Raw genomic sequence first — 57,671 nt, 5'->3', positions numbered from 1 at the left:
GCGCGCACCATCGGTAGCCTGACCCGCTCCCAACGACGACGGGCGGCCAGGATGACCACAGCCGGGATGACCACACGGACGGTGCCGGGCACGAGCTCCGGCGGCACGCCCCGGCGCGGCCTGGTGCTGGGCGGTGGCGGGATGCTCGGCGCGGCCTGGACGGTCGGAGCGCTGTGCGCCGTCGAGGAGGCCACCGGGCGCCGACCGGGCGAGGCGGACGTCCTGCTCGGCACCTCGGCGGGCGCGATCCTGGCCGCGATGCTGGCCGGGGGCGTGCCCGCCGAGCACCTGCGCGACCACCAGCGCGGCCTGCCGATCACCGAGGGGCCGCTGGCCGGGATCGCCTTCGACTACGACACCGCGGCGGGCGGCGCGCTGCCGCCCCGCCCACGGGCCGGGATCGGCTCGCCCGACCTGCTGCGGGATGTCGTCCGGCACCCGCGCGAGTACCCGCTGTTGACCATGGTCTCGGCGATGGCGCCGCACGGCCGCGGCTCGCTGGAGCCGGTCGGCGAGCTGGTGCGCGGGCTGTTCGGCCCGGGCGGCTGGTCGGCCCCGGAGAGCTCGGCCGCCGTCGCGGGGGCGACGCCGAGCGCGGCCGCCGCGCCGCTGCGGGTGGCCGCGGTTGACTACCGCAGCGGCCGCCGGGTGGTCTTCGGCGATCCGGAGGCCCCCGCCGTCGCGGTGGCCGACGCCGTGATGGCCTCCTGCGCCATCCCCGGCTGGTTCGCCCCGGTGCGCCTGGACGGTTCGGCGTACGTGGACGGCGGCTGCTGGTCGGCCACCAACGCCGACCTGCTGCTCGGCCGCGGGCTGGACGAGGTGTACGTGCTGGCCCCGATGGCCCTGCGGCTGGGGCCGCGGCCCGAACGCTCCGGCCGCGGGACCCTGGCCGCGGTGCGCGAGTGGCGGGCCCGGGACCGCCCGCGCGGCGTGCTGGCCCAGCTGGTCAGCCGCTACCGCCGGGCGGTGACCCGGCAGCTGTTGCGCGAGGCCGCGCTGCTGCGGGCCGAGGGCGTCCGGGTGCGGCTGCTCGCGCCGACCCTGGCCGACCTGGCGGTGATGGGTCCGAACCTGATGGACCCGGCCCGCCGCGGCGAGGTGCTGGAGAGCGCGCTGCGGACCAGCCGGGCGGCGCTGGCCGCCGAGCGCGGACCCGGCCCGAAGTGATCACGGGCGGCCCGGCGGCGCTTATTCTTGGGGCGCTGGATGCTGTGCCGCTGGACGAACCCCCGCTGGACGAACCGGAGAGTGCCACCGATGCGCGTGTACGTGCCCACCACCCTGACCGGCCTGGCGGCGGCGCACGAAGGCGGCGCCCTGGAGGCGTCCGCGGCCTACGCCGTGACGCCCGCGCTGCGCGAGTGGTACGTCAGCGACGACCTGGAGGAGCTGGAGTACGCGGCGCTGAACCGGGCCGCCCAGTCCTCGCTGCGGCTGCTGGCGGCCGCCCCGGACGCCCCGCGCCGGCGCGTCGTGGTGGCGCTGGACGTCGCCGACTCGGCCGTGCGGCCCTTCCCCGGTGACGAGTACCAGGACCAGGCCTCGCTCGGCCGGGTGGTGCTGGCCGGCCCGGTGAAGCTGGCGAAGGCCGCCTCGGTGCACGCGGACGTGGCCGACGACGAGGTGGTCGAGGACGTCACGGCGGCGGTGGCGGCGGTGGCCGCGGCCGACTCGGGCGACCAGGACGCCCAGTTCACCGTGGACGGCGCGGAGGACCACGACCTGCTCTGGTACGCGACCCAGGAGATCCCGTCCCTGCTGGCCTGAGTGAGCCCGGTCCTACCGGCGTGTCGGCCGTCCGGGTTACCGTTTCGCCCCGTGCGCACTCACATCGTTTGGGACTGGAACGGCACCCTCTTCCACGACATGGACGCGGTCCTCGGCGCGAGCAACGCCGCGTTCGCGACCATCGGTGTCGGGCCGATGACCATGCAGCAGTACCGCGAGCAGTACGAGATCCCGATCCCCCGCTTCTACGAGCGGCTGCTCGGCCGGATGCCCTCCCAGGAGGAGTGGCTGCGGCTGGACGACGCCTTCCAGGACCGTTACCGGGAGCTCAGCCCGGCCTGCGGCCTGACCCAGGGCGTGCCCGAGCTGCTGGCGGGCTGGCAGGCGGCCGGGCACAGCCAGTCCCTGCTGTCGATGTACGTGCACGACGAGCTGGTGCCGCTGGTCGACTCCTTCGGCCTGACCGGCAGCTTCCTGCGGGTGGACGGCCGCAGCGGCCCCTCCGGCGGTCAGAAGGCCGAGCAGCTGACGAAGCACCTGGCCGCGCTCGGCGAGCGGGTCGACCCGGCCCGTACGGTGCTGATCGGCGACGCCGCGGACGACGCCCTGGCGGCGCTGCACGCGGGTGCCCACGCGGTGCTGTACACCGGCGGCTCGCACACCAGGGAGAAGCTGGAGCCGGTCGGCGTCCCGGTGGTGGACAGCCTGGCCGAGGCGGTCGAGCTGGCGGGCCTCCTGGTCGGCTGAGACGGATCCGCGCGACGGCGGACGTGGCGGGCGCCACGTCCGCCGTTGGCGTGTCTGGAGGGGCGGATCCGCCCGGTCCTGGTCAGGCTGGACTGACACCGGTAGAGCCAGGACGGAGCCGCCATGCCCATCGACGCAGTCACCGAGGTGCCCACCCCGGTCAACGAGCCGGTGCAGGCGTACGCGCCCGGCAGCCCGGAGCGGGACCGGCTGGTCCGGCGGCTGGACGAACTGGCGGCCGAACAGGTCCCGCTGCCGATGACCATCGGCGGCGAGCAGCGCTTCGGCAACGGTGAGCGGATGGACGTCGTCCAGCCGCACCACCACGCCGCCAAGCTGGGCGTGCTCGGCAACGCCACCCGGGAGGACGCCCGGGCGGCGGTGGACGCGGCGCTGGCGGCCGGGCGGCAGTGGCGCTCGCTCTCCTTCGACGACCGGGCGGCGGTCTTCCTGCGCGCCGCCGAGCTGCTGGCCGGGCCCTGGCGGGAGACGCTCAACGCGGCGACGATGCTGGGCCAGTCCAAGACCGTGCAGCAGGCCGAGATCGACTCCGCCTGCGAGCTGATCGACTTCTGGCGGTTCAACGTCCACTTCGCCCGGCAGGTGCTGGCGGATCAGCCGGTCTCCTCCCCGGGGGTGTGGAACCGGGTCGACCACCGCCCGCTGGAAGGTTTCGTCTACGCGATCACCCCGTTCAACTTCACCGCGATCGCCGGGAACCTGCCGACCGCACCCGCCCTGATGGGCAACACCGTGGTCTGGAAGCCCGCGCCGACCCAGACCCTGGCGGCGCACCACCTGATGCGGCTGCTGGAGGCGGCCGGCCTGCCGCCCGGGGTGATCAACCTGGTCACCGGCGACGGCCAGCAGGTCTCCCCGGTGGCGCTCGCCGACCCGGCTCTCGCCGGGCTGCACTTCACCGGCTCCACCGCCACCTTCCAGTCGCTCTGGCAGACGATCGGCGCGAACATCGGCGGCTACCGCACCTACCCGAGGATCGTCGGCGAGACCGGCGGCAAGGACTTCCTGCTCGCCCACCGCTCGGCCGACCCGGAGATCCTGAGGACCGCGATGATCCGCGGTGCCTTCGAGTACCAGGGCCAGAAGTGCTCGGCGCTCTCCCGCGCCTACCTGCCGCGCAGCCTCTGGCTGAAGATCAAGGACGACTTCCTGGCCGAGGTGGACGCCCTCACGGTGGGCGACGTCACCGACCTGTCCAACTTCATGGGCGCCCTGATCGACAAGCGCGCCTTCGAGAAGAACCGGGGCGCGATCGAGCGGGCCAGGGCCGACCCCACCGTCGAGCTGGTGGCCGGTGGGCAGTACGACGACGCGATCGGCTGGTTCGTCCGGCCGACCGTGCTGGTCTCCTCCGACCACCGGGGCGAGATCTTCCGCACCGAGTACTTCGGCCCGATCCTCGCGGTCCACGTCTACGAGGACTCCCGCTGGGACGACGTGCTCCGCCGGGTCGATTCGGGCGCCCCGTACGGCCTGACCGGCGCGGTGATCGCACAGGACCGCTACGCGATCTCCCAGGCCGTGGAGGAACTGCGCTTCGCCGCCGGGAACTTCTACATCAACGACAAACCCACCGGTGCCGTCGTCGGCCAGCAGCCCTTCGGCGGCTCCCGGGCCTCCGGGACCAACGACAAGGCGGGCGCCGCCCAGAACCTGCTGCGCTGGACCTCGGCCAGGGCGATCAAGGAGACCTTCGTGCCACCGATCCACCACGGGTACCCGCATATGGGCTGAAAGCGAACATGACGCTCCGGTTTGGACATGCTGTCCAGGACGGACCCGACATCCTGCGGGTTTGCGCCTCCCTGTCCCTGTGCACCTTCGATTGATCCGGTTAGGCTGGCTGGCGTCGTCGGGTGGCTTGCAGGACGAACGAGTCGTCCTACCCGCTGGGAGGGCGTTTCATGCGTGCCATGAGCCCCTTTCAGTCGGACGGTGCGGCAGGATTGCGAGCGACCCGTCGGTGTACACCCACACACCACCGAGTCACGCAACGGCGCGCGACAGGAGCCAAGAAGTCATGCAGACCAAGCTGGACGCAGCCAAGGCCGAACTGCTCAAGAAGGCAGCCGCAGCCGCTGAGAACAGCCAGGTGGGGGGAGCGGCGCCGGGGGAGGGTCTGAGCAACGGCGCTCTGACCGCGTACCTGCACCACTACTACCTCCACACCGCGCCCGAGGACCTGGTCGACCTCGACCCGGTCGACGTGTACGGCGCGGCCGCCTCCCACTACCGCCTGGGCCTCAAGCGCCCCCAGGGCACCGCCGAGGTGCGGGTCCACACCCCCTCGGTCGAGGAGAACGGCTGGTCCTGCGGCCACACCGTGGTCGAGGTCGTCACCGACGACATGCCCTTCCTGGTCGACTCCGTCACCAACGAGCTGTCCCGCCAGGACCGCGCGATCCACCTCGTCGTCCACCCCCAGCTGGTCGTCCGCCGTGACATCACCGGCAAGCTGCTGGAGATCCTGGACGTCGACGCCTGCTCCCGCAGCCAGGCCGCCGGCGCCGAGTGGCCCGCCGACGCGACCGTCGAGTCGTGGATGCACATCGAGATCGACCGCGAGACCGACCGCGACGACCTGCGCACCATCGAGACCAACCTGCGCCGCGTGCTCGGCGACGTCCGCGAGGTCGTCGAGGACTGGGCGAAGATGCGCGACAGCGCGCTGCGCCTGGCCGACGAGCTGGCCGAGGAGCCCCCGGCCGGCCTGCCCGAGCAGGAGGTCGGCGAGGCCTGGGAGCTGATGCGCTGGCTCGCCGACGACCACTTCACCTTCCTCGGCTACCGCGAGTACGACCTGGTCGAGCACGAGGGCGAGGAGGTCCTCAAGGCCGTCGCCGGGACCGGCCTCGGCATCCTGCGCTCCGACCCGCACAGCCACGACGACCGCCACCACTCGGTCTCCGAGGCCTTCGGCCGTCTGTCCGCCCCGGTCCGTGCCAAGGCCCACGAGAAGAAGCTGCTCGTCCTGACCAAGGCCAACAGCCGGGCCACCGTGCACCGCCCGGCCTACCTGGACTACGTCGGCGTCAAGAAGTTCAACGCCGCCGGCGAGCCGATCGGCGAGCGCCGCTTCCTCGGCCTGTTCTCCTCCGCCGCCTACACCGAGTCGGTCACCCGCATCCCGGTCGTGCGCCGCAAGGTCCAGGCGGTGCTGGAGGAGTCCGGCTTCTCCAGCGAGAGCCACGACGGCCGCGACCTGCTGCAGATCATGGAGACCTTCCCCCGGGACGAGATCTTCCAGACCCCGGCCGCCGAGCTGCTCTCCATCTCCACCAGCGTGCTCTACCTCCAGGAGCGCCGTAAGCTGCGCCTCTTCCTGCGTCAGGACGAGTACGGGCGCTACTTCTCGGCCTTCATCTACCTGCCGCGCGACCGCTACACCACGCGCATCCGGCTGCTGCTCACCGACATCCTCAAGGAGGAGCTGAACGGCGCCACCATCGACTACACGGTGTACGCCACCGAGTCGGTGCTGACCCGCCTGCACTTCGTGGTCCGGGTCGCCCCGGGCACCGAGCTGCCCCGGCTCACCGACTCCGACATCGAGCGGATCGAGAACCGCCTGGCCGAGGCCGCCCGGTTCTGGATGGACGGCTTCCACGACCAGCTGCACGGCGAGCTGGGCGAGGAGAAGGCCGCCGAGCTGGGCCACAAGTACGCCAACGCCTTCCCCGACGGCTACCGCGCCGACTTCCCGCCGCGCACCGCCGTCGCCGACATCAAGCAGATCGAGTCGCTGCACGGCGAGGGCGACTTCCGCCTGAACCTCTACCAGCCGGTCGGCGCGAGCGACGACGAGCGCCGCTTCAAGATCTACCGGGTCGGCGGCCCGATCTCCCTCACCGAGGTCCTGCCGGTGCTGCAGCGCCTGGGCGTCGAGGTGCTGGACGAGCACCCGTACGCGCTGCGCCGATCCGACGGCACCACCGCGTGGGTGTACGACTTCGGCCTGAGGCTGCGCGAGGCCACCGAGCTCACCGACGAGGCCCGCGAGCGCTTCCAGGACACCTTCGCCGCGACCTGGACCGGGAAGGCCGAGAATGACGGCTTCAACGAGCTGGTCCTCACCGCCGGGCTGAACTGGCGCCAGGCGATGGTGCTGCGCGCGTACGCCAAGTACCTGCGCCAGGCGGGCTCCACGTTCTCCCAGGACTACATGGAGGACGCGCTCCGCAACAACACCCACACCACCCGCCTGCTGGTCAACCTGTTCGAGGCCCGACTGAGCCCGAGCCACCAGCTGGGCGCCGCCGAGCTGACCGAGGGCATCCTGGAGGAGCTGGCCGGCGCGCTCGACGAGGTCGTCTCGCTGGACGAGGACCGCATCCTGCGCTCCTTCCTGAACCTCATCAGGGCCACCCTGCGGACCAACTTCTTCCAGCACGACGGCTCCGGCGAGTGGCACTCCTACGTGTCGATGAAGTTCGACCCGAAGGCCATCCCGGACCTGCCCGCCCCGCGCCCGGCGTTCGAGATCTGGGTCTACTCGCCCCAGGTCGAGGGCGTGCACCTGCGCTTCGGCAAGGTCGCCCGCGGTGGTCTGCGCTGGTCCGACCGGCGCGAGGACTTCCGCACCGAGATCCTCGGCCTGGTCAAGGCCCAGATGGTGAAGAACACCGTCATCGTCCCGGTCGGTGCCAAGGGCGGCTTCGTCGCCAAGCAGCTGCCGGACCCGTCGGTGGACCGCGACGCCTGGCTGGCCGAGGGCATCTCCTCGTACAAGACCTTCATCTCGGCGCTGCTCGACATCACCGACAACCTGGTGGCCGGCGAGGTCGTCCACCCGGCCGACGTGGTCCGCCACGACGAGGACGACACCTACCTGGTCGTCGCCGCAGACAAGGGCACCGCGACCTTCTCCGACATCGCCAACGGCGTCGCGGAGTCGTACGGCTTCTGGCTCGGCGACGCCTTCGCCTCCGGCGGCTCGGCCGGCTACGACCACAAGGGCATGGGCATCACCGCCCGCGGCGCCTGGGAGTCGGTCAAGCGCAACTTCCGCGAGCTCGGCGTCGACACCCAGTCCGAGGACTTCACCGTCATCGGCATCGGCGACATGTCCGGCGACGTCTTCGGCAACGGCATGCTGCTCAGCGAGCACATCCGGCTGGTCGCCGCCTTCGACCACCGCCACATCTTCCTCGACCCGAACCCGGACGCGGCCGTCTCGTACGCCGAGCGCCGCCGCCTGTTCGAGCTGCCGCGCAGCTCCTGGGACGACTACGACAAGTCGCTGATCTCCGCCGGCGGCGGGGTCTTCCCGCGCAGCGCCAAGTCGATCCAGGTCAGCGCGCAGGCCCGGGCAGCCCTGGGCATCCGGGAGTCCCGCCTGACCCCGGCCGAGCTGATGAAGGCGATCCTCCAGGCGCCGGTCGACCTGTTCTGGAACGGCGGCATCGGCACCTACGTCAAGGCCTCCACCGAGACCAACGCCGAGGTCGGCGACAAGGCCAACGACGCCATCCGGGTCAACGGCGAGCAGGTCCGGGCCCGGGTCATCGGCGAGGGCGGCAACCTCGGCTGCACCCAACTCGGCCGCATCGAGTACGCGGCCACCGGCGGCCCCGAGGGCAGCGGCGGCTGGATCAACACCGACGCCATCGACAACTCGGCGGGTGTGGACACCTCGGACCACGAGGTCAACATCAAGATCCTGCTCAACCAGGTGGTCGCCGAGGGCGACATGACGGTCAAGCAGCGCAACGCCCTGCTCGCCGAGATGACCGACGAGGTCGGCCACCTGGTGCTGCGCAACAACTACGCGCAGAACGTGGTGCTGGCCAACGCCGTCGCCCAGGCGCACAGCATGGTCAACGTCCACGCCCGGATGATCAACCGCTTCGAGGCGGCCGGCCGGCTCGACCGGGGGCTGGAGTTCCTGCCCACCGAGCGGCAGATCCGCGAGCGCCAGCAGAACGGCCGCGGGCTCTCCCAGCCCGAGATGTCCGTGCTGCTCGCCTACACCAAGATCATCCTGGCCGACGAGCTGCTGGCCACCGACCTGCCGGACGACCCGTACTTCCGCGCCCTGCTGCACGAGTACTTCCCGAGCGCGCTGCGGGCCAGGTTCGCCGACGCGATCGACAACCACGCGCTGCGCCGCGAGATCATCACCACGCTGATCGTCAACGACACGATCAACCGCGGTGGCTGCACCTTCGCCTTCCGCCTGAAGGAGGAGACCGGCGCGACCTACGAGGAGATCGCCCGGACCCACACCGCCGCGCGGGCCGTCTTCGGCCTGGAGGAGATCTGGGCCCGGATCGAGGGCCTGGACAACCGGGTCCCCGCCCGGATCCAGACCAAGATGCGGCTGCACTCGCGGCGCCTGGTCGAGCGCGCCACCCGGTGGATGCTCAACAACCGCCGTCAGCCGCTCGACATCGCCGGCACCATCGAGTTCTTCCACGACCGGGTCAACCAGGTCTGGGGCTCGCTGCCCAAGCCGCTGCGCGGCGAGGACCTGGCCTGGTTCGAGTCGATCCAGGGCGAGCTCGCCGCGGCCGGCGTGCCGGACGAGCTGGTCACCCGGATCGCCGGCCTGTCCTCGGTCTTCCCGACCCTGGACATCACCGAGGTCGCGGACCGCTCCGGCAAGGACGTCGCCGAGGTCGCCGAGCTGTACTACGACCTGGGCGACCGCCTGCAGATCTCGCACCTGCTCGACCGCATCATCGACCTGCCCCGCACCGACCGCTGGTCGTCGATGGCCCGGGCCGCGATCCGCGAGGACCTCTTCGCGGCGCACGCGACACTGACCGCCGACATCCTGGCCTGCGGCCCCGACGGCGCCACCCCCGAGGAGCGCTACAACGCCTGGGCGGACCTCAACTCCACCCTGCTGAACCGCGCCAAGGCCACCCTCGACGACATAAGGGGTTCGGACAACTACGAGCTGTCCAGCCTCTCGGTCGCGATGCGCGTCATCCGCACCCTGCTGCGCACCGGTTCGATGCGCTGACGGACGGCTGAACGGAAGGGGCCCGCGTCCATCCCGGACGCGGGCCCCTTGCGCGTCCCCGCCCCGGGGCGCGGCAACGCCGAAGGGCCCCGGCGAACCGCTCGGTTCGTCGGGGCCCTTCGGGTGTCGCTCGGGTCAGCGGGAGGCGGCGCGTTGGAGTGCGCTGGCGAGGAGGGCGAGGTCGGTGGGGCCGTTGCCGAGTTCGCGGACCGGGCGGCGGGCGGGTGGGGCGCCGAGCTGGAGCGGGTCTATCGCGACGACGGTGGGGCGCAGCGTGGCGGTGCGGGGGATGCGGCCGCTGATCCGGGCGGTCTGGAAGGCGGTGACGCCGCCGTCCGGGCGGCGTAGGTAGCCGCGGCCGGGGGTGTCCTCGGGGAGGGCGGCCGCGTCGCCGAGGTGGATCAGCAGGTCGGAGTCGGCCGGGTCCTCGGTGCGCAGCGCGATCCGCAGCAGGGCGGCCTCGTCCACCTCGGTGCCGGTGCTGTCCTCCGGGCGGCTGGTGGCGACGGCGAGGTGGATGCCGAGCGGGCCGCCGCGGCGGGCGACGGCGGCGAGCGCGCGGGCCAGCGGGCGGCCGGCCGGGGAGGTGGGGGAGAGCAGGGCGTCGTAGTCGTCGACGACGACCACCAGCCGGGCCGGGACGGGGCCGGCGGCGGTGGCCGTCGGCCGGGGTCCGTCGGCGCCGCGCGGCGGGATGACGCGGGGCACCGCGGTGGAGGCGGCGCCGACGGTGGCGGGTACCGGGACGGATCCCAGCCCCTGGTCGTCCAGGCCGTGCCCGTCCAGGCCGTGCTCGTCCAAGATCCGGGTGGCGTGCCAGGAGGCGAAGTCGAGCCCGTCGAACAGCCGCTCCCGCAGGGCGAGTTCGTCCTCCAGTGACTCGGCCGCGAGGAGTGCGGCGCGCGGGTCGGCGGCGGCGTTCACCCGGCCGGTGACGTGCGGCAGCTCGGAGCAGCCGGACAGGCCGTCCTCGGTGGCCCGGCCCTCGATGATGGTGACGGCGAGGCGCTCGGGCCGCTCGGAGACGGCGAGCGAGGCGACCAGGGTGCGCAGCAGTTCGGTCTTGCCGGAGCCGCGGGCGCCGCCGATCAGCAGGTGTGGGCCGCCCGGGTCGGGGGAGGGCAGGGAGAGTTCGGGGTCGGCCAGGTCGAGGGTGCACAGCTCGTCCCGGGTGGTGCCGAGCAGGGCGGTGGCGGCGCCGATGCCGCCCGCGTGGGCGGCCCAGCGGGCGGACAGCTTGGCCGGGGTGACGGTGTCGAGCTGGAGCAGGTCGAGCAGCCGCAGCGCGTCGGGCAGCGGGCCGCGGGAGGCCGGCGCGGCTTCGCGCAGCGGGGCGAGGACGCGGGCCAGGCGTTCGGCCCAGGCGTCGGAGACGGCGTCCAGCGAGATCTCGTGCAGGGTCTCCCGGCCGCGGGCGACCGGGCGGTCCAACGAGAGCTGGGTGCCGACCTCGCCGGTGATCAGGGCGGTGGCGCCGAGGCCGCGGGGGAGCAGCTCGGGCTGTTCGGCGAGGCAGATCGGGAAGATGCCGACGGCCGGGCCCTGGCGCAGCAGCAGGTCGAGCGCCTGCCGGGCAGCCTCACCGGTCGGGCGGCCGTCGACCACGACCACGGTGGCGGGGTGGCCGCCGAGGCCGGTCGGGCCGCTGAGCCGGGCGGTGAGCTCGGTCAGCCGGGCGGTGGCCTGTTCGTCGTCGAGGCCGACCAGCAGGCGGCAGTCCTGGCCGTCGGCCGGGCGCAGGTGGGGCAGCCACAGTGCCCAGGCCCAGGTGTCGACGCGTTCCTCGGGGCTGCGGGCCGGGTCGGAGTCGACCACGACCAGGCTCAGCCCGGTCGGCGGGTGGAGCGCGGCGAGTTGGGCGACGACGGCGCGGGTGAGGGCGTCGAGGCGCTCGCGCGGGCCGCTGAGGCCGAGGCTGCCGGCGGTCTGCAGGTCGAGGGTGACCGGGACGGCGGGCAGCAGGGTGCCGGGCGTGGTGCCGGCGCCGCCGGGGCGGTCGGCGGTGCCCAGCCGCAGGGTGAGTGCGTCGGGGTGGCCGGGGCCGCGCTCCCACAGCCGGGGGCCGGGGCCGACGGCGTTGAGCAGCACGGTGGCGAGGTCCGGCCAGCGCTCGCGCTGGGCGGCGGCCTGGCGCTGCCGGACGGCGGCGTGGTGGCGTTCGGCGCTCTCGTGGCCGGGCGGTTCGGCGGCGCGGCCGGGAAGCAGGGAGAACAGCCCGCGGCCGCGTCCCGGGGTGGGCTCGGGGGCGGCGGGCGGTTCGATCACCGGGGCGGTGGTCCGGACCGGGCCGGGGGCGGCGAGCTGGAGGTGGCCGTTGCCGTCGGGCAGCGCGGCCCGGACGGATGCGGGATCGGCCGGTTCGAGGACTTGCAGGGTGGACTCGCCGATCCGCAGCAGGGCGCCGTTGTCCAGGGGGACGGCGGCCTCGGCGGGCAGGGGAGGGACGATCCGGCCCTCCAGGGTGGTGCCGTTGGTGGAGCCGAGGTCGCGCACGGCGACCCGGCCGTCCTCGCCGAGGTGGAGGGCGAGGTGCAGCCGGGAGACGTCGGGGTCGTCGAGCGGGACGTCGGCTTCGCCGGAGCGGCCGATCCGGATCTCCCGGCCGTGCAGCCGGTGGACGCCGCCGGCGTCCGGGCCGCCGACCACCCGCAGCTCGGCGGCGGCGGGGGTGTCGTCGGGGTCGTCGGCGGTCGGGTCGGGCTCGTTGAGGCTGAGGACGGCGCCGTCGAGCAGCGGGGGGTGGCCGAGCAGGGTGTGCTCGTCCACCCGGTGCGCTCCGGCGTAGAGGTGCACATGGGTGGCGGCGCGCGGCCCGCGCACGCCGACGGCGCCGGCGAGCGCGCCCGCGATGGCGCCGAGTGCGGTGCCGACGGGCGCGGTGACCAGCACGTCCACGTAGGGGATGGCGGAGCCGGCGGCGGTCGGGCCGCTGCGCGGTCGGAGGACGGTCAGCCGGATCTGCATCTCGCCCGCGGGTCCCTTCTGCTGGTGTGATGCCTGGTACCGCTGCCCGGTGTCGTCGCGGACGCGCCGGGCGGTCGCGGCGACCCTTTGGGCCACACGAGTGGCGAGTGTCCATCCTGCCATCCGGTGTGGACAGTCCGCGCACCGTACCGGATTTGACGATCTTGCGATCATCGTCATGGTGAAGGCGACGGAGGGTCAGGTCAACCGCCACCCCGGCGGCCCCGGCCCCGGCCCCGGCGACCGCCCCGGGTCAGGCGCCCCCGGCGTATCCGGGTGGTCCCCTAGGGGATGTCCCCCAACCCTGCTCGGATGGCCTGCCGGTCGCCCCGGAAACCCGTACGGACACCGTTAGAGTGGCCGCAAACACGGGCCCGGCAGGCTCACCGCACACCGGCGGGGGAGCGCCCCGCGCGGGCGGCACGGCGAGGAGTGCGACAGGTGCGGCCAGTCGGCAGCAAGTATCTGCTTGAGGAGACCCTGGGGCGGGGTGCCACCGGGACCGTCTGGCGCGGTCTGGTGCGCCAGGACGTCCAGGTGCCGGGCAGCGAGCCCGGGCAGCAGGTGGCGATCAAGGTGCTGCGCGAGGAGCTGGCGGCCGACCCGGACGTCGTGATGCGCTTCCTGCGCGAGCGCTCGCTGCTGCTGCGGCTGAACCACCCGAACATCGTCCGGGTCCGCGACCTGGTCGTCGAGGGCGAGCTGCTGGCCCTGGTGATGGACCTGGTGGAGGGCCCCGACCTGGCCCGCTACCTGCGCGCCAACGGCCCGTTCAGCCCGATCGCGGGCTCCCTGCTGATGGCCCAGGTCGCGGACGCGCTGGCGGCCAGCCACGCGGACGGGATCGTCCACCGCGACCTCAAGCCGGCCAACGTGCTGCTCGCCTCCACCGTGGTGCAGGGCACCGAGCAGATGCACCCGATGCTCACCGACTTCGGCATCGCCCGGCTGGCCGACTCCCCGGGCGTCACCCGCACCCACGAGTTCGTCGGCACCCCCGCGTACGTCGCCCCGGAGTCCGCCGAGGGCCGCCCCCAGACCTCCGCGGTGGACGTCTACGGCGCCGGGATCATGCTGTACGAGCTGGTCACCGGCCGCCAGCCGTTCCAGGGCGACAGCGCCCTGGCCGTGCTCCAGGCCCACCTGGCGCAGGAACCGCAGCGGCCCAGCACCATGCCCGAGCCGCTGTGGACGGTGATCGAGCGCTGCCTGCGCAAGGACCCGGCGCAGCGGCCGGGTGCCACCGCGCTGGCCCGCGCGCTGCGGGTGGTCGCGGCCGGGGTCGGCGTGCACGCCTCCCCGGCGGCGGTGGACGAGGCGCTGGCGGTCGGCGCCCTGCTGCTGCCGGACCCGCAGCCGACGGCCGTCCCCGGCACCGTCCCGCCCGTGCCCGGCGGCCCGGCCGGGACGGAGGACCGCACCCAGGTGCTGCCCCCGGCCCCGGGCGGCCCGCAGTACGACCCGGCCGCGGCGACCCGGGTGATGGGCACCCAGCCGCCGCCCGCGCCGCCGTACGGCACCCAGGACCGCACCCGGGTGATGCCGCCCACCGCCGTGCCGCCGCCCCCGCCCGCGGGGCCGCCCGAGCCGCAGGAGGAGGCGCCGCACCCGTGGCAGACCCAGCTGCGGGCGGCGCGCGACCGCAACCAGCAGACCCAGGTCGGCTACTTCGGCCCGGAGGACTTCGAGGACCCGCAGGTCGCCCCGCAGCCCTACCAGGCCAGTCAGGGGGGCAGGGCGGGTCAGGGCGCGCCGGGCCACCAGCAGCCGCCGGCCGGTTACCGCCAGGACCCGCGCCGCCAGGGCACGTCGCCCGGCTACGCCCAGCGTCCGCCGGTCGCCCCGCCGTCCTACCAGAGTGGCCGGGGCGGGCAGGGCGGGCACGGCCCCCGGGGCGACCAGGGCGGCCGTCCGCAGCCCCCGGGCGGCTACCGGCAGGCTCCGGCCGCGTACGGCGGGTCGCAGGACGGCTACCCGCCGCCGCAGCCCGCCGCCGCGCCGCGCCGGGCCGAGCCGCCCGCGCCGCAGTACCGGGAGCCCCGGCCGCCCCGCGAGGAGCCGCGCGAACCGTCCCGCCGGGAGAGCGCGCCGCCGCGCGAGCGGCGCCCGCGCAGCCGCAACCGGATGTACGTCCCGGGGCTGGGCTGCCTCAAGGGCTGTCTGATGGTGCTGCTGGTGCTGGCCGTCGCCGCGCTCGCGCTCTGGAACTTCACGCCGCTGCCGCACTACTGGGACAACGTCGTGGGCTGGTACGACACCGCGCGGAACTGGGTGACCAGCATGTTCGGCACGTAGTGCGTGACGGGCGGCGGAGCGGCACCGCGGGCCGCTCCGCCGCCTCCGGGAGAGCCGGCGGGGGTCGGCCGAGAGGTTGACCGAGGAGCTGACCGGGGGTCCGGACCCGTTCCGGAAGCCAGGATTGACGCTTTGTCGACAATTCACGAGATTTCTCGCCCCCGAGTCCCGCTCCACGGCCCCCAGGCGCCCCGCGCAGGGGGTCCGGGCGCGTAGGTTGGTCGCTGTTGTCCCGCCCCACCGAGCGCGCCCGGACCCCCGGAGCGCTCCCGCGCCGCCCACGGAGCAGCATTGGCACGCAAGATCGGCAGCCGGTACACCGTCCACCAGGTGATCGGCCGGGGTTCGGCCGGGACGGTCTGGCTCGGTGAGGGGCCCGACGGCCCGGTGGCGGTCAAGCTGCTGCGCGAGGACCTCGCCGCCGACCAGGTGCTGGTCGGCCGCTTCGTCCAGGAGCGCACCGCGCTGACCAGCCTCGACCACCCCCGGGTGGTCGGCGTGCGCGACATGGTCGTGGACGGCAGCGACCTCGCCCTGGTGATGGAGCTGGTCCAGGGCACCGACCTGCGCTCCCGGCTGGAGCGGGACGGTGCCCTCCCGCCGCAGGTCGCCGCCTCCGTCATCGCCGACGTCGCCGACGGCCTCGCGGCCGCGCACGCGGCCGGGATCGTCCACCGCGACGTCAAGCCGGAGAACGTCCTGCTCGACCTCGCCGCCGCCCCCGGCCCCGGCGGCGCGCCGCGCGCCAAGCTCACCGACTTCGGCGTGGCCCGCCTGGTCGACGCGCCGCGCCGCACCCGGGCCACCCGGATCATCGGCACCCCCGACTACCTCGCCCCCGAGATCATCGAGGGCCTGGAGCCGCGCGCCGCCGTCGACATCTACGCCCTCGCCACCGTGCTGTACGAGCTGCTGGCCGGCTTCACCCCGTTCGGCGGCGGCCACACCGGCGCGGTGCTGCGCCGGCACGTCACCGAGCAGGTGCCGCCGATCCCGGGCCTGCCGGACGGGCTGTGGCGGATCATCTCCGAGTGCCTGGCCAAGGCGCCCGCCTCCCGGCTGCGCGCCGCCGAGCTGGCCTCCCGGCTGCGCGAGCAGCTGCCCTCGCTGGCCGGACTGCCGGTGCTGGCGGTGCCCTCCCAGGGACGCGCCCCGGCCGAGGAGCAGCTGACCCCCGGCGAGGCCGTCTACGCCGAGGTCGACGCGGGCCCGGGCCTCCACAAGCGCCGCCGCGGCCCGGCCGTCCCGCTGGTGCCCGGCGCCGCCCCCGACTCCACCCGGGACACCCACACCAGTCTGCGCCGCCCCTCGGCCGAGGAGCTGGCCGCGTACGCCGCCGAGTCCCGCGCCCAGCGCACCGCCCCCGGCCACCGCCGGGACCGCGCGGCCCTGCTGCGCCGCCGCCGGATGCTGGCCGTGCTGCTGGCCACCGTGCTGCTGCTGGCGGGCGCCGCCGCCTGGACGGCCTTCGCGGCCACCGAGCCGGGATCCGGCCACCCGGCCCGCCCGGCCGTGCACGGCACCGCCCCGCGGGCCCCGTAGCCGGGGGCCCGGTCCTCACGCTCGCGTCCGCCGGGCGACGCCGGGGACGGGCCCCCGGTCCGCTCCGGAGCCGGGGGTGTCGTCATGACCACCCCCGGAACCATTACGCTGGGGGCGTGGCAGCCGTCGATCCTTCCGAAGAGCTCAAGAACCTCGATACGACCATGGGGTCGATCGAGGCCGTCCTCGACCTGGACAAGATCCGGGCCGACATCGCGGTCCTGGAGGAGGAGGCAGCCGCCCCCACCCTGTGGGACGACGTCGCGAACGCGCAGAAGGTGACCAGCCGGCTCTCCTTCCTCCAGGGCGAACTGCGCCGCGTCGAGGGCCTGCGCGGCCGCATCGACGACCTGGGCGTGCTGTTCGAGCTGGCCGAGGCCGAGGACGACGCGGACACCCGCGCCGAGGCCGAGGCCGAGCTGGTCTCGCTCCAGAAGGCCGTCGAGGAGCTGGAGGTCCGCACCCTCCTCTCCGGCGAGTACGACGCCCGTGAGGCGCTGATCAACATCCGTGCCGAGGCCGGTGGCGTGGACGCCGCCGACTTCGCCGAGCAGCTGATGCGCATGTACCTGCGCTGGGCCGAGCGGCACGGGTACCCCACCGAGGTGTACGACACCTCGTACGCCGAAGAGGCCGGCATCAAGTCCGCGACCTTCACCGTGAAGGCCCCGTACGCCTACGGCACCCTCTCGGTCGAGCAGGGCACCCACCGCCTGGTCCGCATCTCGCCCTTCGACAACCAGGGCCGCCGGCAGACCTCCTTCGCCGGTGTCGAGGTGCTCCCGGTCGTCGAGCAGTCCGACCACGTCGACATCGACGAGGGCGACCTGCGGGTGGACGTCTACCGCGCCTCCGGTCCCGGCGGCCAGGGCGTCAACACCACCGACTCGGCGGTGCGCATCACCCACCTCCCGACCGGCATCGTGGTCTCCTGCCAGAACGAGCGCTCGCAGATCCAGAACAAGGCGTCCGCGATGAACGTCCTCCAGGCCAAGCTGCTCGAGCGGCGCCGCCAGGAGGAGAAGGCCGCGATGGACGCGCTGAAGGACAGCGGCAGCTCCTGGGGCAACCAGATGCGCTCCTACGTGCTGCACCCGTACCAGATGGTCAAGGACGTCCGCACCGCGTACGAGGCGGGCAACCCCCAGGCCGTCCTGGACGGTGACATCGACGGCTTCATCGAGGCCGGCATCCGCTGGCGCAAGCAGCGCGAGACCAGCGCCGAGTAGGCGCAGCGCAAGCAGCCGACCACGGAGAAGGCCCCCGACCGCGACGGTCGGGGGCCTTCTCCGTGGTCGGAGTGGTCAAGGGCCTCAGGCCAGCGCCTGCCGCGCGATCAGCGCCACCGCGAGCAGCCCGGCCAGCAGGGCCAGCAGCATCGCGGGGGAGAGCGCGGCGAACGGTCCCTGCTGCTCCTGCAGCCGGGCCCGGTTGGCGCGGCACACCGGGCAACGCCCGTCGCTGACGCGGCCGTTGCAGTTGGCGCACACCAGATGGTCGCAGGTCATGCGATCTCCTCCTCGCTGCTACAGCCAACGCACCGGACGGAGCTTTGGTTCCTGTTGCTGCCCTGTACGGGGGAGCGGCCGGACTCGGTCGCCACCTCCACTCTGCCAGGTTCTGGCGCTTCCGGCTCCCGGGCTGTGAGATGGCTCGCAGTTATCGGGGCACAACCGGACATTCTCCCCCAGATTCGGAGGTCCGTCCCGGCCTGTCCCTGCGGGCCGGTCGCCGGTTCGCGTATGGTCCCAGACCGGGAGCGGCCCTCCGCTCCCATCGCCCGCCGCCGGACCGGGCCTCCGCGGCGGACCGACCGAGGACTGGCGCCGCCTAGGATGGCCTCCGTGATGCAGCCGTGATCAGATTCGACAACGTCTCCAAGACCTATCCCAAGCAGAACCGTCCCGCCCTGGACAACGTCTCGCTGGAGATCGAGAAGGGTGAGTTCGTCTTCCTGGTCGGCTCGTCCGGCTCGGGCAAGTCCACCTTCCTGCGCCTGTGCCTGCGCGAGGAGCGCCCCTCCACGGGTGCCGTGCACGTGCTGGGCAAGGACCTGGGCAAGCTGTCCAACTGGAAGGTGCCGCACATGCGCCGCCAGCTGGGCACCGTCTTCCAGGACTTCCGCCTGCTGCCGAACAAGACGGTCGCGCAGAACGTCGCCTTCGCACTGGAGGTGATCGGCAAGCCCAAGAGCGCCATCAACAAGGTGGTGCCCGAGGTGCTGGAGCTGGTCGGCCTCGGTGGCAAGGAGGACCGCATGCCGGGCGAGCTGTCCGGTGGTGAGCAGCAGCGCGTGGCGATCGCCCGGGCGTTCGTGAACCGTCCGATGCTGCTCATCGCGGACGAGCCCACCGGCAACCTCGACCCGCAGAACTCGGTCGGCATCATGAAGCTGCTCGACCGGATCAACCGCACCGGCACCACGGTGCTGATGGCCACCCACGACCAGGCCATCGTCGACCAGATGCGCAAGCGAGTCATCGAACTCGACAAGGGGCTGCTCGTCCGCGACCAGGCCCGCGGCGTCTACGGGTACCAGCACTGACCGACCAGCGCTGACCCCGTGGGGCCGCCGGCCCGACCGCCAGACCGCGCAGTACCGACCCTGGAGTTGTTTCCCGCATGCGTGCCCAGTTCGTCCTGTCGGAGATCGGTGTGGGTCTCCGACGCAACCTGACCATGACCATCGCGGTCGTGGTCAGCGTCGCGCTCTCCCTCGCCCTCGCCGGTTCCTCGCTCCTGGTCCGCGACCAGGTGAACTCCATGAAGGGGTACTGGTACGACAAGGTCGAGGTGAGCATCTACTTCTGCACCAAGGCGGACGCCCGCAACTCGCCGCAGTGCGACAAGGGCGCGGCCACCGACCAGCAGGTCCAGGACATCAAGGACCAGCTGGACAAGATGAGTTCGGTGGTCCAGTCGTCCACCTACGAGAGCTCCGCCGAGGCGTACAAGCACTGGAAGGAGATGAACCCGGACAACCCGCTCATCTCCGTCCTGGGCCCGGACGCCATGCCGCAGTCCTGGCGGGTGAAGCTCAACGACCCGACCAAGTACGACGTCATCCAGAGCGCCTTCGCGGGCAAGCCCGGCGTCAAGTCGGTCGAGGACCAGCGGAAGATCCTGGAGAACCTGTTCGGCCTGCTCAACGGCCTCCAGACGGCGGCGTTCGTGATCATGGTGCTGATGCTCTTCGTCGCGTTGCTGCTGATCGTCAACACCGTCCGGGTGTCGGCGTACAGCAGGCGGCGTGAGACCGGCATCATGCGCCTGGTCGGCGCCTCGAACTTCTACGTCCAGATGCCGTTCATCGCCGAGGCCGCGTTCTCCGCGCTGCTCGGTGCGGCACTGGCGTCCGGGCTGCTGATCGGCGGGCACTTCTTCGTCCAGAACTGGCTGGCCGACCGGGTGCAGTTCATCCACTTCATCGGCCTCAGCTCGGTGCTGGCGGTGATCCCGCTGCTGGTCGTGGTCGGTATGGGCATGGCCGGCATCGCGGCGTTCTTCACGCTGCGCAAGTACCTCAAGGTCTGATCCCCGCAGGTTCCTCCGGCCCCGTACGGCACTGCGCCGTACGGGGCCGGAGCCGTTCCGCGCTCCGCCGTTCCGACCCGCCGCGCGCGGCGCGGTGTCTACACTCCGGTGCCATGCTGCAAACTCCGCGCAGGGCGCGTCAGGTGGCGGCCCTCAGCCTGGTGTTCGGCGCCGTGCTGCTGGCCGGCGCCGCCACCGGTGCCTGGGGCGACCCGAGCGACCAGCCGCGCCGCGCCTCCGCCGACCTCGCCCCGGCCCCCGCCGGGCCCCCGGCGGACCCGTCCGGCAAGGCGCTGTCCGAGCAGCAGGCCGAGCACCTGCTCGCGGCCGGCGGCGACCGCTGGGGGGCGTACTACAGCGCCCAGGAGTACGCCGAGTTCAGCCAGGGCCTGGACGGCCGCTACCCCGGGGTCGGCCTGTCGGTCGGCCGCGGCGAGGACGGCGTCACCGAGGTCTCCCAGGTCACCCCCGCCGGACCGGCCGCCCAGGCCGGGATCGCCCCCGGCGACCGGCTGCTGCGGATCGGCCAGGACCAGGCCGACCGGCTGCCGGTCACCGAGGTGGTCGCCCGGCTGCGCGGGCAGGGCGACGAGCGCCGGGCCGGCTCCGAGGTCACCCTGACCGTGCGGCGCGGCGACGGGCAGGTGCGCGAACTGCGGCTGAAGAGGGTGCTGTTGGACAGCCGCCAGGTCACCGCGGAGCACCTGGACCGGGGCGTGCTGCGGATCACCGTCCGGGCCTTCACCAGCGGCGTGGCCGACCAGGTGCGCACCGCGCTGCGCGCCCCGCACACCGGCGTGGTGCTCGATCTGCGCGGCAACTCCGGCGGGTTGGTGGACGAGGCGGTCGGCACCGCCGGGAGCTTCCTGGACGGCGGGCCGGTCGGTTCCTACCAGGAGCGCGGGGAGAAGCGGGAGTTGACCGCCCCGCCCGGCGGCGACGGGCGCACCCCGCTGGTGGTGCTGGTGGACGGCGGCACGATGAGCGCCGCCGAACTGCTCGCCGGTGCCCTCCAGGACCGCAGCCGCGCCGTGGTGGTGGGCTCGCGGACCTTCGGCAAGGGCACCGTCCAGCAGCCCAGCAGGCTGGCCGACGGCGCCGTGCTGGAGATGACCGTCGGCCGCTACCACACCCCGGCCGGGCGCTCCCTGGACGGCACCGGTCTGACCCCGGACGTCCCGGCCGGCGCGGGGGAGGACGCCGGCGCGCTGGCCCTGCGCGTCCTCGCCGGGCTCGGGACCCGGTCCTGATCCGCCGGACGGGCCCTAAAGCAGCTGACCGATCCGGCGCCGAAGTGCGAGAATGTCCGCGCTATGGCAAAGGAAACCGGACAGAAGCTGATCGCGCAGAACAAGAAGGCGCGACACGAGTACACGATCCTCGACACCTACGAGTGCGGCCTCGTCCTCACCGGCACCGAGGTCAAGTCGCTGCGGGAGGGGCGCGCCAACCTGGTCGACGGCTACGCCTACATCCAGAACCACGAGGCCTGGATCGACAACGTCTTCATCCCCGAGTACACCCAGGGGACGTGGACCAACCACGCGGCCCGGCGCAAGCGCAAGCTGCTGCTGCACAAGCTGGAGATCCGCAAGATCGAGACCAAGGTCCGCGACGCGGGCCACACCCTGGTCCCGCTGTCGCTGTACTTCAAGGACGGCCGGGTCAAGCTGGAGCTCGCGCTCGCGGTCGGCAAGAAGCTGTACGACAAGCGCCAGACGCTCCGCGAGAAGCAGGACACCCGCGAGGCGGCCCGCGCGGTGGCGGCGGCACGGCGGCGCCAGCGTTAATCCGCTGGACCCTCGCCCGTCGCCTCGCGTACTATGGCGCAAGCAACACGGACGGTCGACGTCCGAGCTGTTTCTCAAAAAAACATGGGGATGATCGGTTTCGACAGGGGATGTTGAAACAGGGGAAGCGAGCCGAGGAACGCGGCAATGATCTCGTTAACCACGTGTCGCAAAAAAATAATCGCCAACTCTAAGCGCGATTCCCAGCAGTTCGCTCTCGCTGCCTAATAAGCACCGATAGCGCTTGGGTGTCAGACCGGGGAGTTCCCGACCCGGACCCTGGCATAATCTAGGGAACTCAACCGTCCGCCCGGGCTGCGGGGGTGGATGGGAAATCAAACAGCAGCTGGGCCTGTTGGCGGCTTGTCCGTGTGACCGCCAGGGCCGAGAAAAGCACAGCGGACTGCGCTCGGAGAAGCCCTGAATTAACTCCACTGGACCCGGGTTCGATTCCCGGCATCTCCACCACCCCATGTTCACACCGAAGGCCGTCCACCGCTCGCGCGGGGGGCGGCCTTCGAACTTTTGCCGTACCGGTGCGGCGCCTCCGCCCGCCCGGGCGTAGGATCATCCGTCCGCTCGTTTTCCGGAGCCGGATTCCGCCGCAACCCCGCCGCAAACCCCGAGGCCATGCAGAGCAACACGGACACCACCCCCACCGCCGATCACGAGACCGTCCGCGAGCGCGAGATCGCCGGTGAGCAGCAGCACCTCGACACCGTCTACCACCGGCTCGAGGAGAAGCTCGCCGAGGCCGAGTACATCCTGGAGGACGCCGCCAAGCGGGTCCACGTCGGCACCCCCGGCGCCCTCGCCGAGCGCGACGCCCAGGTCTACCGGGCCGGCGCGCACCTCCAGCGCCTCAACAACGAGTTCGAGGACTTCCTCTTCGGCCGGATCGACCTCCAGCAGGCGGACGCCCCGGAGGAGCACGGCATCCCGTCCGACACCCCGCTCGACCCGGCCGACCCGGCCGTCGCCGAGACCCTCCACATCGGGCGCCTGGGCGTGCTGGACGCCGAGTACGGCCCGCTGGTGATCGACTGGCGGGCGCCCGCCGCCGCGCCGTTCTACCGCGCGACCCCCGTGGAGCCGGGCCGGGTGATCCGCCGCCGGGTGATCCGCTCCAAGGGCCGCAAGGTGATCGGCGTCGAGGACGACCTGCTGCGTCCCGACCTGACGCCGACCCTGGACGGCGAGGAGCTGGCCGTGGTCGGCGACGGCGCGCTGATGGCCTCGCTCGGCCGCGCCCGCAGCCACTCGATGCGCGACATCGTCTCCTCGATCCAGAAGGAGCAGGACGAGGTGATCCGCGCCGCCGCGGCCGGCGCCACGCTCGTCACCGGCGGCCCCGGCACCGGCAAGACCGCCGTCGCCCTGCACCGCGCCGCGTACCTGCTCTACCAGGACCGCCGCCGCTACGCCGGGGGGATCCTGGTCGTCTCGCCCACCCCGCTGCTGGTCTCCTACACCGAGGGCGTGCTGCCCTCGCTCGGCGAGGAGGGCCAGGTCGCCATCCGCGCCGTCGGCTCGCTGGTGGACGGCATCGAGGCGGGCACCTACGACACCCCGGAGGCGGCCCGGGTCAAGGGCTCGGCCCGGATGGTGCAGCTGCTGCGCCGGGCCGCCCGGGCGGCGCTGGAGCTGGGCGCCCCGCAGGAGCTCAAGGTGGTCGCCCGCGGCGAGGTGCTGAAGCTGGACGCGGGCCGGCTGCGGGCCGTCCGCGGCAACGTGGTGGGCTCCGGCGGCACCCCGCTGAACCTGCTGCGCCCGCGCGCCCGCCGGCTGCTGCTGGACGCCCTGTGGCAGGAGGCCACCCGGCACCTGCCCAAGCCCACCGACCACTACGCCCGGGAGCAGCGCCAGGAGGAGAAGGAGGCCTTCGACGACTACGTCTCGGACGAGCCGTCGTTCCTGGACTTCCTGGACGCCTGGTGGCCGGCCCTGAGCCCGCGCCGGGTGCTCGGCACGCTCAAGCAGACCCGGCACACCAACCGGATCGCCCGCCGCGCCGTCACCCCGGACGAGGCGAGGCTGCTGGCCGCCTCCTGGCGCCACCTGTCGCCGGAGGGCGGGGGCGCGCTGTCGGCCCACGACGTGGCGCTGGTGGACGAGCTGCAGGTGCTGCTCGGCGAGCCGGCCCGTCCGAAGGTCCGCGAGGTGGACGCGGTGGACCTGCTGAGCGGCCTGGAGGAGGTCACCACCTTCGCCGACCGCAGCTCCCGCCAGCGCGACCGCCAGCCGGTGGAGCGCAAGGAGTACGCCCACGTCATCGTGGACGAGGCCCAGGACCTCACCCCGATGCAGTGGCGGATGATCGGCCGGCGGTCCCGGATGGCCACCTGGACCATCGTCGGCGACCCGGCGCAGTCCTCCTGGCCGTTCCCGCAGGAGGCCCAGGCCGCGCTGGACGAGGTGCTGGCCGGCAAGCCGCGCCGCCGCTTCACGCTGACCGTCAACTACCGCAACCCGGCCGAGATCGCCGAGGTCGCGGCCAAGGTGCTGGCGCTGGCCGCGCCGGGCACGCCCTCGCCGAGCGCGGTGCGCCACGTCGGCGTGGAGCCGCGCTTCGCCGCCGTCACCGACCCCGCGCCGGAGGCCTTCGGCAAGGCCGCCCGGGCCGAGCTGGAGCACCTGCTGGGCGAGGTGGACGGCACCGTGGCGATCGTGGTGCCGATGGACCGCCGGGCCGAGGCGGCCGGCTGGGCCGAGGGCCTGGGCGAGCGCGTGGTGGCGCTGGGCAGCCTGGAGGCCAAGGGCCTGGAGTACGACGCGACGGTGGTCGCCGACCCGACCGGCATCGCGGGTGAGTCGGAGGCCGGCCTGCGGGTGCTGTACGTGGCGCTGACCCGGGCGACCCAGCGGCTGACCGTGCTGTCCGGCCCGGACGACCTGCCGGACGCGGCCGGCGTGCCCGCGCTGCTGCACGGCTGACCCGACCACGACGAAGGCCCCTCACCGGTGGTGAGGGGCCTTCAGACGTTTAGTACACCGACCCGCCATGCTCGCCTCGCGGCAAGTGGTCCCTCTAAGGGACGAAGGTTGGGCCCGGGGGCTTGGATCGAGCCGGTGCCTGTCCAATGTAACGCATCGGCCCGCAGAGGCAAGGAGTCGGCGGCGGAAGACTGCGGCCGGCCGGGCCCGGTTGTCGGATCCGCACACTCAATGAACGTTATTTCTGGCAACCCCTTGGAAGGTGCGACGATCGAGGTCTAGCATGCGCAGGCGATGCCTTCAACAAAATGTTGAGCCTGCGGGACAGACGGAAGAAGGAAGCGTCGATGGCGACGGTGCCCAGTGTCTCCAACTCGATCACGGTGCGACTGGAGGTCCCGGCCCGCGGCAACGCGGTGAGTGCGATCACCACGGCCGTGGAGTCCTCCGGCGGATCGGTGACCGGTCTCGACGTCACCGCCTCCGGCCTGGAGGCGCTGCGGATCGACGTGACCGTGGCCGCCTCCTCCGTGGCGCACGGCGAGGAGATCGTCGAGAAGCTGCGGGCGATCGACGGCGTCTCGATCGGCAAGGTCTCGGACCGCACCTTCCTGATGCACCTCGGCGGCAAGATCGAGATGTCCTCGAAGCTGCCGATCCGCAACCGTGACGACCTCAGCATGATCTACACCCCGGGTGTCGCCCGGGTCTGCATGGCGATCGCCGAGAACCCCGAGGACGCCCGTCGCCTGACCATCAAGCGCAACAGCGTCGCGGTGGTCACCGACGGCTCGGCGGTGCTGGGCCTGGGCAACATCGGCCCGGCGGCCGCGCTGCCCGTCATGGAGGGCAAGGCGGCGCTGTTCAAGCGCTTCGCCGGGATCGACGCCTGGCCGATCTGCCTGGACACCCAGGACACCGACGAGATCGTCGCCATCGTCAAGGCGATCGCCCCCGGCTTCGCCGGCATCAACCTGGAGGACATCTCCGCGCCGCGCTGCTTCGAGATCGAGGCCCGGCTGCGCGAGGCCCTGGACATCCCGGTCTTCCACGACGACCAGCACGGCACCGCGATCGTGGTGCTGGCCGCCCTCACCAACGCGCTGAAGGTGGTCGGCAAGGAGATCGGCGACATCCGCGTGGTGATGTCGGGCGCCGGCGCCGCCGGTACCGCGATCCTCAAGCTGCTGCTGGCCGCCGGCGTCGAGCACGCCACCGTCGCGGACGTCCACGGTGTGGTCCACCTGGGCCGTGACGACCTCAACGACAGCCTGCGCTGGATCGCCGAGCACACCAACCGCTCGGGCCGCACCGGCAGCCTCAAGGAGGCCGTGGCGGGCGCCGACGTCTTCATCGGCGTGTCGGCCCCGAACGTCCTGGACGGCGACGACCTGGCCACCATGGCCGAGCAGGCCATCGTCTTCGCGCTGGCCAACCCGGACCCGGAGGTCGACCCGGCCGTCGCCCGGCAGACCGCCGCCGTGGTCGCCACCGGCCGCAGCGACTTCCCGAACCAGATCAACAACGTGCTGGTGTTCCCGGGCGTCTTCCGCGGCCTGCTGGACGCCCAGAGCCGCACGGTCAACACCGAGATGATGATCGCCGCCGCCCGGGCGCTGGCCACCACCGTCGGCGACGACGAGCTGAACGCCAACTACATCATCCCGAGCGTCTTCCACAAGGACGTCGCCAAGACCGTGGCCGCCGCGGTGCGCGAGGCCGCCCTGGCCGACGCCCAGGAGCCCGTTCCGGCCCGTCCGACCCCCGGCATCGTCGGCACCCTCGACACGTCCGCTTTCCCCGTCGTCAAGCTCTGAGGACGGCCCCGACGACGTGTCGTCGATCGGTCAAATGTCCGATTGGCGCCCATACTCGCCCAAGCCCGCCCCGAACCCTTGCGACACAAGGGCGAGGGGCGTGTTTGGGCTTGTCGTGCCTAGGGCGTACGGTAGCCCTGCACGGGGCAGGCGTGTCCGACAAGTACGGAACGTCCCCCTGGTCTTCCGGCGTGTCGTCCCGACCGCCGCCCGCGCCGGTCCGCCGGAGCCGACGGAGCGTCACACCTCCAACGGGCGGGCTATGTTCGGGTGGCCCGGCCGGGGCCCGATTGGCTTTCTCGGGGCAGGTCGGGGCAGGATTCGTTCCCAGGCGGGCGGGCGGGCCTTTCGACGGCTCCGGCGCGCGGCATACGGGTACGGACCCGGCCTGCGACCACGCATTGCCTGCATGAGCACAGTGTGCGGACCTGCGGCCCATCCGGGTGCCCCCCGGTGGGAGCACCGATGGGCCCCCGCACACCGCAAGCGAACAGACCACAGGAGTACACATGAACCGCAGTGAGCTGGTGGCCGCGCTGTCCGAGCGCGCCGAGGTGACCCGCAAGGACGCCGACGCCGTTCTGGCCGCCTTCGCCGAGATCGTCGGCGAGGTCGTCGCCAAGGGCGACGAGAAGGTCACCATCCCCGGTTTCCTGACCTTCGAGCGCACCCACCGCGCTGCCCGCACCGCCCGCAACCCGCAGACCGGCGAGCCGATCCAGATCGCGGCCGGCTACAGCGCCAAGGTGAGCGCCGGCTCCAAGCTGAAGGAAGCCGCCAAGGGCGTCTGAGTCACCCCTTGAACGCCCGAGAGGCCGGGCTCCCCGCGGGGAGCCCGGCCTCTCGGGCGTCGTGGCCTGTCCGGCGGCCGGCCGTTACGCGTCGACCAGCTGCTCGCTGGGCAGCTCGACGTGGGCGCCGAGGTCCCGCAGCTTCTCCATGAAGTTCTCGTAGCCGCGGTTGATCAGGTCGATGCCGTGCACGGTCGAGGTGCCCTCGGCCGCCAGCGCCGCGATCAGGTACGAGAAGCCGCCGCGCAGGTCCGGGATGACCAGCTCGGCGCCGATCAGCTTGGACGGGCCGGAGACGACCGCGGAGTGCAGGAAGTTGCGCGCGCCGAAGCGGCACGGGGTACCGCCCAGGCACTCGCGGTAGAGCTGGATGTGCGCGCCCATCTGGTTCAGCGCGCCGGTGAAGCCCAGGCGGGACTCGTACACCGTCTCGTGCACGATGGACAGCCCGGTGGCCTGGGTCAGCGCGACCACCAGCGGCTGCTGCCAGTCGGTCTGGAAGCCGGGGTGCACGTCGGTCTCCAGGGCGATGGCCTTGAGCTCGCCGCCCGGGTGCCAGAAGCGGATGCCCTCGTCGTCCACCTCGAAGGCGCCGCCGACCTTCCGGAAGGTGTTGAGGAAGGTCATCATCTCCAGCTGGCGGGCGCCGCGGACGTAGATGTCGCCCTTGGTGGCCAGTGCCGCGCAGGCCCAGGAGGCGGCCTCCAGGCGGTCCGGCAGGGCGCGGTGGGTGTAGCCGCCCAGCTCGTCCACGCCGGTGATCAGGATGGTGCGGTCGGTGCCCAGGGTGATGATCGCGCCCATCTTCTGCAGCACGCAGATCAGGTCGACGATCTCCGGCTCGATGGCCGCGTTGCGCAGCTCGGTGACGCCCTCGGCGAGGACGGCGGTGAGCAGCACCTGCTCGGTCGCGCCGACCGAGGGGTAGGGCAGCTCGATCTTGGTGCCGCGCAGCCGCTGCGGGGCGACCAGGTAGGTGCCCTGCGGGTGCTTCTCGATGGTGGCGCCGAACTGGCGCAGCACCTCGAAGTGGAAGTCGACCGGTCGGCCGCCGATGTCGCAGCCGCCCAGGCCCGGGATGAAGGCGTGGCCGAGGCGGTGCAGCAGCGGGCCGCAGAACAGGATCGGGATCCGCGAGGAGCCGGCGTGGGCGTCGATGTCGGCCACGTTGGCGCTCTCGACGTGCGAGGGGTCGAGGATCAGCTCGCCGTCCTCGTCGCCGGTGCGCACCGTCACGCCGTGCAGCTGCAGCAGGCCGCGGACCACCTTGACGTCGCGGATGTCCGGGACGTTGCGCAGTCTGCTGGGGCCCTGGCCGAGGAGGGCGGCGACCATGGCCTTGGGAACCAGGTTCTTCGCACCGCGGACGCGGATCTCGCCTTCGAGCGGGTTTCCGCCGTGGACCAGCAGGACGTCGTCGGTCATCGTTCTCGCAATCCGGGGTGCCAGAGGAATGGGAACGGCTCCGGTACGGAGCCGCTGGTGGACCGGTGGTACGGGCGTACGGGCGCGTTCGGGCCCCCGGAGAATCCGAGTCGGCACCGTAGAGGGGCGTCCACCATCCGTAGATGGTAGTAGGCGTGCCGATGGTTCCCGTGAGCCTCTCCCGTGATGGTGCTCTCTCCGCCCCCGCTCACGCCCGCCGGTTCGGCCGTACGGGTGTTCGTCCGGCGTGGCGGGGTTTCGAGTGTTGCGGTGTCCGACCGGTGCCGTTCTGCGGGATCATGTGTGGCATGACGGCGGCCCATTCGCACGGAGGCCGGTTTCACACCGGCCGTCTGCTCGTCGCGACGCCCGTGCTCACCGACCCGAACTTCGCCCGCGCGGTGGTACTGCTCCTCGACCACGACGCCGAGGGGGCGCTCGGCGTGGTGCTCAACCGGCCCACGCCGGTCGAGGTCGGCAGCGTGCTGGACGGCTGGAGCGGACTCGTCGGCCAGCCCGCGGTGGTCTTCCAGGGTGGGCCGGTGGCGCTGGACTCGGCGCTCGGCCTGGCGGTCGCCCCGGGGGAGCCGGGCAGCGGCGAGCCGCTCGGCTGGCGGCGGGTGCACGGCGCGATCGGCCTGGTGGACCTGGAGGCGCCTCCCGAGGTGCTGGCCGGGGAGCTGGGGAGCCTGCGGATCTTCGCCGGGTACGCCGGCTGGTCCCCCGGCCAGCTGGAGACGGAGCTGGAGAGCGGCGCCTGGTACCTGGTGGACTGCGAGCCCGGGGACGTCTCCAGCCCCGAGCCGGAGCGGCTGTGGCGCTCGGTGCTGCGCCGCCAGCGCGGCCCCCTGGCCCTACTGGCGACCTACCCGGACGACCCGACGATGAACTGAGCGGCCGCCCCGCTGACCCGGGCCGCCGCGCGACACTGGCCCGGTTTCCGGGGGCGCCCATAGACTTGGCACCTATGAGCACTCTTGAGCCCGAGCGCGGCCTCGGCACCGGCACCCTGGTCGAGCCCGTCCCGCAGGTGTCCCACGGGGACGGCGACCACGAGCGCTTCGCGCACTACGTCCAGAAGGACAAGATCATGGAGAGCGCGCTCTCCGGGTCCCCGGTCGTGGCGCTGTGCGGCAAGGTGTGGGTGCCCGGGCGCGATCCGAAGAAGTACCCGGTCTGCCCGATGTGCAAGGAGATCTACGACGGCATCGGCAAGCCGCAGGGCGGCGACGGCGACAAGCAGTAACCGTCCGCGGGACGCCGTTTTGCATAGCACCGCGTTTCCGAAGTGGTCTATGCCAATCGTGGCGGCCCTGGGCAGGATGTCGGAATGGACCTCATTCCCGCACCTTCGAGTGCCGTCCGGCGCCCGGACGAGGACTTCCCGCTCGACGCCACCACCACGCTGACCGCTCCGCCCGGCCTGGCCGACGCCGAGCGGTGGCTGCGCGGCACGCTGTCCGCGGCCACCGGGCTCCCGCTCGGTCCGGGCCGACCGGGCACGGGCATCGAACTGGTGCTGGACGACACCCTGGCCGCCGAGGCGTACCGGATCACGGTGCGCCCCGGCCACGCCCTGCTCGCCGCGGGCGGCCCGGCCGGCGCGCTGTGGGCCGCGCAGACCCTGCGGCAGCTGCTCGGGCCGGACGCGTACCGCCGTTCCCCGCTGCGCCGGGAGGGCTGGGTGCTGCCCGGCGCGGACATCGCGGACGCGCCCCGGTTCGGCTGGCGCGGCGCGCTGCTGGACGTCGCCCGGCACTTCCTGCCCAAGTCCGACGTGCTGCGCTTCGTCGACCTGCTGGCCGCGCACAAGCTCAACGTGCTGCACCTGCACCTGACCGACGACCAGGGCTGGCGGGTGGAGATCAAGCGTTACCCCAGGCTGACCGGGCGCGGCGCCTGGCGGGAGCGCTCGATGGTCGGCTACCGCTCCGCGCAGCGCCGGGACGACCGCCCGCACGGCGGCTACTACACCCAGGACGACCTGCGGGAGATCGTCGCCTACGCCGCCGCGCGCGGGGTCACCGTCGTCCCGGAGATCGACGTGCCCGGCCACACCCAGGCCGCCGTCGCCGCCTACCCCGAGCTGGGGAACACCGACGTGGTGGACACCGCCGCGCTCGGCGTCTGGACGGACTGGGGGGTGAGCCACCACGTGCTCAACGCCTCCGAGGAGACCCTGCGCTTCTTCGAGGGGGTGCTGGAGGAGGTCCTGGAGCTGTTCCCGTCCGAGTTCGTCCACCTCGGCGGGGACGAGTGCCCCAAGGAGCAGTGGAAGGACAGCGCCGCCGCCCAGGCCCGGATCCGCGAGCTGGGCCTGGCCAACGAGGACGAGCTGCAGAGCCACCTCATCCGGCACTTCGACCGCTGGCTGGCCGAGCGCGGCCGCCGGCTGATCGGCTGGGACGAGATCCTGGAGGGGGGTCTCGCCATCGCCACCACGCCGCAGGGCGCGCCGGAGGCAGGAGCGTCGGCGTCGGGCACCGAGCACCCGGAGGCGTGGGGGCGGTCACGCGCCGCCGTGTCGTCCTGGCGCGGGTTCGGCGGGGGGATCGCGGCCGCGCGGGCCGGGCACGACGTGGTGATGTGCCCCGAGCAGCACGTCTACCTCGACCACCGGCAGGCGGACGGGCCGGACGAGCCGATCCCGGTCGGCTTCGTGCGCACGCTGGAGGACGTCTACCGCTTCGAGCCGGTCCCGGCGCAGCTGGACGAGGCCGCCGCCCGGCACGTCATCGGCACCCAGGCCAACCTGTGGAGCGAGTTCGCGGACAGCGCCCGGGACCTCGACTACCGGGCCTTCCCCCGGCTGGTCGCCTTCGCCGAGGTCGCCTGGTCCGAGCTGCCCGCCGAGCCGGCCGAGCGCGACTATCCGGGCTTCGAGCGGCGGCTGCGCGGTCACCTGGAGGTGCTGGACGCGCTGGGCGTGGAGTACCGCCCGGTGGACGGCCCGCATCCCTGGCAGCGCCGTCCCGGGGTGGCGGGGCGGCCGATCGAGGGGCCGCCGCCGGTGCGCTGAGCCGGTGCTCCGGTGCGCCGATGCGTCCACCGGGAACTTATGGACGGTCATCTGACGTCAAGAAGAGATGAACATCTGCCTCGACCTGATCAGGGTCGGGGTAGATACCGCCCGGTATCCGTCCCAATCGGGCAGTCCCGTTCACCGGTCCCGAAATGATCATCGAGCATTGTGTGCCAGAGTTGCCCAACCCGGCCCGATCGCCCGTACCCTACGGCCAGGCCGGGCTGCTGACGCGGACAGTGCGGCCGCGGCCGCGGGCGGCACGCGATCGATGAGCAAGTGGAGCACGGTGGGACCCAGGTGAACCGGACGATCATGCTGCCGGCCTCGCTCGACGAGGCCGTCGACGCGCTGGCCGCCGCCCCGGCCGCGGTACCGGTGGCCGGAGCCACCGACCTCATGGAGGCCGTCAACGCCGGACGGCTGCGCCCCGCCGCCCTGGTCGGCCTCGGCCGGATCACCGAACTGCGGGGCTGGCGCTACGAGGACGGCGGCACCGCCGTGCTCGGCGCCGGCCTCACCCACGCCCGGATGGACCGCCCCGACTTCGCCGCGCTCATCCCCGCCCTCGCCGACGCCGCCCGCACCGCCGGACCGCCGCAGGTCCGCAACGTCGGCACCCTCGGCGGCAACATCGTCACCGCCGCCCCGGCCGGCGACACCCTCCCGGTGCTCGCCGCCCTGGAGGCCACCGTCACCCTCGCCCGGGCCGGCGGCAGCCGAGAGGTGCCGGTCAGTCACCTGCTCACCGGCCTCGACCCGGTCCGGCCCGGCGAACTGCTCACCTGGGTGCGGGTCCCGCTGCTGCACGCTCCGCAGGTCTTCCTCAAGGCCACCGGCCGCAGCGGCCCGGCCCGCGCCACCGCCTCCGTCGCCCTCGTCCTCGACCCGGCCCGGCGCGCCGTGCGCTGCGCCGTCGGCGCCGTCGCCCCGGTGCCGCTGCGCCCGCTGGAGGCCGAGGCCTGGGTGGCCGGCTGCATCGACTGGGACGGCAGCCGGGAGATCGACCCGGCCGCGGGCGCCGCCTTCGGCGAGTACGTGGCCGCCGCCTGCGTCCCCGACAACTACGGCGCCGAGGGCGCCTGGGAGGCCGTGACCGAGGGGCCGACCGCGGCCGCCGTTCGGCTGCGGCGTACCGTATCGGTGCTGGCCCGACGGGCACTGGGAAGGGCGCTGAAGTGAGCACAGAACCCATCGAGACCCTCGACGCCGATCCGCTCGGCCTCGCCCCGCAGGTCAGCCGGGAGCTGCGCCCGTGCGCCTCCTACACCTTGCGGGTCAACGGTTTCGAACGGCCCGTCACCGACGCCTGGATCGGCGAGAGCCTGCTCTACGTGCTGCGCGAGCGGCTCGGCCTGGCCGGTGCCAAGGACGGCTGCGAGCAGGGCGAGTGCGGGGCCTGCTCGGTGCAGGTGGACGGCCAGCTGGTGGCCGGCTGCCTGGTGCCCGCCGCGCTGGCCGCCGACAGCGAGATCAACACCGTCGAGGGCCTGTCGGCCGGCGGCGGCGCGAGCGACGTCCAGCAGGCGCTGGCCGCTTCCGGCGCCGTGCAGTGCGGCTACTGCACCCCCGGCATGGCGATGGCCGTGCACGACCTGCTCCAGCGCAACCACCGGCCCACCGAGGTCGAGGCCCGGCAGGCGCTGTGCGGCAACCTCTGCCGCTGCACCGGCTACCGCGGCGTGCTGGCCGCCGTCCAGACCGTCGCGGACGCCCGCGCGCTGGAGGCCGAGGAGGCGGAGCGGGCCGCCGAGGATGCCGCCGCCGAACCGCCCGCCGGGGCCGGGTCGCCGGGCGCCGCGGCCACGCCCGCCGAGCAGCTCGCCGCCGTCGAGCCGGAGCCGGCCGTCGAGCCGCCGGTCTACGCCGACGCCGACGCCTGGATCGAGCACGTCCCCCAGCCGCCCGCCGAGCCCGTCGCCGCGTCCGACCACGTCGAGGCCCAGGCCCAGCTGCCGGCCGAGCAGCCGTACGGCGACGGCGGCTACGACACCGGCGTGTACGACACCTCCGCCCTGACGGCGATGCAGCCCGGCATCCCCGCCCAGGCCACCGGCGACCAGGTGTACTACCCGCCGCAGGGCTACCCCGAGCAGCCCTACCAGGCCACCCCCGCCCACGGCACCTACGTGCCGCCCGGCTACCCGGACGGCCACCAGCAGCAGAACGGCTACGACACCGGCTACGACGCCCCGGTCTACGAGCCCACCCCCGCGCACGGCACCCCGCTGCCCGGCGCCGTCCACGACGGCACGCCGCCGCACGGCACCCCGTACGCGGACCCGCACGGTGCCCCGGCCGAGGGCGGTGCCCCGGCCGGCGTCCCGACCACCGGCGTCCCCCATGGCGCCACCCCCGCCCACGGCATCCGGCTCCCCGAGGACGACCACGCATCATGACGTCGCCTACCGACATCGGCGCAGCACTCCAGCAGGACGGCGGCGAGGGCGGCGCCGCACCGGAGCCCTTCGGCCTGGGCAGCTCACCGCTGCGCAGCGACGCGCTGCCCAAGGCGCTCGGCATCTACCCGTACGCCGCCGACCTGTGGGCCGAGGGGCTGCTGTGGGGTGCGGTGCTGCGCTCGCCGCACCCGCACGCCCGGATCCGCGGCATCGACACCTCGGCCGCGCTCGCCCTGCCCGGCGTGCACGCCGTGGTCACCGCCGCCGACCTGCCGCCCGGCCCGGACGGCCTGCCGGACGGCGCCCCGGCCGGCCCGATCGTCGCCGACCGGCCGGTGCTGGCCGCGGGCGTGGTGCGCCACCACGGGGAGCCGATCGCCGCGGTCGCCGCCGACCACCCGGACACCGCCCGGCTGGCGGTCGGCCTGATCGCGGTCGACTACGAGCCGCTGGAGGCGGTCACCGACCCCGAACAGGCCTTCACCGCCCCGGCGCTGCACCCGGACGGCAACCTGTTCCGCCACCTGCCGCTGCGCACCGGCGACCCGGACGCGGTCGGCGAGATCGTCGTCGAGGGCCTCTACCAGGTCGGCCGGCAGGACCCGGCGCCGCTCGGTGCCGAGGCCGGGCTGGCCGTCCCGCGCCCGGACGGCGGGGTGGAGCTGCACCTGTCCTCCACCGACCCGCACGGCGACCGCGACCGCACGGCCGCCTGCCTCGGCCTGGAGCCCGACCGGGTCCGGCTGGTGGTCACCGGCGTGCCCGGCGCCACCACCGACCGCGAGGACATCTCCTTCCAGGTCACCCTGGCGCTGCTGGCGCTGCGCACCGGCCGCCCGGTGAAGATGACCCTCACCCGCGAGGAGTCCTTCCACACCCACACCTCGCGCCACCCCGCACTCCTGCGCTACCGCCACCACGCCGACGCGGAGGGCAAGTTGGTGAAGGTGGAGGCCCAGATCCTGCTGGACGGCGGCGCCTACGCCGACGTCTCGGCCGAGGCGCTGGCCGCCGCGACGGCCTTCTCGGTCGGCCCGTACGTCTGCCCGAACGTGTTCGTGGACGCCTGGGCGGTGCGCACCAACAACCCGCCCGCCGGGCGGATGCGCGGCGAGGGCGCGCTGCAGGCCTGCTTCGCGTACGAGTCGCAGCTGGACCAGTTGGCCGCCCGGGTCGGCGTGGACCCGGTGGAGATCCGCCGCCGCAACGCGATGGCCACCGGCGATCCGCTGCCCACCGGCCAGGCCGTCACCTGCCCGGCCCCGGTGAAGGCGCTGCTGGACGCGGTGGCCGCCGAGCCGCTGCCGGCCCTGCCGGTGGACGACCCGGACGCCGAGTGGCTACTGCCCGGCGGGCCGGGCGGCGCCGGGGATCCGTCGGCGGTGCGGCGCGGGATCGGCTACGCCGTCGGCATGGTGCACATGCTGGGCGCGGAGGGCGAGGACGAGGTCTCCACCGCCACCGTGCGGGTCAGCGGTGACCACGCCACGGTGATCTGCGCGGCCGTCGACGCCGGGCAGGGTTTCGCCACGCTGGCCCGGCAGATCGTGCAGACCGTGCTGGGCGTCAGCGAGGTCTACATCGCGCCGGCCGACAGCGACCAGTCGATCGCCGGGCCCTCCGCGCGCGGTAGGCACACCTGGGTCTCCGGCGGAGCGGTCGAGCGGGCCGCGCTGATGGTCCGCCACCAGCTGCTGCAGCCGATCGCGGCCAACTTCGGGATGTCGGTGGAACTGCTCCAGATCGCCGACGGCAAGATCACCTCGTACGACGGGGTGCTCGGCATGCCGGTCGCCGAGGCACTGGAGGGCAAGGAGCTCTGGGCCACCGCCCAGTGCCGCCCGCACCCGACCGAGCCGCTGGACGAGTCCGGGCAGGGGGACGCCTTCGTCTCCATCTCCTTCTGCGCGATGCGCGCCGTGGTGGACGTGGACATCGAGCTGGGGGCGGTCCGGGTCGTCGAGATGACCGTCGCCCAGGACGTCGGCCGGGCGCTGAACCCGCGCCAGATCGAGGACCGGATCGAGGCGGGCGTGGCCCAGGGGGTCGGCCTGGCGCTGATGGAGGACCTGCAGACCACGGGCGGGCTGCTGGGCAACCCCTCGCTCACCGGCTACCGGCTGCCCACCTCGCTGGACACCCCGGAGGTGCGGATCGCCGCGCTGCTGGAGGAGCGGGACGTGGTCGCCACCTTCGGGGCCAAGGCGGTCAGCGCGGTGCCCGCGGTGGTCGCCCCCTCGGCCGTAGCCGCCGCCGTCCGGGCCGCCACCGGTCTGCCGGTCGGCCGGCTGCCGATCCGTGCGGAGGACGCCGTCACGGCCTGAGCGGAGAATCCGGATCCGGTGGTCCTCCGATCCGGATCCGGTGTTCCGGATGCGCCCGTCGGAATCCGGAACGACGAATGCGGAACGACGAATGCGGAACGACGAATGCGGAATTGCCGGTCGACTCCTCCGAGTCGACCGGCAATTGCCTTTTGCTGGAGGCCGTGGCGGGAATTGAACCCGCGTACACCGCTTTGCAGACGGTTCCCTGAGCCACTCGGGCACACGGCCAGTGAATTCAGGATGGCCGACCGCCCGAACGGGGTCAATGAACTCGTGTGAATTCTGTGTGGCAACGTGTGCTACGGTCGGCAGCGGTGGCTTTTTTCCCGCCACCCCGGACGAGCGCGTCGTACCCGGTGACGACAAGACGACGCAGTTCAGCGGCAATCCGGCCGCTGTGGACTGCGGAGGTACGGCCGTCATGGCTTGGCTCGTTCTGATCGTCTCGGGTCTCCTGGAGACCGTGTGGGCGGTGGCCCTGGAATCGTCCAAGGGCTTCTCCCGCCTCATTCCCGGCCTCGTCTTCGGCGTCGCGCTGCTGTTCAGCATGGGCGGACTGGCCTACGCGATGCGCACCATCCCGATCGGCACCGGGTACGCGGTCTGGGTGGGAATCGGCGCGGTCGGCACCGCGCTCTACGGCATGGCCGTCCTGGGGGACCCGGCGACGGCGGCCCGGATCGGCTGCCTGCTCCTGATCGTCTCCGGTGTGGTGGGGCTCAAGGTGCTGCACTGACCGCTCGGGGCGCCCGGTCCCAGGCCTGCGGACCGATCCGGTCACCGACCCGAGTCAGGGGTCATCGAGGCGGACGGCCCTTACGATGTCACGTATGACCACTGCCTCCCCCACTTCGGTCGACTCCACCCCCGTACCCTCCGGCGCCGACCCCGGTGGAGGGGTCCTCGGCGGCCGCTACCGCGCGCTGACGCTGGGGATCGTGTCGGTGGTCCTGGTGATCGCCTTCGAGGCGACCGCCGTCAACACCGCGATGCCGACCGCGGCCCGCCAGCTGAACGGCCTCGGGCTGTACGCCTTCGCCTTCTCCGGCTACTTCACCACCACGCTGTTCGCCCTGGTCGTCTCCGGCCAGTGGTGCGACCGGCGCGGCCCGCTGCGGCCGCTGTTCACCGGCATCGCGGTGTTCGGCGCGGGCCTGGTGGTGGCCGGGACGGCACCCGGCATGTGGGTGTTCGTGGCCGGACGGGCGATCCAGGGCCTGGGCGGCGGGCTGGTGATCGTCGCGTTGTACGTGGTGGTCGGCCGGGCCTACCCGGAGCGGCTGCGCCCGTCGGTGTTCGCCGCCTTCTCCTCGGCCTGGGTGCTGCCCTCGATCGTCGGCCCGCTGGTCTCCGGGGCCGTCACCCAGCACCTCGGCTGGCGCTGGGTGTTCCTGGCGGTGCCGGTGCTGATCCTGCTGCCGCTGGCCGTGATGGGCCCCGCGCTGGCCCGCTCCGAGCGGGAGCACCCGGTGCCCCGGGGCGCGGACTTCGACCGCCGCCGCACCCTGCTGGCCGCGATGGCCGCGGTCGGCGCCGGGCTGCTGCAGTACGCGGGCCAGCGGCGCGACCTGGTCGGGCTGCTCCCCGGGATCGCCGGGGCGGTGCTGCTGGTGCCGGCCGTCCTGGGGCTGCTGCCGAAGCGGACCCTGCGCGCCGGGCGCGGGCTGCCGACGGTGATCCTGCTGCGGGGGGTGGCGGCGGGGGCGTTCTTCGCGGCCGAGGCCTTCATCCCGCTGATGATGACCACCGAGCGGGACTTCTCGCCCACGCTGGCCGGTCTCACCCTGACCAGCGGCGGGCTCTCCTGGGCGCTGGGCTCCTGGCTCCAGGGGCGGCCGGGGGCCGAGCGCTACCGCGGGGCGATGATCCGCGGCGGCTTCGTGCTGACCGCGGTGGCGATCGCGGGCGCCGCGCTGGTGCTGATCCCGGCGGTGCCCTCCTGGACGGCGTCGGTGGCCTGGGGTGTCGGCGGCGTCGGGATGGGGCTGACGGTCGCCAGCGTCAGCGTGCTGATGATGCGGCTCTCCGCGCCCGAGGACGCGGGGGCCAACTCGGCCGCGCTGCAGATGAGCGACGCGCTGGGCAACGTGCTGCTGACCGGCCTGGCGGGGGTGCTGTTCGCGGCGCTGGGAGGCGGCTCGCCGGCCGCCGCCCACGAGGGCGCCGGGGCCGCCGGTGGCTCGCCCGGTGCTTTCGCGGCGATCCTGCTGGTGATGGCCGCGGTGGCGGTGCTGGGGGCGCTGCTCTCGAGCCGGGTCCGCGCCCGGGCCTGAGGGTCAGCCGGCCGCGGCCGCGGCGGTGGCGGTGGAGGGGGCGGCGGGGGCGGGGACCGGCGGTGCCGCCGGGGTGCCGAGGAAGCCCTCCCAGCCACCGGCCGGGGACTGGCCAGGGCCGAGGCTCCGCAGCTTGCGCAGCACCGCCGGGTCCTGGGCGTCCAGCCAGTCCACCAGCTGGCGGAACGAGACCAGCCGGACCTCCGGCTTGCCCGCGATCGACTTGAGCGCGTCCTCGACGGCGTTCATGTAGATGCCGCCGTTCCACTCCTCGAAGTGGTTGCCGATGATGTACGGCGCCCGGTTGCTGTTGTAGGTGCGGTCGAAGCCCATCAGGTAGGAGTCCCGCGCCTGCGCCTGGAAGCCCGCGTAGAGCGCCGGATCGGCCTTGGTGTTGGGGCCGCACTGGTTGAACATGATGTTGTAGTCCATCGACAGCACCTGGAAGGTGTGCCCGGGGAAGGGGATGGCCTGGAGCGGGAGGTCCCACAGCGCGCCGCCCTGGATCTTCTGCGGCCACACCTGGGTGCCGTTGCCGCTGCTGTCGTAGCGCCAGCCGCGCTTGACCGCGGTGGGCAGCAGGTTGCGCTGGCCCTCCAGGCAGGGGGTGCGGCTGCCGATCAGCTCCTTGCCGTAGTCGAAGGGCAGTGCCGGCAGGTCGGTGAAGCCGGTGTTGGTGCGCCAGTTCGTCACGAAGTCCATCGCCTGCTGGATCTCGCTGTCCCACTCCTCCGGGGACCACGCTGCGACGCCGGTGGAGCCGCAGAAGTGGCCGTTGAAGTGGGTGCCGATCTCGTGGCCCTCCAGCCAGGCGGCGTGCACGTTCTCCAGGGTGTCGTGGATGTGCTGGTCGCTCAGGTAGCCGATCTCGGAGGCGCCGACCTTGTGCTGCGGCGGGCGGTACAGGTCCTTCTTGGACTCGGGCAGCAGGTAGAGGCCGCTGAGGAAGAAGGTCATCGAGGCGTTGTGCTCCTGGGCCAGCCGGCGGAAGCGGGCGAACAGGCCGTTGTCGAGCTCGCCGGCGCCGTCCCAGGAGAAGACCACGAACTGCGGGGGCCGCTGGCCGGGCTGGAGCCGCTCGACGACGGGCTGGTGGGGCTGGGGGCCGGTGTCCGAGGTGGAGCCGTCGCCGATCAGGACGGCCCGGGGCTTCTGCGGGGCCGGGGCCGGGACGGCGCTCTGGATCCCGGGCGCCGGGGCGATCGGGGCGGCGTTGCCGACCGCGTGCTCCCCGCCCCCGCCGGCCCGGTCGCTGCCGCAGCCCGCCGCCAGGGTGGCGGCGGTGGCCGCTCCGGCGGCCAGCAGGGTTCGGCGGGAGAGCGCGTCCATGGTCACTCCGTTCATCAGGCGTTCGGCAGGAGGGCGGCGTTCGGCAGGCGGGCGGCAGGCGGCGCGCCGGCGACCGGGGTGCGTGCGGTGAGCGTGCGGGCGGGCGTCGCGCCCGGGGCAGGCGAGCGGCCTGCGGAAGTCCGGTGGGACCGGAGGGGGATGGAGCCCGTGACCGGGTCAGCATGCCATGCGGGCCAGAACGGTCAGAGAGGCGCAGCGAACGGTCGTTATCGATCGCCCGATTGACGCAACCGAACCGGCGGGCCGGAACGTCGATGCTGTTCGACGGGTGGTAGTGCCGAGCAGCCCGTATGCACGACGGGATTGTCACGCTCCGTCACTAAAAGGCCACGGAGTGCTGGATCGGGGCCGCCGACCCTGCCGATCGGCGGGTGCGGGTACGACCGTGGTGGGGACGTGCCTTAGGGTCCGATCCGATTGAATGGGTTCCCAGGAAACTCCCAGGAATGGGATCAGGGCCGGCAGAGGGGAGCACCCGTGGGCGTCCAGCAGGACAGGAGTCCCTGGCCGGGCACCCTCGCGGCCTGCGCCGCGCTGGTGCTCGGTGCCTGGCTGCTGCACGACGGCGGCTCGGCCGTCCTGCCGCCCGCGCCCGGTGCCGGGCAGGCGCTGTCCGGCTTCGCCCCGGTCTCGATCGTCCCGCCGCTCGGCCCGTCCACCCCGACCAGGGTCCGCATCCCGGCCGTCCGGCTGGACGCCCCCGTCACCCAGTTGGGCCTGGACCCGGACGGCCACCTCCAGGCCCCGCCCGCGGCCGACCGCAACCTCGCGGGCTGGTACCGCGGCGGCGCCAGCCCCGGCCAGCGCGGCACCGCCATCCTGGCGGGGCACGTCGACAACGAGACCGGGCCGGCCGTCTTCTACCGCCTGGGAGCGCTCCACCGGGGCGACCGGATCGAGATCGCCCGCGCCGACGGCGCCACCGCCGTCTACCAGCTGTACGCCATCGAAGTGCACGACCGAAAGGACTTCCCGGACGACCGGGTCTACCGCCAGGCCGCCGACGCACAGCTGCGGGTGATCACCTGCGGCGGCGCGTACAGCGAGGAACACGGCTACGAGGGCAACGTCGTCGCCTACGGATTCCTGGCCGACACCACATCGCCGGGCAAAGCCGCATGACCACGCTCACCCTCGCCACCCGCTGGAACCCGATCGACTGGCCGCTCACCCACGGCCCCATCCCGTACGCCGTGCTCGCCGCGGGCTGGGTCGCGCTGCTCGCGCTCTGCCTGGGCCGTGAGCGCAGCTGGTGGCGGTTCCGCCTGCCCGCTGCGCTGATCACCGCGGCGGCGCTCAGCCTGTTGCTGGGCGTCGTGGTCGACGGCTGGTGGCACCCCTTTCCGGAGGGCACGCCCCGGTACGTCACCTGGTGGGTCGCCGTCGCCCTGCTGGGTTTCTGCCTGGCGGGCTACCGGATGCGCCGGCTCTCCTGGCCGCGCCGGGGCCTCGCGCTCGGCCTCAGCGGGCTGGTCCTGCTGATGGCCGCCTCCGAGGTCAACATCGGCTTCGGGCAGTTCCCCAGCGGGCGGGTGATGCTGGCACCGTGGCTGACCAGGACGGACGACACGGTCGCGGTCAAGGTCGCGCAGACCCTGTCCGCCCGTCCGGGGCAGGTGCTCGACGAGGTCTGGCAGCCGCCCGCGAACCTGCCCGACAAGGGCACCGTCTCGGTGGTGCCGATCCCCGGTACCCGGTCGGGCTTCAAGGCGCGCGACGCTTACGTCTACCTTCCGCCCGCCTACCAGGCCACCCCGCGCCCCATGCTGCCGGTGGTGGTCATGCTCTCCGGTCAGCCCGGTGTGCCGGGGGACTGGGTGCTCGCGGGACAGATCAACGAGGCGCTGGACGCGTTCGCCGCCCAGCACGGCGGTCTGGCGCCGATCGTGGTGATGCCCGATCAGCTCGGTTCGACCTGGGCCAACACCCTCTGTCTGGACTCGAAGATCGCCAAGGTCCAGACCTACCTCGCGGTGGACGTGCCCAACTGGATCCAGCGGAACCTGCAGGCCGCTTCCGGCCGGAAGTCCTGGGCGATCGGGGGCGCCTCGATGGGTGGCACCTGTGCGCTCCAACTCGGGGTCAACGCGCCCGACGTGTACGGCATCGTCCTCGACATGTCCGGGCAGGAGGAGCCCACCCTGGGCACCCGGGCGGACACCGTCAAGGCGGCCTTCGGCGGCGACGGGGCGAAGTTCGACGCCGTCGACCCGCTGCACGTCATGGCCCGCCGCAGGTTTCCGGACACCAGCGTCGCCCTGGTCGTCGGCGAGACGGACACGGAGTTCCGGCCACAGATGGAGAAGGTCTACCAAGCCGTGCAGGCCGCCGGTATGAAGGCGAAGTTCGAACTCATGCCGGGCTCCCACGGCTGGGTCGTCTTCCGGCCCGGCATCGTCCAGCAGATCCCGTGGCTGGCCCAGCAGACCGGCCTCACCCGGTGATCGGGACGGGTGCCGCGCCGGCCACCGCCGTCGGCGAGAAGGCGCGAGCGGAGCGGCGGGACACGGAGGTGACGGCAGCCCAGGGCGCCGACCTCGCCCCGGTCACCCGTACGCCGGAGGCGGGCCCCCAGCGGATGCGCCGGGCGGCCCGGGTGCTCGGGGACCAGCTGCGTTCGGCGCCGCTGACCCTGGCGCTGCTGGCCGGGCTCTGGGCGCTCGGCGCGGCCACCGGGAGCCTGTCCGGCGGGCCCTCCGCCCGGCTGCTCGCCCGTACCGGCGTCGGGCCGCCCACGCTCGGCGAGGGCCGCTGGTGGACGCCGGTCAGCTCGCTGCTGTGGTGCTCGGGCATCGGCGCGTACGTCTTCACCAGCTTGCTGCTGCTCCTGGTCGGCCCGGCCGCCGAGCGCCGGCTCGGACGGCTGCGCACCCTCGCGGTGCTGGCCGGCGGGCAGGTGGCGGGCACCCTGCTGGGCACGGCGCTGGTCGAGTTCGGCTCGCTGGCCGGCGAGCAGTGGACCGTGTCGGTGGCCGACCAGACCTCGGTCGGGCCCGGCGTCGGCCTGTTCGCCCTGGCCGGAGTGCTCGGCTTCCGGCTCACCGTGCTCTGGCGCCGCCGGCTCCACCTGCTCGTGTTGCTCGTCCCGCTGGTCATGACGCTGTACGTCGGCCACCTGCAGAGCGTCCAGCGGTGCGCCGCCGCGCTGCTCGGTCTCGGGGCGGGCGCGCTGCTCAGCCGCGGCCGGCCGTACCTGCCCAGCCACCGCTCCTCGCACTCCGAGACCCGGGTGCTGGTCGCGCTCTGCCTGGTCGCCGCGGCCTGCGGACCGTTGATCGCCTCGCTGTACGACAACGCCAGCGGGCCCTTCAACACCTTCTCCGAGCTGTACTTCTCCCACCGGCTCAGCCCGGAGGAGGTGGCGGACTTCTGCGCGGTCTCGGCGCACGACTGCGCCCGGGCGCACGCCGTCGAGCGGATATTCGACACCCCGGGCCGGCTGATGGCAGCGCTGTTCCCGGCGCTGCTGCTGGTGCTCGCCGAGGGGCTGCGCCGGGGCCTGCGGTTCGCCTGGCGGATCAGTGTCGCCACCGAGCTGCTCTGGACGGCGCTGCTGGCCTGGCTGTACTTCGAGGCCGGGCCGGTCAGCGGGGACGTGGTGCAGTACTTCGTCGAGGCGATGCTGCTGCCGCTGCTGACCACAGGTCTGCTGCTGGCGACCCGCCAGCGGTTCCGGCAGCGGCTGTCCGGACGGGCGGTGCGCCGGCTGGCCCTGGTGGTCGGCGGCGCCGCGCTGGCCGCCTCGGCGGCGTACGCGGGCCTCGGGCGGCTGGCGGCCGGGCAGTTCGAGCCGGGCGCGGACCTGCGCGGGCTGGCGAACGGGCTCCCGGCCCAGTTCCTGCCGCCCGCCTACAACGACCTGCTGCCGGACTACCCGATCGCGGTCGGCCCGGTGGCGCTGTTTCTGGAGACGTACTGCGGGCTGGCGTTCTGGGTGGTCGCGCTGGGCGCGCTGCTGTCGGCGTTCCGCCGGCCGATGCTGCACGCCGACGCGGCGGCGGCCGCCCGGGCCCGGGCGCTGCTCACCACGCACGGCGGCGGGACGCTGTCCTTCATCACCACCTGGGACGGCAACCACTACTGGTTCGACGAACAGGGCCGCGCGGCCGTCGCCTACCGGGTGGTCGGCACCGTGGCGCTGACCACCGGCGACCCCTTCGGCGCCCCGGAGGACCGGGCCCGGGCCGTGGCCGGCTTCGCCCGGTACTGCGACGCGCGGGGTTGGACGCCGTGCTTCTACAGCGTCGGCGCCGGGACCAGGGCGTCGGCCGCCGAGCTGGGCTGGCGCTCGGTTCAGGTCGCCGAGGACACCGTGGTGCCGCTGCCCGAGCTGGCCTTCACCGGCCGCAAGTGGCAGGACATCCGCACCGCCCTCAACAAGGCCGGCAAGCAGGGCATCACCGCGGAGTGGTGGACGTACCACGAGGCGCCGCTCGCGCTGCGGGAGCAGATCCGGGCGATCTCCGAGGAGTGGGTCTCCGAGAAGGGCCTGCCCGAGATGGGCTTCACCCTCGGCGGGCTGGAGGAACTGGACGACCCGGACGTGCGGGTGCTGGTCGCGGTGGACGGGGAGCGGGTGGTGCACGGGCTGACCAGCTGGATGCCGGTGTACGAGGACGGCGTGCCGGTCGGCTGGACGCTGGACTTCATGCGGCGGCGCTCGGACGGCTTCCGCGGCGTGAACGAGTTCCTGATCGCCTCGGCCGCACTCGGCTTCAAGGGCGAGGGCGCGCGCTTCCTGTCGCTCTCGGGCGCGCCGCTGGCCCGCGCCAGGCAGGACGAGGAGCCCACCGGGCTGCAGCGGACGCTGGACTGGATGGGCAGGGTGCTGGAGCCGGTGTACGGCTTCCGCTCGCTGCTGGCGTTCAAGGCGAAGTTCCAGCCGGAGTACCGGCCGATGTACATGGCCTACCCCGACCCGGCCGCGCTGCCCGGCATCACCAGGGCGATCGGCAAGGCCTACCTGCCGCACCTCACGGCGGCGCAGGGCGTCCGGCTGATGCGCAAGCTGTCGGGCTGAGCCCGGTGGGCGGGCGCGGGCAGCTCCCGGGCCCCGGACCCGGGCGGCCGTCCCACGACCTGCGGTGACGGGTTCTGACGTCCGGAAGCGCGGGGGCGCTCCCGGACGCCGGGCACCTCGTCAGCCGAGCAGCTGGGCGAGCGCGCGGTCGGCGTCCAGGTGGAGGTGCTCCTCGCCCTCGGGGACGAGCAGCCGGCTGCGCCACAGGAAGCGCCGCAGGTCGGCCGTGTCGAACTGGAGCAGCGCGGTGCCCTCGGGGGCCCGCAGCTCGACCATGGTGCGCCGGCCGGCCGTGGGCCGGACGTGGACGTCGCCGACGCCGGCCGGCAGCTCCAGGCCGGAGGAGAGCAGCTGGCGGGCGAACACCCAGACGATGTCCTCGGCGCTCAGGCCGTCGTCGGCGTCGTCCAGCGAGAACTCCGCGGGAAAGGCCATCCGGACCGCGAAAGGGTCCTCCGGCAGGTAGGACAGCACCACGCGCAGCCGGGCGCAGCGGTGGGGGGAGAGGATCAGTCGGGCCTGGACGGTCTCTTCGACGGGGGAGTACAAGGGTGGTTCCCTTCCTTCGGTGCCGGCCGCGCGACGGCAGGTGGGGTGGGCGCGGCCTCACCCTGGTGAGAGTCCCGGGGGCACCGGGGATTACCCGGTTCCGAGGGTGATCGCCGGTGACCTGCGTCACATCGATTTCCGGCCGTCCGGGCCCGGCGCGGAGCCCGGCCTGGAGGTCCGAGTAGCCCCGGACCGGTACGCTGGGCGGGTTGTCCGATCGCCGCCCGACCGCGGGACGGGGCCGCAAAACCGCCTCTGACCTGCGATGATCCCCCTCGGAGACCGTGAGTACTGCCGCCGCCTCCTCGATGCCGCTGTTCTCCGACGCACCGGAGCTGCAGGAGCCCGCCCGGGCCGCCGGCCATGCCGCGCCCGCCGCCTCGCACCACCTCTCCCCGGCCTTCCCCGGCCGCGCCCCCTGGGGCACCGCGGGCAAGCTGCGGGCCTGGCAGCAGGGGGCGCTGGACAAGTACATCGAGACCCAGCCGCGCGACTTCCTCGCGGTCGCCACCCCGGGCGCAGGCAAGACCACCTTCGCGCTCACCCTGGCCTCGTACCTGCTGCACAACCACCTGGTGCAGCAGGTGACGGTCGTCGCGCCGACCGAGCACCTGAAGAAGCAGTGGGCCGAGGCCGCCGCGCGGATAGGCATCCGGCTGGACCCGGCGTACTCCTCCGGGCCGCTCTCCCGGGACTACCACGGCATCGTGGTGACCTACGCGGGCGTCGGGGTCAACCCGATGCTGCACCGCAACCGCACCGAGGCCCGCAAGACCCTCGTGATCATGGACGAGATCCACCACGCCGGTGACTCCAAGTCCTGGGGCGAGGCCTGCTTCGAGGCCTTCGAGCCGGCCACCCGCCGACTGGCGCTGACCGGGACGCCGTTCCGTTCGGACACCAACCCCATCCCGTTCGTCGCGTACGAAGCGGGCAGCGACGGCATCCGCAAGTCCGTCGCCGACTACACCTACGGCTACGGGCACGCGCTCGCCGACCACGTCGTCCGTCCGGTGATCTTCCTCAGCTACAGCGGCAACATGCGCTGGCGCACCAAGTCCGGCGACGAGCTGGAGGCCCGGCTCGGCGAGCCGATGACCAAGGACCTGATCGCCCAGGCCTGGCGCACCGCGCTGTCCCCGCAGGGCGAGTGGATCCCGTCCGTCCTCCAGGCCGCCGACCGGCGGCTGACCGAGGTCCGCAAGGCGATCCCGGACGCCGGCGGACTGGTGATCGCCACCGACCAGAACGTGGCCCGCGCCTACGCCAAGATGCTGCGCGAGATCAGCGGCGAGAAGGTCACCCTGGTGCTCTCGGACGAGGCCGAGGCCTCGAAGAGGATCTCCGACTACGCGGCGGGCACCTCGCGCTGGATGGTCGCCGTCCGCATGGTGTCCGAGGGCGTCGACGTGCCCCGGCTGTGCGTCGGGGTGTACGCCACCTCGATCTCCACCCCGCTGTTCTTCGCCCAGGCCGTCGGCCGCTTCGTGCGCGCCCGCAAGCGCGGCGAGACGGCCTCGGTGTTCCTGCCCACCATCCCGATGCTGCTGGGCTTCGCCAACGAGATGGAACTCCAGCGCGACCACGTCCTGGACCGGCCGAAGAAGGAGGGCGACGGCCTCTTCGACGAGGAGGACCGGCTGCTCGCCGAGGCCGAGCGGGCCAACGACGGGCCGGACGGCGCGGGCGGCGAGGAGTTCTCCTACGAGGCGCTGGGCTCCGAGGCGGTCTTCGACCGGGTGCTGTACAACGCCATGGAGTTCGGCATGCAGGCCCACCCCGGGAGCGAGGAGGAGGAGGACTACCTCGGCATCCCGGGCCTACTGGAACCCGACCAGGTCCAGATGCTGCTGCAGAAGCGCCAGCACCGGCAGATCCAGCGCAGCAAGACCAAGCCCGCCGAGGAGGCGGACCTCCTGGAGCTGCCGGCCGAGCAGCGGCCGGTGGTCACCCACCAGGAGCTGCGGGAGCTGCGCAAGGAGCTGAACGCGCTGGTGGCCGCCTGGCACCACCGCACCAGCCAGCCGCACGGCACCATCCACAACGAGCTGCGCCGCCAGTGCGGCGGGCCGCTGACCGCGCAGGCCACCGCCAACCAGCTGAAGGCGCGGATCGCCAAGATCCGGGAGTGGGCGAAGTAACGGTCCCGCGGACGGGTCCGGGCCGCTCCGGCCCGGACCCGTCCGTTCCCGGGTGTCCGGACATCGGACCGGCATCGAACTGACGCCCTGTCGGAGGCGGAGAAATGGCGGGGTTTGTCCGGAATTCCCGATGGTGGCGGTGACGATCACGCCCGAATTTTGGACAACTACTTCCGCCGCGAGATTTCCTTCACTACCTTTCCCCCACGCTCTTCCGCCGGGCAACCCCCGCGGGACGGGCTCCGCAGGACCGTGCGGCCGTCAAGGACGACACCGCCCGGCCCGAGCGCGGCCACCCCCCACCTGCGCGCGACCCAGACCCCCGGGCCCGGCGCCGCACGCCCCGCGAGCGCCGCGGAAAGGACCGCCCGTCGTGACTGCCGAGACCTCCCAGACGCTGGACCGCGGCGTCCGCGTCCTCAAACTCCTCGCCGACTCCGAGCGCGGGCTCACCGTCACCGAGCTGGCCGCCCGGCTCGCCGTCAACCGCACCGTGGTCTACCGGCTGCTCGCCACCCTGGAACAGCACGGCCTGGTCCGCAGGGACATCGGCGGCCGCGCCCGGGTCGGCCTGGGCGTGCTGCGGCTGGCCCACCGGGTGCACCCGCTGCTGCGGGAGGCCGCGCTGCCCGCCCTGCGCAGCCTCGCCGAGGACCTCGGCGCGACCGCCCACCTGACCCTGGTGGACGGCAACGAGGCGCTGGCCGTCGCCGTGGTCGAGCCCAGCTGGACCGACTTCCACGTCGCCTACCGCACCGGACTGCGCCACCCGCTCACCGAGAGCGCGGCCGGCCGGGCGATCCTGGAGGCCCGCCACTTCCCCAGCCAGCGCCGGCCCGAGCAGGGCTTCGTCATCACCCGCGCGGAGGAGCAGTCCGGAGCCAGTGGGGCCGCTGCCGCGCTGCTCGGGCTGAGCGGCATCGAGGGCAGCGTCGGCGTGGTGATGCTCAACGGGCTGGTGCCCGAGCGGGTCGGCCCCCGGGTGGTGGAGGCGGCCACCGAGGTCGCCGACGCGCTGAGGTAGCTCCCCGGTGGCGGAACGGAGCGGTGGGCGGACCACGCGGCGGTGCCGGGTGTGTTTGGATTCCCCTTGTGTCCGACACCAAGCTGCCCAAGGCCCTCTCGTCCCCGCGGACCCGCGCGCTCGCGCTCTGCGGGGTGCTGATCGCCGCGCTGTTCGGCGTGGCCGCGTTCGTCCCGCTGCCGTACACCGTCACCTGGCCGGGCCTGACCGCGGACACCCTGGGCGCGTACCGGGACAAGCCGGTGCTCACCATCAGCGGGGCGCCGCTGCGCAGCACGACGGGGGAGCTGCGGATGGTCACCATCACGGCCACCAACGCGGACCAGCGGACCTCCCTGCGGCGCTCGCTGCAGGCGTGGTTCGACCCCAAGGAGGCCGTGCAGCCGACCGAGGTGGTGTACCCGGAGAGCAGCCCGGCCAAGGCCGACGAGGAGACGGCCGAGCAGATGGCGCAGTCGCAGGACAGCGCCACCGCGGCCGCGCTCGGCTACCTCCACCTCTCGCCGGACCAGGTGAAGGTCAAGGTCGACCTCGGCGACGTGGGCGGCCCCAGCGCCGGGCAGATGCTGGCGCTGGGCATCGTCGACAAGCTGGCCGGCGACGGCAAGGGTGGCGACCTCACCGGCGGGCTCAAGATCGCGGGCACCGGCACCATCGACAAGGACGGCACCGTCGGTCCGGTCGGCGGCGTCCCGCTGAAGACCCAGGCGGCGGCCCGGGACGGCGCGACGGTCTTCCTCGTTCCCAAGGACGAGTGCAAGGACGCCGAGGTGAACACCCCCAAGACGCTGCGGCTGGTGCCGGTGGGCACGCTCGCCGAGTCGGTCGCGGCCCTGGACGCGCTGAAGAGCGGCGGCAGCGTCCCCAGCTGCTGACCCGGCCGGCCGCCGACCCGGCTGACCGGCTCCCGGGCCCGTGCGCGGAGCCCGGGGCCACCGGGCTGACGGGCCTCACGCCTGTGCCGGACCGGCGCGTCGGCCCCGGCGGACCGTGCTACTCGGCGGCGGCCTGGTCCACCAGCGGCAGGATCCGGTAGGGCACCGGGTTCTCCAGCACGATCGCGGTGGAGGAGCGGACGATCCCGTCGAAGCCCACCACCCGGTCGATCACCCGCTGGAGGTCCGCGTTCGACCGGGCCACGATCCGCACCAGCATGTCCCCGATCCCGGTGATGGTGTGCAGCTCCAGCACCTCAGGCACCCGCGCCAGGTGCGCCCGCACGTCCGCGCCCTGGCCCTGGGAGATCTCCAGGGTGGCGAAGGCCGTCACCGGGTAGCCGATCGCCGCCGGGTCCACCTCCGGGCCGAACCCGCCGATCACCCCCTTGGCCTGCAGCCGGTCCAGCCGGGCCTGCACCGTGCCCCGGGCGACCTGCAGCCGGCGCGAGCACTCCAGCACGCCGATCCGGGGCTCCTCCGCCAGCAGCCGGATCAGCCGGCCGTCCAGGGCGTCGATGGAGTCGTTCCCGCCGCCCGCCGGGGTGGTGGAAGCGCCCTGGGGGGCGGGGGAGTCGGGCGAGCCGGGGGAGCTCGGGGACTGGGCGGGGGGCATCGCGGCTCCGTCCTCCGGTGGGCATTCTGTACAGCGGCGCCGCCGATTGTCCCGCCCCGGGGCGCAGCTTGACCAGGATGAAACGGAACGGTTGCGCGCCGGTGGGCCCGGCGCCACCCTCCAGCCACGATCCCGCGCCCCGGGCCCCACCCCGGGCGACGGGTGGTCCGTACGCCTACCGGGAGGCCGTCATGACCCACACCGCCGCCGAACCCGTCCCGCTCGCCGCGGGACCGGCCGAGGGGCCGGAGGAGCCGGGCCCGCTGCCGGCGGGCCGCGCCGACGCGGTGGTCTTCGTGGTCGGCGACGCGCAGCGGGCGGCCCGCCGCTACCGCGCGGCGCTTGGGCTGCGCTGCACCGCGTACGCCGGGCCGGAGACGGGTGATCCGGAGGCGGTCTCGTACGTGCTCACGGCGCCCGGAACGCGGATCGTGCTCACCTCGCCGGTGCAGGTGATCGGACCGCGCGGCCGGGAGCTGGCGGAGCACCTGGAGCGGCACGGGGACACGGTGCTGGACCTCGCGGTGAGCGTGCCGGACGTCTACTACGCGTACGACTACGCCGTCGACCGGGGCGCGCTGTCGCTGGCCGAGCCGTACGAGGTGCGGGACCGGTTCGGCTCGGTGGTGCTGGCCACCATCGGGGTGCCCGGCGGCTCCAGACACACCCTGGTCGACCGGGCGGGCTACGCGGGGCCGTACCTGCCGGGGTACGAGCCCTTCGCCGGCTGGCCGACGCGTTGACGCCGGATCAGCGGACCGCGGTCTCCACGACCGGCGGGTGGCCGTTCCAGTAGACGAAGACCGAGTTGGCCTGGTTGTCCTTGGTGAAGTCCACCCGCATCCACTGCTCGCCGTTCCACACCTGCATCTGCCACCCCGGATCCGGGGTGGCGGAGACCAGCGAGGCCTTGTCGGTGCGGATGTCCAGGGCGACCCGGCCGCCGGGGATCGGGTAGCTGCGCACCGTGGACGTGGACGTGGACGTGGTGGTGGGCGTCGGGCGTCTGGCGGGCGGGGCGGCGGCGCCGGCCGGGGTGGTGGCAGGGGAGTGGGCGGCGGTGGTGGTCGCGGTCGGGGAGGCGGGCTGGGTCGGGGTGTCCGCCGTCGGCGCGGGGCCGGGGGCGGCGGTCGCGCTGCGCGGGGCGCCGCCGGCCTTCGGGGAGGGCAGCGGCAGCGCGGCGGGCTGCTCGAACGCGGCCCCGGTCAGCACCGCGTGCACGCCGAGCCAGGACAGCGCCACCGCCGCTCCGGTGGCCGTCGCCCAGGCGCAGAGCTGTACCAGTCCGTTCCGCATCGTCCGCACATCCTGCCGTACTTCCCGGTCGGCGCAGTCCGGCACCCCCGGTGTTCGGCAAGGCAGTTGCACAATGTCCGGACCCGTACCGGACCCGCGCCGGACGCGTCCCCGAGGTACAGACCACTGCCCGCCGATGGCGTACCGTTCAGGGCCATGGCAACAGTGCTCGTGGTCGAGGACGACCCCTTCGTACGTTCCGCGCTCATCCGCCACCTGACCGACACCGGTCACGCGGTCCGCAGTGTGGGCACGGCCCTGGAGGCGCTTCGGGAGGTCGCCCAGGTCGGCTGCGACCTGGTGATCCTGGACCTCGGCCTGCCCGATCTGGACGGCAGCGAGGCGCTGAAGATGATCCGGGGCCTGACGAACGTTCCGGTGATCATCTCCACCGCGCGGGACGACGAGGCGGAGATCGTCCGGTTGCTCAACGACGGCGCCGACGACTACCTGGTGAAACCCTTCTCCGGGGAACACCTGAGCGCCCGGATGGCCGCCGTGCTGCGCCGGCTCGGCGGCGGCGCCGCGCCCGTCGCCCAGGCGCTGCGGGTCGGCGGACTGGCCATCGACCTCCAGCGGCGCGAGGCAGTCCTGGACGGGCGGCCGCTCGACCTGACCCGGCGTGAGTTCGACCTGCTGGCCTTCCTGGCGGCCCGGCCCGGCGTCGTGGTGCCGCGCAAGGAGATCCTCGCCGAGGTCTGGCAGCAGACCTACGGCGGCGACCAGACCATCGACGTCCACCTCTCCTGGCTGCGCCGCAAACTCGGCGAGACCGCCTCCAACCCCCGCTACCTGCACACCGTCCGGGGCGTGGGGGTCCGGCTGGAGGCCCCAGGGGGAGCCGCGGAGCACCGGACGTGAAGCGGTTCGCGCACTCGCTGCGCTGGGCCATGATCAAGGCCGCGGTGGCGGGAACCACCATGGTCGCGCTGGCCTTCCTCATCCCGCTCGGCCTGATGGTCCAACAGACCGCCCGGGACCGGGCGTTCACCGCCGCGGAGCGGCAGGCCGCGGCGCTCGGGCCGGCGCTGGCCATCACCACCGACCAGGACGCCATCGACCGGGCGCTGGCCAGCACCGACGCGGGGGCGCAGGGGCGGATGGCGGTGCACCTGCCGGTGCCGGCCGGGGCGGTGGGCGCCGGGGGAACGAGTGCCCAGGGAACGAGTGCCGAGGGAGCGGGCGCCGGAGGGCAGGCGGGGCCGGGGGGCGACGCGGGCCCCGGCGGGCCGACCATCGGGCAGGGGCGCGCCGCCGCGGTGGACGTGGCCACGGCCGGCGGCCAGGGCCGGGCCTTCACCGTCGCCGCGCCGGGCGGCTACGCACTGCTCCAGCCGGTCGCCGTCGACACCGGCCGCACCGCCGTGATCGAGGTGTTCGTCGCCGAGAGCGACCTCACCCGGGGTGTCTCCACCGCCTGGCTGGTGCTCTCCGCGGTCGCGCTCGGCCTGGTCGCCATCTCGGTGCTGGTCGCCGACCGGATGGGCGGCCGGATCGTCGCCTCCGCCCGCCGACTCGCCGCCGCCGCCCGCTCACTCGGCGCCGGGAACCTCGCGGTCCGCCTCCCGGTGGAGGGCGAGCAGGCCGACGGCAGCCCCGAGGAACTGCGCGAAGCCGCCCACGCGTTCAACACCATGGCCGACCGGGTCGCCCAACTCCTCGCTGCAGAACGCGAGTTGGCTGCCGACCTCTCGCACCGGCTGCGCACCCCGCTGACCGTGTTGCGCCTCAACGCCGCCTCGCTCGGTGACGGCGACGCGGCCGACGCCACCCGGCACGCCGTGGCCCAGCTCGAACGCGAGGTCGACCAGATCATCCGCTCCGCCCGGCGCGCCCCCGAGGACGCGCCCGCCGTCACGGTCGGCTGCGACGCCGCCGAGGTGATCCGCGAACGGGTCGGCTTCTGGTCCGCGCTCGCCGAGGACGAGGGCCGCCGCTGCCAGCTGGCCGGAGCCGACCGCGCCGCGCCGGTACCCGTCCAGCGCGGCGACCTGGCCGCCGCCGTCGACGCACTGCTCGGCAACGTCTTCCGGCACACCGCCCTCGGCACCGCCTTCTCGGTCGACGTCCTGGCCACCGACTCTTCGGTGATCGTGCTGGTCGGCGACGCCGGGCCCGGCTACAGCGACCCGGCCGCCGCCCTGAAACGCGGCGAGGGCCACGGCGGGGAGGGTTCCACCGGCCTCGGGCTGGACATCGTCCGCAAGCTCGCCGAGTCCACCGGCGGGGACCTCGTGCTCGGCCGCTCGGCCGTCCTCGGCGGCGCGGAGACCCGGCTGCGGCTGCGCAGCCGTCCGGAGGAGGCCCAGTCCGCCCGGCCCGGGCGGCGGCGGAGCCGGGGCGCGCTGTTCCCCCGGTGACGCCGGAACGGTGCCGGTCGTCGGGGGAAGTTCCTCAAGTGCGGCTCAAGGGAGTTCCGTCCCTCGCTCGGCCGGCCGATCCGGTCCCCCGGCGCCGCTAGCGTCGGTGGGGCCTGGTCGCCCACCCCACTCCGGGCCCCCGACAGCCCCGTCCGTCCGTGCTCAGTCCGCAGCCGAGCACGGCGGGACGGGGCGCTTTTGTCACTTTGCGTAGTCGATCGCCCCCAGGACGGGACCGGCCCCATCCGGTATCGTCGCTGGTTGGCCGAGCGGTGAGACGGAGTGGACAGTGACAGCGGTGCAAGACGAGCGCAGCCCGGCGCGGGCCGTACCCGCGTCTTCGCCCGCCCGCCTGTCCGACCGGGTGCGGCTCGCTCTCCGTGCCCCCGTGCGCGCGCTGCGTGAGGCCCCCCGGCGCCCGATGCTGGTCGCCTCCACCTTGGCGCTGCTGTCGCTGCTCGCCTACGCGGTGGTCCGCCACTTCGTCCACACCTCGATGGTCGACATGATCGTCTACCGCGCGGAGGGCGCCGCCGTCGCCAACGGCAACGACCTCTACGCGCTGCGCGTCACCGAGTGGAACCTGCCCGCGACCTACCCCCCGTTCGCGGCGATGCTGTTCGTCCCGACCACCTGGTTCCCGATCGCCTTCCTCCGGGTGGCGATCACTCTCGGCAATCTCGGGCTGCTCGCCCTGATGGCCCACCTGTCCTTCAAGCTGGTCGGCTGGCCGCGCCGCGAGCTGCGGCCGATCGGGGTGGTCCTGGTCACCGGCCTCGGGGTCTGGCTCGAACCCGTCTTCACCACGCTCCGGTACGGCCAGATCAACCTCGCGCTCGGCTGCCTGATCCTCTGGGACCTGACCCGGTCGGACGGGCACCGCAGCAAGGGCCTGGCGATCGGCATCGCCGCGGGCATCAAGCTCACCCCCGGCCTGTTCGCCGTCTACCTGCTGATCACCGGCCGGGTCCGGGCCGCCTTCACGGCCGGCCTCACCTTCCTCGGCACCTTCCTGATCGGCACGCTCGTCCTGCCCGACGCCACCTGGGGCTTCTGGACCAAGTACCTCTACGACTCCTCCCGGGTCGGCAAGACCGAGATCGTCGACAACCAGTCGCTGCGCGGCGCCTTCGCCCGGCTGCTGCACACCTCGAACCCCGGCATCCTCGCCACCCTCGGGGTCGGCGTGGTCGCCGTCGCCGGCCTCGCCATCGCCGCCTGGGCCGCCCGCAGCGGCCGCTGGCTGCCCCGGTCCGAGGCCTGGGGCGTCTGCGTCGCGGCCGTCACGGCCGTGCTGATCTCCCCGATCAGCTGGACCCACCACTGGGTCTGGTGCGTCCCGATGCTCGTCCTGCTCGCCGCCGAGGCCTCCGTCGAGCGCGCCCGCCCCGCGGCCGTCCGCCGGCTGCGCTGGCGGGCCGCCTTCTGGGCCACCCTGCTCGCCTTCCTGTCCTTCGCGATGTGGGCGGCGAAGCCGCTCGGTGCGGCCGTCCTCCACATGTCGCCGCTGCGCCAACTGCCCACCTCGATCTATCCGTGGGTCGGACTCTGCTTCCTGCTCGCCGCAGCCATCCGGATAAGGGCCCGGCGCCGCTCCGCCGGTGCCCCGCTCGTCCGGCTCCCCGGCCAGCGGGACGGCGGCGGCCCGGACGCCGCCCGCGGTCGTCAGCAGGCCCCCGCGGCCCGCTGAACGGGCGGGGGCGCCCCCGCTTCTGCCCTTCCCCGCCTTCCCCGCCTTCCCCGCCTTCCCCGCTTTCCTTGCTCGCCCTGCTCCGCTCGCGCTGCCGGGCGTCGCGAAGCTCCCCGACGCACGGTGCACGCTGCGGCGCACGACCGGCACGCCTACGCGAGCAGCTCGGCGAGCGAGCCGTCCATGTCGAGGGCGGCCAGCTCGCTGCCCGGCGGGACCAGCCGGTGCGCCCGCTCCAGCCAGGCCGCGACGGCCGGCAGCGGCGCCTCCAGCAGCGCGTCCCCGGCGGGCGAGCTCAGGGCCAGGCACAGGACGCTGCGCCGGCCGGAGCGGGTCGGCCAGATCCGCACGTCGCCCTGGCCGCACGGGCGGAAGGTGCCCTCGACCAGCAGCTCGCGGGCGAACACCCAGGTCACCGGGGATCCGCTGTCCAGGTGGAAGGTGATGTACACGGCGTACGGGTCGTGGCTGCCGTAGGTCAGCCGGGCCGGGACGGGAACGCTGTGGTCCGGGGAGAGCACCAGGTTCAGCTCCAGCTCGTGCTCCACGACGCTGACGGGGCGGTCCATGATCGTCTTCCTCTCTGCCTTCGGTTCGTGCCCGGTTCCGGGCCCTGTGACCTTTGAGAGGGCGGTCCGCCCCGGCTCTTACACGCGTTTCCGGGATTTCGTCGCGAAGTTCCGCGGGGGGTGTGAATGGCCGCAGTCACGGCGCGCGTGCACCCACCGCACGCCGGATTCCTTACCCCGGGCGCCCCTCCGCTGTCCGAGGAATCGCCAACTTTCCATCGGCACTCCGGCGAGGTACTACCCTTTGTGACTGTCCGGCGACTGTCCGCCTCCGGCGGTGCCCCACGCGTGCCGGGAGATCCGAGGCGTGCGCGGGTGCGCAGCCCGTTCGTGCGACCGCCGGACCCGTTTGGACCCGTTTGGACCCGTTTCGACCTGCTGAGGACCAGGCCGCCCCCACCGCCCCCTCGTCAGGACCTGACAGGAGAGAAGACCCCATGACGGACCGCTCCTTCGCCGTCGACGGCGACCCGGCCGTCGCACCCGAGCCCGGCTACTACCCCGACCCCTCCATCCCGGGCTTCGTCCGGTACTGGGGGGGCTCGGCCTGGGTGCCGGGCACCACTCGGCCCGCGCCCGCCGAGGGTGAGGTGCTGCAGCCGCCCCGGTTCGCCGGCCGGCGAACCGCCCCGGACGTGGCGGCGGCGCGAGCGGTGCCGCCTCCGGTGGCGCCTGTGCCCCTGCCGGTGCCTGTACCGGCGTCCGCGCCCGTGCCGGTGCCGCCGGAGCGGTCGGAGGACCTGCCCGTGGCGGGGGCCACGCCGTCGCTCGCTCCGTCGTCGTCCCAGGGGGTGCCGGGCTCCGGTGACACCGGGCCGGTGTACCTCGACCAGACCACGGGCGGGGCGTCCTTCGTGGTCGGACCACGGGTCGCGGAGGTGATCGGCGGGCCGGTGTTCCGTACCGTCGAGCCCGCGGCGGAGGACGCCTCCGGGGTGCCGGGCGCCTCCGGATGGCAGGCGGATCCGCAGGTCCAGCACAGTCTGATGGAGGCGGGCGGGGCCTCGCGCTGGGTGTCCTGGGGGGTGCTTCCGGGGGCGTCCGAGGAAGAGGAGGGGCGCGCGGAGGCGGAGCACGCTCCTGTTGCCGTCGAGGTGGCCGCGGCCGTCACGCCGGCCATGGCGGTGGCGGTCCGCGAGGTGTCGGCGCCGGCCGAGGTCGAGGTCGCGATGGCGATGCCGGTGGTCCAGGTGGTGGCCGAGACGGAGGAGCTCCCCGCCCCGGCCCGCGTGGTGGTCCCTCCGGCCGGGGACCCCGCTCCGGCGCCCGGGCGGGCCGCGGCTCCCGCCGCCTCCCTGCCGGTGGTGCGGCCGGTCCGGCGGGCCGCCGTCCGCGGCCGGGCGGCGGCCCCGGCGCCCGCCGGGCTGGGGAGGCGGCTGGCGGCCCGGGCGGTGGACACCGCGGTGCTGCTGGTGGTCGCCGTCGCGGCCGGGATCCCGCTCGGCAGCTCGGTCTCCGACCACCTCCGGCAGAAGCTCGACCAGGCCAGGATGGCCAGCTCCCTCACCCGCCGCCAGGTGCAGGTCTGGCTGGTCGACG

The 57,671-nt window shown here is 73.6% G+C and carries 42 protein-coding genes, 1 tRNA gene, 1 other RNA gene and 1 riboswitch (1 of these 45 only partly in view); of the genes, 35 read left to right on the top strand and 9 right to left on the bottom strand.

Translation table 11 applies throughout. The features are described from left to right. Positions 1-66: 66 nt before the first annotated feature. From ACH4J0_RS21030 to ACH4J0_RS21010, 5 genes are all read left to right on the top strand, one after another. Complete coding sequence (locus ACH4J0_RS21030) at positions 67-1,170, top strand: patatin-like phospholipase family protein (protein WP_396242040.1); 1,104 nt, start codon at positions 67-69, stop codon at positions 1,168-1,170. 90 nt (positions 1,171-1,260) lie between these two features. Then, positions 1,261-1,770, top strand: a complete 510-nt coding sequence (locus ACH4J0_RS21025) for a DUF6912 family protein (protein ID WP_396242039.1) — start codon at positions 1,261-1,263, stop codon at positions 1,768-1,770. A gap of 51 nt (positions 1,771-1,821) precedes the next feature. Continuing rightward, entirely contained in the window at positions 1,822-2,478 is a 657-nt protein-coding gene (locus ACH4J0_RS21020) for an HAD family hydrolase (protein ID WP_396242038.1), read from the top strand. Positions 2,479-2,607: 129 nt separating this feature from the next. Continuing rightward, positions 2,608-4,233 carry an L-glutamate gamma-semialdehyde dehydrogenase gene (pruA, locus tag ACH4J0_RS21015; RefSeq protein WP_396242070.1) on the top strand — a complete coding sequence of 542 codons (1,626 nt, stop codon included), beginning with the start codon at positions 2,608-2,610 and terminating at the stop codon, positions 4,231-4,233. A 286-nt stretch (positions 4,234-4,519) separates the two neighbouring features. Next, positions 4,520-9,466, top strand: a complete 4,947-nt coding sequence (locus tag ACH4J0_RS21010; RefSeq protein ID WP_396242037.1) for an NAD-glutamate dehydrogenase — start codon at positions 4,520-4,522, stop codon at positions 9,464-9,466. A gap of 135 nt (positions 9,467-9,601) precedes the next feature. On the opposite strand, the gene ACH4J0_RS21005 is transcribed toward ACH4J0_RS21010, so the two are convergent. Next, a complete protein-coding gene (locus tag ACH4J0_RS21005) occupies positions 9,602-12,526 on the bottom strand; it encodes an FtsK/SpoIIIE domain-containing protein (protein ID WP_396242036.1) in 2,925 nt (974 codons plus the stop codon). 345 nt (positions 12,527-12,871) lie between these two features. On the opposite strand from ACH4J0_RS21005, the gene ACH4J0_RS21000 reads away from it, so the two are divergent. From ACH4J0_RS21000 to prfB, 3 genes are all read left to right on the top strand, one after another. Then, a complete protein-coding gene (locus tag ACH4J0_RS21000) occupies positions 12,872-14,725 on the top strand; it encodes a protein kinase (RefSeq protein ID WP_396242035.1) in 1,854 nt (617 codons plus the stop codon). A gap of 291 nt (positions 14,726-15,016) precedes the next feature. After that, positions 15,017-16,267: a serine/threonine-protein kinase gene (locus tag ACH4J0_RS20995; protein ID WP_396242034.1), complete on the top strand. Its 1,251-nt coding sequence runs from the start codon at positions 15,017-15,019 to the stop codon at positions 16,265-16,267. Between the two features lie 116 nt (positions 16,268-16,383). Next, entirely contained in the window at positions 16,384-17,496 is a 1,113-nt protein-coding gene (gene prfB, locus ACH4J0_RS20990; protein WP_380415783.1) for a peptide chain release factor 2, read from the top strand. A gap of 84 nt (positions 17,497-17,580) precedes the next feature. Here the strand turns inward: prfB and ACH4J0_RS20985 are convergent, their stop codons facing one another. Then, positions 17,581-17,775 carry a hypothetical protein gene (locus ACH4J0_RS20985; RefSeq protein ID WP_030059729.1) on the bottom strand — a complete coding sequence of 65 codons (195 nt, stop codon included), beginning with the start codon at positions 17,773-17,775 and terminating at the stop codon, positions 17,581-17,583. Between the two features lie 347 nt (positions 17,776-18,122). Between ACH4J0_RS20985 and ftsE the strand changes: the two genes are divergently transcribed. The 8 genes from ftsE (at position 18,123) to ACH4J0_RS20945 (ending at position 27,133) form a co-directional block, all read left to right on the top strand. Further along, entirely contained in the window at positions 18,123-18,812 is a 690-nt protein-coding gene (gene ftsE, locus ACH4J0_RS20980; RefSeq protein ID WP_030059730.1) for a cell division ATP-binding protein FtsE, read from the top strand. Between the two features lie 77 nt (positions 18,813-18,889). Next, positions 18,890-19,801 (top strand): permease-like cell division protein FtsX, encoded by a 912-nt coding sequence (ftsX, locus tag ACH4J0_RS20975; RefSeq protein WP_396242033.1) that lies wholly within the window; start codon positions 18,890-18,892, stop codon positions 19,799-19,801. Positions 19,802-19,914: 113 nt separating this feature from the next. Further along, positions 19,915-21,051 (top strand): S41 family peptidase, encoded by a 1,137-nt coding sequence (locus tag ACH4J0_RS20970; RefSeq protein ID WP_396242032.1) that lies wholly within the window; start codon positions 19,915-19,917, stop codon positions 21,049-21,051. 63 nt (positions 21,052-21,114) lie between these two features. Beyond that, positions 21,115-21,591: an SsrA-binding protein SmpB gene (smpB, locus tag ACH4J0_RS20965; RefSeq protein ID WP_350741094.1), complete on the top strand. Its 477-nt coding sequence runs from the start codon at positions 21,115-21,117 to the stop codon at positions 21,589-21,591. 86 nt (positions 21,592-21,677) lie between these two features. Then, positions 21,678-22,059, top strand: a transfer-messenger RNA (tmRNA) gene (ssrA, locus tag ACH4J0_RS20960). 162 nt (positions 22,060-22,221) lie between these two features. Then, positions 22,222-24,525: a HelD family protein gene (locus ACH4J0_RS20955; protein WP_396242031.1), complete on the top strand. Its 2,304-nt coding sequence runs from the start codon at positions 22,222-22,224 to the stop codon at positions 24,523-24,525. 347 nt (positions 24,526-24,872) lie between these two features. Further along, the gene (locus ACH4J0_RS20950) at positions 24,873-26,342 is read left to right on the top strand and encodes an NAD-dependent malic enzyme (protein ID WP_396242030.1); all 1,470 of its coding nucleotides are present in this window, start codon (positions 24,873-24,875) and stop codon (positions 26,340-26,342) included. Between the two features lie 509 nt (positions 26,343-26,851). Further along, positions 26,852-27,133: an HU family DNA-binding protein gene (locus tag ACH4J0_RS20945; protein WP_188304146.1), complete on the top strand. Its 282-nt coding sequence runs from the start codon at positions 26,852-26,854 to the stop codon at positions 27,131-27,133. Between the two features lie 84 nt (positions 27,134-27,217). Here the strand turns inward: ACH4J0_RS20945 and murA are convergent, their stop codons facing one another. Then, positions 27,218-28,558: a UDP-N-acetylglucosamine 1-carboxyvinyltransferase gene (gene murA / locus ACH4J0_RS20940; protein ID WP_030283988.1), complete on the bottom strand. Its 1,341-nt coding sequence runs from the start codon at positions 28,556-28,558 to the stop codon at positions 27,218-27,220. 299 nt (positions 28,559-28,857) lie between these two features. On the opposite strand from murA, the gene ACH4J0_RS20935 reads away from it, so the two are divergent. The 6 genes from ACH4J0_RS20935 to ACH4J0_RS20910 all read left to right on the top strand — a co-directional run bounded on the left by ACH4J0_RS20935 (position 28,858) and on the right by ACH4J0_RS20910 (position 36,306). After that, positions 28,858-29,451, top strand: a complete 594-nt coding sequence (locus tag ACH4J0_RS20935; protein WP_396242029.1) for a YqgE/AlgH family protein — start codon at positions 28,858-28,860, stop codon at positions 29,449-29,451. 74 nt (positions 29,452-29,525) lie between these two features. After that, positions 29,526-29,804, top strand: coding sequence for a DUF3039 domain-containing protein (locus ACH4J0_RS20930; RefSeq protein ID WP_030283993.1), 279 nt, complete (start codon positions 29,526-29,528; stop codon positions 29,802-29,804). An 84-nt stretch (positions 29,805-29,888) separates the two neighbouring features. Next, entirely contained in the window at positions 29,889-31,577 is a 1,689-nt protein-coding gene (locus tag ACH4J0_RS20925) for a beta-N-acetylhexosaminidase (RefSeq protein WP_396242028.1), read from the top strand. Positions 31,578-31,895: 318 nt separating this feature from the next. Further along, entirely contained in the window at positions 31,896-32,762 is an 867-nt protein-coding gene (locus ACH4J0_RS20920) for an FAD binding domain-containing protein (protein WP_396242069.1), read from the top strand. Beyond that, positions 32,759-33,979 (top strand): 2Fe-2S iron-sulfur cluster-binding protein, encoded by a 1,221-nt coding sequence (locus tag ACH4J0_RS20915; RefSeq protein ID WP_396242027.1) that lies wholly within the window; start codon positions 32,759-32,761, stop codon positions 33,977-33,979. The genes ACH4J0_RS20920 and ACH4J0_RS20915 overlap by 4 nt, the downstream gene beginning before the upstream one ends. Beyond that, entirely contained in the window at positions 33,976-36,306 is a 2,331-nt protein-coding gene (locus ACH4J0_RS20910) for a xanthine dehydrogenase family protein molybdopterin-binding subunit (RefSeq protein WP_396242026.1), read from the top strand. The genes ACH4J0_RS20915 and ACH4J0_RS20910 overlap by 4 nt, the downstream gene beginning before the upstream one ends. A 156-nt stretch (positions 36,307-36,462) precedes the next feature. On the opposite strand, the gene ACH4J0_RS20905 is transcribed toward ACH4J0_RS20910, so the two are convergent. Next, positions 36,463-36,537, bottom strand: a tRNA-Cys gene (locus tag ACH4J0_RS20905). An 83-nt stretch (positions 36,538-36,620) separates the two neighbouring features. Continuing rightward, positions 36,621-36,686, top strand: a riboswitch (guanidine-III (ykkC-III) riboswitch). 44 nt (positions 36,687-36,730) lie between these two features. Here ACH4J0_RS20905 and ACH4J0_RS20900 point away from each other — a divergent pair. Both ACH4J0_RS20900 and ACH4J0_RS20895 read left to right on the top strand, forming a co-directional pair. After that, positions 36,731-37,045 (top strand): DMT family transporter, encoded by a 315-nt coding sequence (locus ACH4J0_RS20900; protein ID WP_396242025.1) that lies wholly within the window; start codon positions 36,731-36,733, stop codon positions 37,043-37,045. Positions 37,046-37,139: 94 nt separating this feature from the next. Next, entirely contained in the window at positions 37,140-38,582 is a 1,443-nt protein-coding gene (locus ACH4J0_RS20895) for an MFS transporter (protein WP_396242024.1), read from the top strand. 3 nt (positions 38,583-38,585) lie between these two features. On the opposite strand, the gene ACH4J0_RS20890 is transcribed toward ACH4J0_RS20895, so the two are convergent. After that, the gene (locus ACH4J0_RS20890; RefSeq protein ID WP_396242068.1) at positions 38,586-39,911 is read right to left on the bottom strand and encodes a hypothetical protein; all 1,326 of its coding nucleotides are present in this window, start codon (positions 39,909-39,911) and stop codon (positions 38,586-38,588) included. A 498-nt stretch (positions 39,912-40,409) separates the two neighbouring features. Between ACH4J0_RS20890 and ACH4J0_RS20885 the strand changes: the two genes are divergently transcribed. The 3 genes from ACH4J0_RS20885 to ACH4J0_RS20875 are packed head-to-tail and all read left to right on the top strand — an operon-like array spanning position 40,410 to position 44,952. Beyond that, on the top strand, positions 40,410-41,054 hold the full coding sequence (locus ACH4J0_RS20885) for a class F sortase (RefSeq protein ID WP_396242023.1): 645 nt from the start codon (positions 40,410-40,412) through the stop codon (positions 41,052-41,054). Next, complete coding sequence (locus ACH4J0_RS20880) at positions 41,051-42,376, top strand: alpha/beta hydrolase-fold protein (RefSeq protein WP_396242022.1); 1,326 nt, start codon at positions 41,051-41,053, stop codon at positions 42,374-42,376. Before ACH4J0_RS20885 ends, ACH4J0_RS20880 begins: the two co-directional genes overlap by 4 nt. Continuing rightward, a complete protein-coding gene (locus tag ACH4J0_RS20875; protein ID WP_396242021.1) occupies positions 42,373-44,952 on the top strand; it encodes a bifunctional lysylphosphatidylglycerol flippase/synthetase MprF in 2,580 nt (859 codons plus the stop codon). The genes ACH4J0_RS20880 and ACH4J0_RS20875 overlap by 4 nt, the downstream gene beginning before the upstream one ends. 120 nt (positions 44,953-45,072) lie before the next feature. Here ACH4J0_RS20875 and ACH4J0_RS20870 read toward each other — a convergent pair whose 3' ends face one another. Further along, positions 45,073-45,501 (bottom strand): SsgA family sporulation/cell division regulator, encoded by a 429-nt coding sequence (locus tag ACH4J0_RS20870; RefSeq protein WP_396242020.1) that lies wholly within the window; start codon positions 45,499-45,501, stop codon positions 45,073-45,075. Positions 45,502-45,809: 308 nt separating this feature from the next. Between ACH4J0_RS20870 and ACH4J0_RS20865 the strand changes: the two genes are divergently transcribed. The 3 genes from ACH4J0_RS20865 (at position 45,810) to ACH4J0_RS20855 (ending at position 49,541) form a co-directional block, all read left to right on the top strand. Continuing rightward, positions 45,810-47,642, top strand: coding sequence for a DEAD/DEAH box helicase (locus ACH4J0_RS20865; RefSeq protein ID WP_396242067.1), 1,833 nt, complete (start codon positions 45,810-45,812; stop codon positions 47,640-47,642). A gap of 373 nt (positions 47,643-48,015) precedes the next feature. Then, a complete protein-coding gene (locus ACH4J0_RS20860) occupies positions 48,016-48,666 on the top strand; it encodes an IclR family transcriptional regulator (RefSeq protein ID WP_396242019.1) in 651 nt (216 codons plus the stop codon). A gap of 68 nt (positions 48,667-48,734) precedes the next feature. Further along, complete coding sequence (locus ACH4J0_RS20855) at positions 48,735-49,541, top strand: S16 family serine protease (protein ID WP_396242018.1); 807 nt, start codon at positions 48,735-48,737, stop codon at positions 49,539-49,541. Between the two features lie 118 nt (positions 49,542-49,659). Here ACH4J0_RS20855 and ACH4J0_RS20850 read toward each other — a convergent pair whose 3' ends face one another. Further along, entirely contained in the window at positions 49,660-50,217 is a 558-nt protein-coding gene (locus tag ACH4J0_RS20850; protein ID WP_396242017.1) for an Lrp/AsnC family transcriptional regulator, read from the bottom strand. 191 nt (positions 50,218-50,408) lie between these two features. Between ACH4J0_RS20850 and ACH4J0_RS20845 the strand changes: the two genes are divergently transcribed. After that, positions 50,409-50,960: a VOC family protein gene (locus tag ACH4J0_RS20845; protein WP_396242016.1), complete on the top strand. Its 552-nt coding sequence runs from the start codon at positions 50,409-50,411 to the stop codon at positions 50,958-50,960. 7 nt (positions 50,961-50,967) lie between these two features. Here ACH4J0_RS20845 and ACH4J0_RS20840 read toward each other — a convergent pair whose 3' ends face one another. Further along, a complete protein-coding gene (locus ACH4J0_RS20840) occupies positions 50,968-51,513 on the bottom strand; it encodes a hypothetical protein (RefSeq protein ID WP_396242015.1) in 546 nt (181 codons plus the stop codon). A 156-nt stretch (positions 51,514-51,669) separates the two neighbouring features. Between ACH4J0_RS20840 and ACH4J0_RS20835 the strand changes: the two genes are divergently transcribed. From ACH4J0_RS20835 to ACH4J0_RS20825, 3 genes are all read left to right on the top strand, one after another. Next, the gene (locus tag ACH4J0_RS20835) at positions 51,670-52,374 is read left to right on the top strand and encodes a response regulator transcription factor (RefSeq protein ID WP_396242014.1); all 705 of its coding nucleotides are present in this window, start codon (positions 51,670-51,672) and stop codon (positions 52,372-52,374) included. A gap of 17 nt (positions 52,375-52,391) precedes the next feature. Continuing rightward, positions 52,392-53,873, top strand: a complete 1,482-nt coding sequence (locus ACH4J0_RS20830; protein WP_396242066.1) for a sensor histidine kinase — start codon at positions 52,392-52,394, stop codon at positions 53,871-53,873. A gap of 289 nt (positions 53,874-54,162) precedes the next feature. Next, a complete protein-coding gene (locus ACH4J0_RS20825) occupies positions 54,163-55,563 on the top strand; it encodes a glycosyltransferase 87 family protein (protein ID WP_396242013.1) in 1,401 nt (466 codons plus the stop codon). Between the two features lie 152 nt (positions 55,564-55,715). Here the strand turns inward: ACH4J0_RS20825 and ACH4J0_RS20820 are convergent, their stop codons facing one another. Then, entirely contained in the window at positions 55,716-56,132 is a 417-nt protein-coding gene (locus tag ACH4J0_RS20820; protein WP_396242012.1) for an SsgA family sporulation/cell division regulator, read from the bottom strand. Positions 56,133-56,569: 437 nt separating this feature from the next. Between ACH4J0_RS20820 and ACH4J0_RS20815 the strand changes: the two genes are divergently transcribed. Next, positions 56,570-57,671, top strand: partial view of an RDD family protein gene (locus ACH4J0_RS20815; RefSeq protein WP_396242011.1) — the 5' portion only. The gene runs 305 nt beyond the window's last position; 1,102 of the gene's 1,407 nt are visible here — the first part of the coding sequence; its start codon is at positions 56,570-56,572; its stop codon lies off the right edge, out of view.

The sequence above is a fragment of the Kitasatospora sp. NPDC017646 genome (genome assembly GCF_044329365.1).
GTDB lineage: Bacteria > Actinomycetota > Actinomycetes > Streptomycetales > Streptomycetaceae > Kitasatospora.
This window is presented reverse-complemented; position numbering and strand designations above follow the sequence as displayed.

Excerpts from the sequence above, each read along its gene's own strand:
- ACH4J0_RS21030 (WP_396242040.1), top strand. The coding sequence starts at position 67 with ATGACCACACGGACGGTGCCGGGCACGAGCTCCGGCGGCACGCCCCGG.
- ACH4J0_RS21025 (WP_396242039.1), top strand. The coding sequence starts at position 1,261 with ATGCGCGTGTACGTGCCCACCACCCTGACCGGCCTGGCGGCGGCGCAC.
- ACH4J0_RS21010 (WP_396242037.1), top strand. The coding sequence starts at position 4,520 with ATGCAGACCAAGCTGGACGCAGCCAAGGCCGAACTGCTCAAGAAGGCA.
- ACH4J0_RS20985 (WP_030059729.1), bottom strand. The coding sequence starts at position 17,775 with ATGACCTGCGACCATCTGGTGTGCGCCAACTGCAACGGCCGCGTCAGC.
- ftsX (WP_396242033.1), top strand. The coding sequence starts at position 18,890 with ATGCGTGCCCAGTTCGTCCTGTCGGAGATCGGTGTGGGTCTCCGACGC.
- ACH4J0_RS20970 (WP_396242032.1), top strand. The coding sequence starts at position 19,915 with ATGCTGCAAACTCCGCGCAGGGCGCGTCAGGTGGCGGCCCTCAGCCTG.
- smpB (WP_350741094.1), top strand. The coding sequence starts at position 21,115 with ATGGCAAAGGAAACCGGACAGAAGCTGATCGCGCAGAACAAGAAGGCG.
- ACH4J0_RS20955 (WP_396242031.1), top strand. The coding sequence starts at position 22,222 with ATGCAGAGCAACACGGACACCACCCCCACCGCCGATCACGAGACCGTC.
- ACH4J0_RS20950 (WP_396242030.1), top strand. The coding sequence starts at position 24,873 with ATGGCGACGGTGCCCAGTGTCTCCAACTCGATCACGGTGCGACTGGAG.
- ACH4J0_RS20945 (WP_188304146.1), top strand. The coding sequence starts at position 26,852 with ATGAACCGCAGTGAGCTGGTGGCCGCGCTGTCCGAGCGCGCCGAGGTG.
- murA (WP_030283988.1), bottom strand. The coding sequence starts at position 28,558 with ATGACCGACGACGTCCTGCTGGTCCACGGCGGAAACCCGCTCGAAGGC.
- ACH4J0_RS20935 (WP_396242029.1), top strand. The coding sequence starts at position 28,858 with ATGTGTGGCATGACGGCGGCCCATTCGCACGGAGGCCGGTTTCACACC.
- ACH4J0_RS20930 (WP_030283993.1), top strand. The coding sequence starts at position 29,526 with ATGAGCACTCTTGAGCCCGAGCGCGGCCTCGGCACCGGCACCCTGGTC.
- ACH4J0_RS20925 (WP_396242028.1), top strand. The coding sequence starts at position 29,889 with ATGGACCTCATTCCCGCACCTTCGAGTGCCGTCCGGCGCCCGGACGAG.
- ACH4J0_RS20920 (WP_396242069.1), top strand. The coding sequence starts at position 31,896 with ATGCTGCCGGCCTCGCTCGACGAGGCCGTCGACGCGCTGGCCGCCGCC.
- ACH4J0_RS20910 (WP_396242026.1), top strand. The coding sequence starts at position 33,976 with ATGACGTCGCCTACCGACATCGGCGCAGCACTCCAGCAGGACGGCGGC.
- ACH4J0_RS20900 (WP_396242025.1), top strand. The coding sequence starts at position 36,731 with ATGGCTTGGCTCGTTCTGATCGTCTCGGGTCTCCTGGAGACCGTGTGG.
- ACH4J0_RS20895 (WP_396242024.1), top strand. The coding sequence starts at position 37,140 with ATGACCACTGCCTCCCCCACTTCGGTCGACTCCACCCCCGTACCCTCC.
- ACH4J0_RS20890 (WP_396242068.1), bottom strand. The coding sequence starts at position 39,911 with ATGGACGCGCTCTCCCGCCGAACCCTGCTGGCCGCCGGAGCGGCCACC.
- ACH4J0_RS20880 (WP_396242022.1), top strand. The coding sequence starts at position 41,051 with ATGACCACGCTCACCCTCGCCACCCGCTGGAACCCGATCGACTGGCCG.
- ACH4J0_RS20865 (WP_396242067.1), top strand. The coding sequence starts at position 45,810 with ATGCCGCTGTTCTCCGACGCACCGGAGCTGCAGGAGCCCGCCCGGGCC.
- ACH4J0_RS20850 (WP_396242017.1), bottom strand. The coding sequence starts at position 50,217 with ATGCCCCCCGCCCAGTCCCCGAGCTCCCCCGGCTCGCCCGACTCCCCC.
- ACH4J0_RS20845 (WP_396242016.1), top strand. The coding sequence starts at position 50,409 with ATGACCCACACCGCCGCCGAACCCGTCCCGCTCGCCGCGGGACCGGCC.
- ACH4J0_RS20840 (WP_396242015.1), bottom strand. The coding sequence starts at position 51,513 with ATGCGGAACGGACTGGTACAGCTCTGCGCCTGGGCGACGGCCACCGGA.
- ACH4J0_RS20835 (WP_396242014.1), top strand. The coding sequence starts at position 51,670 with ATGGCAACAGTGCTCGTGGTCGAGGACGACCCCTTCGTACGTTCCGCG.
- ACH4J0_RS20820 (WP_396242012.1), bottom strand. The coding sequence starts at position 56,132 with ATGGACCGCCCCGTCAGCGTCGTGGAGCACGAGCTGGAGCTGAACCTG.